This window comes from Rhodoferax sp. AJA081-3 (assembly GCF_017798165.1).
In the GTDB taxonomy this organism is placed as follows: Bacteria; Pseudomonadota; Gammaproteobacteria; order Burkholderiales; family Burkholderiaceae_C; genus Allorhodoferax.
Map to the genome: position 1 here is coordinate 3775808 of NZ_CP059068.1, position 56162 is coordinate 3831969.

A 56162-nucleotide genomic window follows, 5' to 3' on the forward strand; every position below is an offset into this window, starting at 1 on the left:
AACCGGTGGCGGTGTGAGCGGCGACGGCGGGAGGGCACAATCAGGCCCATGGAAAAGACGAGCACCACCAAAAACGACACCCCTTATGTCGACACGGTAGACACCAGTTTTCTGGAGACCCTGGTCGGCTACAACGCGCGGCGTACGGCGCTGTTTGTGATTGAACAGTTCATGCCGCGCATGGCCGCGTTCGATCTGCGCACGGTGGATTTTTCGGTACTGTCCCTGATCACGCACAACCCCGGCATCACCTCGCGCCAGTTGTGCGGCAACCTCAACATACTGGCGCCCAACCTGGTGGCCATGGTGAACGCGCTGGAAAAGAAAAAGCTGATCGTGCGCAAACCCCACCCGCTGGACGGCCGCGCCATGGGCCTGCACCTGACCGCCAAGGGTCAAAAACTGATGGTGGAGGCCGAGAAGGTTGTCAACCAACTGGAGCTGGACGCTACCGCCAAGTTGAGCGCCGCCGAGCGCAAGACGCTGCTGGCGCTGCTGAAAAAAGTCTACAAGTAGCTGAAGTCTTCGGTATCCACTTCGCTATTGCCCTGGGCGTTGTAACGCGAGCCCACCACGGTCTTGTGGTTGATCAGTGCATCCAATCTGGCCATGGCCGTCGCGTCCAGGTTCACACGGGCAGCCTCCAGGTCTTCTGCCAGGTGCGACACGCTGGTGGTGCCCGGTATGGGAATGATGTGATCGCCCCGTTGCAGCAGCCAGGCAATAGACAGCTGCGCCAGCGTGCAATCCACGTCCTTGGCGACCTGCTTGACGCCGCTGAGCAGCCGAACATTGGCGGCATAGTTGTCGGGCGCAAAACGCGGCATGCTGCGGCGGATGTCACCGGCGTGCAGCGCGGACACATCCAGCGGCTTGTCACACAACAGCCCACGGCCCACCGGGCTGAAGGCCACAAAGCTGACTCCCAGTTCCTTGCAGGTATCCAGCACGGCGATTTCGGGGTTGCGCGTGGCCAGCGAATATTCGGTTTGCACCGCCGCAATCGGGTGTTCTGCGTGCGCGCGGCGCAGTGTGGTGGCGGACACCTCGGACAGGCCGATGCTGCGTATCAGCCCCTTCTGCACCAGTTCACCCAAGGCACCGACGCTGTCTTCAATAGGCACCCGTTTGTCCCAGCGGTGCAGGTAATAGAGGTCGATCACATCGGTCTGCAAGCGGCGCAGGCTGTCTTCACAGGTCTTGCGCAGCGTCTTCGGGTGGCCGTCGATCACGCGCACCAGCTTGCCGTAGCCTTTCACATCCACACCCTGCATGCCACATTTGCTGGCCAGCGTGATCTTTTGCCGGTGCGGCTTCATCACCTGGCCCACCAGCGTCTCGTTGGCGCCAAAACCATACAAGGCTGCCGTGTCAAACAGCGTGACACCCGCATCCAGCGCGGACAGCAGCACACGCTCACCCTGCTCGGCAGACACCGGTGCGTCATAACCGTGGCTGAGGTTCATGCAGCCGAAGCCTATGGAAGAGACTTGGAAGGGGCCTAGGGTGCGGGTCTGCATGGTGGAGCATCTTGGAGTGGGTAGGGGCTCATAGTTTAGGGGTGGGTGGCCTGGGGCGGGGGCGTGGGGGTTTAATGGTGATGGGCGTGAAAATGCGCTGAAAATAGCGCCTTAGATTACGAGGCCTCTGTGAACCCATCTGTTAATGACCATGCAGCGCTGATCGCCGCGTATAAAAGGGCGGAGGCAGACGCGGCGTACAAGTTTGGCTTGATCCACACCGTCGCAAAAAAGGGCCCCAAGGCCATTCAGGCCGCCGTCGAAACGGCCGCGAAGGCAGCAAAACGCAGAGATGCGTTTGCCAAAAAGCTGAGTGTCCTGGGCGTGTCCCTGCAGGCCTTACCGTAAGGCCCGATCTTTAAGTTTCTTCACACGGTGCGGTTAACATAGAAAGCGTGCATACCCCCCACTCGACCCTCCTGAAGTTTCTTGTCCCCTGTGTGCTGCTGCTCGGTGCGGGCTTGCTCACCGCCTGCAAAGACAAGCCCGCAACCGCCCCGTCCGCGCGTGGCGCCCCTGCTGAAGTAGGCGTGGTCACCGTGAGCGCCCAGGACGCGCCCTTGCAGCTGGAGCTGCCCGGCCGTTTAAGCGCCAGTCAAGTGGCCGAGATCCGTCCGCAGGTCGGGGGCTTGGTGCTCAAGCGCCTGTTCACTGAGGGCAGCTTGGTGACCGCCGGGCAACCCCTGTACGAGCTGGACGCCGCCAGTCTAGAGGCCGAGCGTGCACGCACCGCGGCAGCGCTGCAGAAAGCCGAAGCCCAGGTCGCCATGGCGCGGGCCAAGGTCGCGCGGGATGCCGAATTGTTGCGCGCCAACTTCATCAGCCGGTCGGCTGCAGACGACAACGCAGCCCTGTTGCGCCAGAGCGAAGCCGAAGTGGCTGTGGCACGGGCGGCGCTGGATGCCGCGCAGGTGCAATTGCGGCGCGCACGCATCGTGGCGCCCATAGCGGGGCGTATTGAAGCCTCGGCGGTGAGTGCCGGCGCACTGGTCACCGCCAACCAGACGCAAGTGCTGACCACGATCCAGCAACTGGACCCGATGCATGTAGACATCGTTCAAAGCAGCGCCGAACTGTTGGCGCTGCGCAGCCAGTTGCAAGGCCAGACCGGTAGCCGCCAGGTACAACTGGTGCTGGAGGACGGTTCCGTGCACCCGCAGCCGGCAACCCTGCAGTTCAGCGGCGTTACCGTCGACCGCGGCACCGGTACCGTGACACTGCGTGCTGTCGTTCCCAACCCACAAGGCAGCCTGCTGCCGGGCATGGTGGTGCAGGCTAGGCTGCTGGCCGGCACCGACCGCGGTGTCTTGCTGGTGCCACAGCAGGGCGTGACCCGCTCGCCCACGGGTGACGCCACGGCACTGGTCGTTGGTGAGGGCAACAAGGTTGAACGCCGCCGCCTGCAACTGGCACGCGCGGTCGGCAACCAGTGGCTGGTGTCCAGTGGACTCAAGGTGGGTGATCGCCTCATTGTCGAAGGGTTGCAGCGCGCACGCGCCGGTCAGGCGGTGACACCCGTGCCTGCGGGGTCCGCCGCTTCGGCGCCGGCGGCGCGAAAAGCGGCGTCTGGCGCTTCGGCTGCGCGCTGAGCAGCTACGGGAAGCCCCACACCATGGCCTCTTTTTTTATCGACCGCCCCATCTTTGCCTGGGTGCTGGCCATCGTCATCATGCTGGCCGGTGCGGCTGCCACACTGACCTTGCCGCTGGAGCGCTACCCCGACATCGCGCCAACACGTATTTCCATCAACACCAGTTACCCCGGCGCGTCAGCGCGCACCATTGAAGACTCGGTGACGCAGATCATCGAGCAAAACCTCAAGGGCATTGACGGGCTGTTGTCCATCGAGTCATCGAGCAACGCCTCGGGCGGTGCCAGCAGCCAGCTGAGTTTTGTGGCCGGCACCAACCCCGACACGGCGCAGCTGCAGGTGCAGAACAAGGTGCAGCAAGCGGTGTCGCGGCTGCCGCAGGCCGTGCAGGCGCAGGGTGTGCGGGTGACCAAGGCCGGCACCGACCTGTTGATGGTCGTGACGCTGAACAGCGATGACCCGGCCGTCACCTCGGCCGACATGGGTGACTACCTGCAGAGCACACTGGTCGACATCATCAGCCGTATCGAGGGTGTGGGCGATGTCAACGTTTTCGGGTCGGGCTACGCGATGCGGATCTGGCTCGACCCCCAGAAGCTGCAGCGTTATGCACTGGTGCCGGGCGACATCCGTGCCGCGTTGCTGGCGCAGAACACCGAGGTCTCGGCGGGCCAGATCGGCGCCTTGCCGTCGCCCGAGGGCCAGCGGCTCACAGCCATCGTCACCGCGCGGGCCAAGCTGCAGACGGCCGAGGAGTTCCGCAAGGTGGTGCTGCGTGTCCAGCCAGACGGATCCGCGTTGCGCCTGGCCGATGTTGCGCGGGTAGAGCTGGGCCGCGACAGCTACACCACCAATATCCGCAGCAGCGGCCGCACGGCTGCCGGCATGGCCCTGTTTCCGGCCAGCGGCGCCAATGCCCTGGTCACCGCCAATGCCGTGAAGGCCAAGCTCGAAGAGCTGGCGCCTTTCCTGCCGCCGGGCATGAAGACCACGGTCACCTTTGACACCACGCCGTTCATCAGCGTATCCATCAAGGGGGTTGTGGTGACGCTGGTCGAGGCCATGGTGCTGGTGGTCGCCATCATGTATCTCTTCATGCAAAACCTGCGCGCCACACTGGTGCCGGCGATTGCCGTACCGGTCGTGCTGTTGGGCACCATGGGTGTGCTGGCAGTGGCCGGTTTCTCGATCAACACGCTGACCATGTTCGGGCTGGTGCTTGCCATCGGCCTGCTGGTGGACGACGCCATCGTTGTGGTCGAAAACGTCGAACGCCTGATGAGAGAAGAAGGCCTGTCACCGCGCGAGGCCACCCGGCGCAGCATGGCCGAGATCAGTGGTGCGTTGGTGGGAATTGCTGTTGTGCTGTCGGCGGTGTTCATCCCGATGGCTTTTTTTGGCGGCTCCACGGGTGTCATCTACCGCCAGTTCAGCATCACCGTCGTCAGCGCCATGGTGCTGTCGGTGCTGGTGGCCATGAGCCTGTCGCCAGCGCTGTGTGCCACCCTGCTCAAGCCGGTGCACAAGGGTGAACATGCGGCGCACGGCGGTCCATTGGGCCCCATCCTGGACCGCTTCTTTGGGGGCTTCAACCGCGGCTTCGACCGTTTTACCGGGCGTTATGTGGTCCAGGTGGGCTGGCTGTCGGCGCGCAGCTGGCGCAGTTTTGCGGTGTTTGTGCTGTTTATTGCAGGCACTGCAGTGCTGTACAAGACCCTACCCACCAGCTTCTTGCCCGACGAAGACCAGGGCGGTCTGCAGATCCAGGTGCGCATGGCGCCCGGCGCCACCGCCGAACGGCTGGAAACCGTGATGCAAAGTGTGGAGGCCTACCTGAACGAGCAACCGGAGGTGATGTTTTACAACCTTGTGCGTGGTGCCGGTGGTGACCAGGGTTCGGGGCAGGGGTTCATACGGCTGAAGGACTGGTCTGAGCGCAAGGCGGCCAACCAGGGTGCTGCGGCATTGTCCGAGCGTTTCAGCCGCGAGCTCGGCCGCCGGGTGCGCGACGCCAGTGTCTTTGTGGTGCAGCCACCCACCGTGCGCGGCCTGGGCGGCAGCTCCGGCGTGCAGTTGTTCCTGCAGGACCTGGGCGGCCTGGGTACCGAGGCGCTGGCCGCCGCGCGCGACCAGCTTATCGACGCCGCTGCGGCCCGGCCGGAGTTCAACCGGCCCCGCACGAACAGCCTTACCGAAACGCCACAACTCGCCATCCACATCGACGACCACAAGGCTGGCACGCTGGGCGTGGCCACGGCCACGATCAACGACACCCTGTCCATTGCCATGGGCGGCAGTTATATCAACGACTTCATCGACCGCGGACGTGTCAAACGTGTGCTGGTACAGGGTGAAGCCGCCTACCGCGCCGAGCCCGACAGCCTGCGCCACTGGTATGTGCGCAACAGCAGCGGGCAAATGGTCTCGTTCAGCGCCTTCGCCAGCAGCAGTTGGGTCAACGGCCCGCGCCAGTTGGTGCGCTACAACGGCAGCCCGGCCTACGAGATCCAGGCCGACATCGCTCCGGGCGTCAGCTCGGGTGCCGCCATGGTGGCGATGGAAGGCTTGCTGCGCACCATGCCGCCTGGCATCGGTTACGAGTGGTCGGGTCGCAGCTACCAGGAGCGGTTGTCGGGCGACCAGGCGCCACTGTTGTATGCCGTCTCGGTGCTCTTCATTTTCTTGTGCCTGGCCGCACTGTACGAAAGCTGGTCGGTGCCCTTCAGTGTGATGCTGGTGGTGCCGCTGGGCATCTTCGGGGCACTGGCGGGTAGCCACCTGGGAGGGCAGAGTAACGATGTTTTCTTCCAGGTTGGCCTGCTCACCACGGTGGGGCTGAGCGCCAAAAACGCGATCCTGATCGTGGAGTTCGCCGAGACCTTGCGCAACCAGGGCATGGGGGTGTTGGATGCAACACTCAAAGCCTGCCAGCAACGTGTGCGACCCATACTGATGACTTCGCTGGCGTTTGGTATGGGGGTGCTGCCATTGGCCCTGGCCAGCGGTGCGGGTTCGGGCTCGCAGCGGGCCATCGGTTTTGGCGTGTTGGGTGGCATGATCAGCGCAACCGTACTGGGCATATTTTTCGTGCCACTGTTCTACCTCTGGGTGAAGGCCTTGTTTTCGACCCGTACACCGCACTGAATCGATCCAACCATGAAAAACCAAGCTTTCATTCGTCGGACAGTGTGTATGGCGCTTGGGTTCGGTGTGGTCTCCGCGGTATGTGCACAAAAGCCGCCACCCTTGCGTTATGGCGTGTTCGAGTCCATGGGATACCCTTTTTATGTGGTCGGCTCGGGCAGCACAGCGCACAGTGGATTGCTGATCGAACTGGGGGATGCCATCGCGCGGCAGCTGAACATGGGCATGGTCGCGGTGCCCTTGCCCCGGCGCCGGGTGGAGCCCGCGCTGGTGCAGGGCCAGATCGAGATGCTGTGTTACTTCAGCCCCAGTTGGGCAGAGCAGCCAGACAAGCTGGCGTGGTCCATGGCCATGCTGCCGCAAATTGAACGTGTTGTAGCGCCCAAAGGCGGTCGCACGGGCAATGCCCCCCACTGGGAATTTGACGGCAAACGTGTGGCATTACAACTGGGCTACCACTACCCGGTCCTGCAACCCTTGGTGGACGCCGGCAAGGCGGTGCGGGTGGACCAGAGCAAGGTGGCCCTGCAGTTCCGATCCTTGGAGATCAAGATGGCAGACCTGCTGATCACGTCCGAGGGTGAAATAGAAGGCTACTTCCATGAGAATCCGACGGCGCGCAGCGAGTTTGAGGTGTCGCGTACGGCTTTCTCCGTCACACCGACCCACTGTGCCATCGGGCGGTCTTCTCGCCTGTCGGTGGCCGAGCTCGACAAGGCGATAACCCGGTTGCAGAGCAGTGGCGACCTGGAACGCCTGGCCAAGCGTTATGGCATGTCGGCGCGCTGAGCCGGCAGCGCAGTCAGATCTTGCGCAACCTCCACCCAGACACATTCCCCATTCTTGCGTTTGATATGCAGCACGGCATGGCGCGGCAAACCATGGATGTGGCGCGTCACCACATCCATGACCCAACCGTGGGTCACCACCAGGATCCGGCCACCCCGGTGGCGCGCCCCGATGTCGGTGAACGCCTCCATGACACGGTCCGCAAACTCGTCCAGAGTCTCTCCCCCGGCAAATTCTGCGGCCGGGTTGCGGCGCAGAATTTGCTCCAGTAAGGCGGGGTTGAGTTCGGCCAGTTCGTTCTTGGGAATGCCCTGCACGGCCCCAAAGTGTTTTTCTTTCAATCCTTCATGGCAAGCAGGCTCCGGTAAGCCCAGTGCCGCTGCGACGATCTCAGCGGTCTCGCGCGAACGCGCCAGCGGGCTGGACCACACCGCATCGAAGCCCGCACCTACCAGGCTGGCCGCCAGTGTCTGTGCCTGCGCGCGGCCCAGTGTGTTGATCGGCACATCCAGCCAGCCCTGCAAGACGCCGCGTTTGTTCCAGTCGGTTTCGCCGTGGCGGGCAATGCAGATGTGTGTGGACTTCACAAGCAATGCCTGTCAGCAGCATCAATAGAAGCCGACTCGGCGCCGGTAGCGTTCCGCGCGTTCCGTGTCGTACGCTTCAGCATCAAACTGTTCGCCCTGGATGGCGCGGTGGATTTCGCCACCCGTAGGCATGGTGGACGGGGCGATATGCAGGTTCGGGTCCCAAAAGCGTGAGCGCAGAAATGCTTTCGAGCACTGCGTATAAGCCTCGTCGATATCGACCAGGATGCCCAGCAACGGGGGCTTGCCCTCCACGGTGCTGGGGGCCAGCAGCTCTGCGTCTGCCGTTAGGGTGGCCCGGCCATTCACGCGAAAGGTGTCGGTGATCCCGGGTACAAAAAAAAGCACACCGATGTGTGGGTTGGCAAGCATATTGCGCAGCGAGTCTGCAATGCGGTTGCCTGGCCGCTCAGGGATGAGCAGGGTGCGGTCGTCCAGCATGCGCACAAAGCCAGCAGGATCTCCGCGGGGGCTGAGATCGCAGTTCCCGCTTGTGTCGCTGGTGGCAATACAAATGAACGGCGAACGCTCAATGAACAGACGTGTCTTGCTGTTCAGGCGGTTGGTGATTTTGGCGCACGTTAACTCGGCTGGCTCACCGATCAGCGCTCGGAGTTCTGATTCGGTGCGAATGACCTGGGATGTTCGGGGGTGTGTTGAAACTGGGTTCATCGATTTCCTTTCGACGTGGTATCTTGCCGCAACCTTGTAGCCTTGAGGATAGCAGCATGGTCACGAGGTTGACGATAACCACCACAGGAGACAAGCCCATGTTTCGCAGTCACACAATGGCATCAACTCTTGCCATGTTGTTCGGTTTAGGCGGTACTTTTGCCACGTTGCCGGCGGCAGCCCAGGCCACGCCTCAGCTGACTCTCACCCGCATCGACTGCGGCACTCCGGTGCTCAACGACGTAGGTGCTCGTTTTTCGGACACCTACGCCTACAACGACCTGAAGGTGCTGTTCACCTACAGTTGTTACCTCATCAAACACGGCAGCGACTACATGTTGTGGGAGGCCGGGCACTCCATGAGTGCGGGCGCACCTGCGCCCAAGGTCAGCATCGTGGACCAGCTGGCGCAACTCAACCTCAAACCCGAGCAGATCAAGTATGTGGGTATCAGCCACTACCATGGCGACCACACCGGGCAGTTGCCTTCGTTCACCGGCTCCACGGTGCTGATTGGCAAGGGTGATTGGGACGGCATTACCGCTGCCAAGCCCCATGCCGGGGCCAATGTGGCGGCCTTCACACATTGGATCAGCGGTGGTGGCAAGCTGGAAGCGCTGGTGGGTGACAAGGATGTGTTTGGTGACGGCAGGGTGGTTGTCATGAACACGCCAGGGCACACACCCGGTCACCGCAGTCTGTTGGTCAGGCTGCAGGAGAAAGGCAATGTGCTGCTGACGGGTGATCTGGCTCACTTCCACGAGAATTACGAAAGTAATGGTGTGCCTGGGTTCAACTACCACCGGGCAGAAACGCTGGCGTCGCTGGACCGGTTCAAGAAGGCGGCGGCCAACCTGAAGGCCACGGTGATCATCCAGCACGATGCGCGGGATATCAACAAATTGCCTGCGTTCCCGGCTTCGGCGAAGTAGAGCAGGCCTAACTAACGCTCTTGCAAGCGTGCTCAACGACCCCACCTGTACCCCATGAAATTCCATCGCCTCCTTGTGGTCGCCCTTTCCATACCTTTTGCGTCTGCCGCCTTGGCCGACAAGATTGGCGAGGTGGACACGGCATTCAAACTGATAGGCCCGGACCACAAGATTGTGGTGGAGGCCTTTGATGACCCCAAGGTTGCGGGTGTCACCTGTTATGTATCCCGCTCCAAGGCGGGCGGTATCAGCGGTGCGATTGGCCTGGCAACGGAAAAATCGGAGTCGTCCATTGCTTGCAGGCAGGTAGGCCCCATTTCCTCTGCCGTGCCCATACCCAAGAGTGAAGAGGTCTTCAGCGAAAGCCGCTCCATCCTGTTCAAGAAGATGCGCATTGTGCGCATGGTGGACCCGGCGCGCCAGGTGCTGCTGTACCTCACCTATACCGACAAACTGATCGACGGCTCGCCCAAAAACAGCCTGACCGCCGTGCCCTTGAACGGCGCCAAGCTGCAGTTCAAATAGGCAAGGCCCTTTAAGGGTCTCAGGCGCCGACGCGGGCGGCGTTCTTGGGCACGATGGTCTTGCCAACCGGTGCCAGAGCAATCAAAGCCAGCTTGATGTGCTGCACGCCAAACGGGATGCCGATGATGGTCACAAAGCAGCACAGGGCGGATGCCAGGTGGCCCAGAGCCAGCCACACGCCGGCAAAGATGAACCACAACACATTGCCAATGGTGCCCAGTACGCCGGTGCCAATGTCTTCCACGCCGCTGACCACGGCACGGCTCACCGCCTCCTTGCCGAATGGCAAAAACGCAAACTGGCCAATCACAAAACACGCCTTGGCCCAGGGCAGGCCGACAATGGTGATGGCACACAGCAGGCCCGCAAGCCACCAGCCCAGGCCCATGAAAAAGCCGCCCAATACAAACCAGAGTATGTTGCCGATGGTGCTCATGTGTTGAATCCCTGCTGAATGATGCGGGCCAATATACCGCAATGCTGCGCCAGCGCGGGGCGTGTTATTGCAGACGTTGCAACAGGTCCAGTGTGGGATAACCGTCCGCCGGCAGGCCCAGGCTGCGCTGGTAGCGGCGGATGCCGCGTTGTGTGGCCGGGCCCATCATGCCGTCGGGTGTGCCACTGTCAAAACCATTCGTATTTAACGCCGTCTGCAGGGCCAGCAACTGGGCACGGGTCAGCGCCGGTACGTCGCGCGGCCAGGCGGTCTGCACCGTTGGGCCGTTGGCAAATCGCTGCGCCAGCAAGTGGACGGCGAGCGCATAACTGGGTGCGTTGTTGTAACGCAGGATGGTGCGGAAGTTGGGTCCCACCAGAAAAGCCGGTCCACGCGCGCCGGCTGGCAGCAGGATAGAGCCATCTGCAAAGACGGGCAACGCCGTGCCATCCAGGGTTTGCACACCAGCGGCTGCCCAAGCCGCGGTCGGCTGGCGCAGTTCGGTATCGGCGCGGGCGTAGTCAAAATCCGACGGCAGGCGCACCTCGGTTCCCCAGGCTTGGCCGGGCTGCCACCCGGACTGGACCAGGAAGTTGGCGGTCGATGCCATTACATCGGGCAGGCTACCCCATATGTCGCGCCGGCCATCGCCATCGGCATCCACCGCATGGGCCAAGTAGCTGGTGGGCAAAAACTGGGTCTGGCCCATAGCACCGGCCCATGAGCCGACCATGTGTGCGCGAGTGATGTCCCCATTTTGCAGAATGCGCAGGGCGGCGAGCAACTGGCTGCGGGCCCAGGCTTCGCGCCGCCCCTCGAAGCCCAGCGTGGTCAGCGCATCGACCGTGGGTATGTCGCCCATAAAACTGCCGTAGCTGCTCTCCATGCCCCAGATCGCAACCAGCACTTCGGGCGGCACGCCGTACTGTGTGGCGATAGGCTCGATCTGGGCCCGCAGTTGCTGCAGCTTGTCGCGTCCCCGGTTGATACGCTGCGCAGACACCGCGCTGTCCAGGTAGTCCCACACGGTGCGGGTGAATTCGGGCTGGGCCTTGTCCGCTTCGATGGCGCGAGGGATAAAACGCACGGCGTCAAACGCATGCTGGAGTGTTGCGTCCGTGATACCTGCAGCACGTGCCGTGGCGCTGAAGGCTGCCACCCAGTCGGCAAACCGCTGGTCGTGTTCGACCGCGCTGGATACGGCGGGCGGCGCTGGGGCCTTGTTGTCAACCAAGGGGGCCGATGCACAACTTGCCAGCACCAACGCCAGCAGCAGGGCCGGTGCAGTCTTGGTGGAGGGCTTGTTGGCGGGGTCGTGGTGCATGGGCGGCTGGCAGGGTTGGGTGGGTGCGGGTAGTATAGATTTCATGCGTTTCTTGACACCCGTGCCATCGACCACTGTCCCCATTGCTGGCGTGCCGCGCAGGGCACTCCTTGCGGGTCTCCTGGCGGGGGTGTGGCTGGCGGGTTGCCGCAAGGCAGTCAAGCTGTCTGCCATTCCAGCGGGGCAAACGGTTCTGGCGTTTGGCGACAGTGTGACCTATGGCACAGGTGCCGCACGGGGTGAGGATTGGCCCAGTCTGTTGGCGCAAAAAACCGGCTGGAAAATTGTCAATGCCGGCATCCCCGGCGACACGGCGGCCAACGGCAAGGGACGCATCCAGGCTTTGCTGGATGAACACCGTCCGGCGCTGGTGATACTGGAGATCGGCGGCAATGACTTCTTGCGTCGGGTAGCCGCCACAGCGGTCAAGGAAGACATTCGCCAGCTGATCAAAACCAGCCTGCAAGCCGGTGCGCAGGTGGTGTTGGTTGCGGTGCCCGAGCTGTCGTTGATGGGCCTGGTTGCCGGCAAGCCCAGCGATTCGCCTATTTACGCGGAGCTGGCAGATGAGGAGAAAGTGCCCCTGGTGCCCGATGTGTTCTCCGAAACGCTGTCGCGCCCCGATCTGTGTGCCGACCGTATCCACCCCAATGCGCGGGGCTACCAATACATGGCGACCGGCATACATGCCCGCCTGCAGGCGCTGGGCTGGGTCCCGTGATGCACACGGGTAGGAAGGGATTCAATAAACTGTGGAATTGGTCATAATAAAACAAAGAAATATTGCATCGCGTTGGTGGTGACGGCTGAAAAGTCGCGGAGGCACCCCGTATGTGGCAGTTCAACAGGCGGTTATTTCAGCGCCCGGTCTTTACCGAACGGCACCGATCCATAGGGCTGACGGTCCTCATACTCCTGTGTATTTGGGGGTCTGTGGGCGCCTGGTCGTGGTGGGCACGTGACAGTGCCCTGACCTCAAACCGCCTGATATTGGAGCAGCTCGCTGCCGCCGTGCAATCCCAAACCAAGGGGCTCTTCAAACAGGCGGAGCTGTCGCTCACCGTGGCCGGTCGGTGGATAGAAGACAACCCCCACAGCGATCCTGCACGATCGCCGGAGTTCCTTGCGCTGTGCGACGCTCTGCGCCGCGAGTCCGATGGCCTGCTGGATTTGCGTGTGGTGACACGCAGCGGCCTGGCCCGTTCCATCACCGGTATGCCAAAAATCGACACGGTCGATGTCAGTGACCGTGATTACTTTCAGGTGCAACTGGATGCGCAAACGCGTGGCCTGTTTATTGGCAAACCCATGGTGGGCCGGATGACCAACAAAAACCTCATTCCGATTTCGCTGCCCCTGACCACTGCGGCAGGCGAGGTCGCCGTGCTGCTGGTCGCCATGGACCTGGACCGCATGGCGGGGCCGTTTGAGGTTGAACGTATCAAACCCGCGGGTACCATCGGTATTGTGCGCAACGATGGCATGGTGCTGATGCGCAGCCCGATGACGGGCAACGTGGTCGGCCGGTCCATTGCGTCCGGCCAGGCCTGGAAGCAATACATCAGTACCTTGCCTAAGGGCAGTTACGAATCGGACGTCAGCCTTTTTGACCAGCAGCCCCGCCTGGTGTCCTTCGCCAAGGTGGAGGGTTTGCCGCTGGTGGTGTATGTGAGCGCCAGCAAGATCGATGCCTTGGCGCCTTGGCGTGTGAACACCGGCATTTTGGCGGGAGTGGCCACGCTGTTGTCCATCGTGGCGGTGGTCGTCAGCGGTGCGCTGACGCGGGCGTTTGCCGCCGCCAGGATTTCCGACGCCATTGTGCAATCGACAGATGAGGCCATCGTGGGCAAATCGCTCGATGGCATTGTCAACAGCTGGAACCCGGGGGCTGAGCAAATGTTTGGCTACTCAGCGGCCGAGATGCTGGGCCAGCCCGTACGCAAGTTGTTGCCGCCCGACCGCCAGAGTGAAGAGGCGGTCATTCTGGACAGCATACGCAGTGGCCGCAATGTGGAGCACTTCGAAACCAAACGAGTGCGCAAGGACGGCACCGTCATTGATGTATCGGTCACCATTTCGCCCATTCGCGACAGTCTGGGTGCGGTCATTGGGGCGTCGAAGATTGCCCGTGACATCAGTGCTCAGATCGCAGCGTTACGGCGCCTGCGGCTCACGTCCAGTGTCTTCACCAACGCCAGCGAAGGTATCCTGATCACCGACCGGGAAGGCCGCATGGTCGAGGTGAATGATGCCTTTACACGCATCACCGGATACGACCGGGAGGAGGTGATTGGAAACACCCCGCAGATGTTCCGCTCCAGCCGCCAGGGCCCGCAGGTTTTCAAGGCCATGCACGTGGCCCTGATACGCCACGGCGAGTGGAAAGGCGAGATGTGGAGCCGCAACAAGAATGGCGAGGCCTATTCGGTGTGGCTCACGGTCAGCCAGGTCAAGGGGCGCCGCGGCAAGGTCAGAAACTATGTGGCGCTGTTCTCGGATGTCACGGTGCTGAAACTGCAGCAGGAGAAACTGGAGCACAGTGCGCAGTTTGACCCGCTCACCGATCTGCCCAACCGCAGCCTGCTGTCGGACCGGCTCAACCAGGCCATGACGGTTTGCCTGCGGCACAACCGCAGCCTGGCCGTGTTGTACATGGATCTGGATGGTTTCAAGGCCATCAACGACCGGTTTGGCCACAAGGCGGGAGACGAACTCTTGATAGCTGTGTCCAGCCAGGTCAAGGCGGTCTTGCGTGATGTGGATACCCTGGCGCGCCTGGGGGGCGACGAGTTTGTCGCCGTGCTGACCGATGTCGACAATGTGCAGGACTGCATCCACATGGCCAACCGGATTCTAGATGCGTTTGCCAAACCCGTGTTGATCGAAGACACACTCATGCACGTCACCGTCAGCATTGGTGTCACTCTGTACCCGCAAGACAACGCCGATGCCGACCACCTGATGCGGCATGCCGACCAGGCCATGTACGAAGCCAAACAAAGTGGCAAAAACCGTTTCCACCTGTTTGACTCCGCACAGGATGCCGAGGTCAAGAGCCGCAGCGTGCAGCAGGACATGATTGCCCTGGCCCTGGAAAGGGGTGAGTTTGTGCTGCACTACCAGCCCAAGGTCGACATGCACACCGGTGTTGTTTTCGGGGCTGAAGCCTTGATACGCTGGCAGCACCCGGAGCGGGGCTTGTTGTTGCCCGGTGTGTTCCTGCCCGCCATTGAACGCCATCCGCTGAATGAGGCGGTTGGAGCCTGGGTTCTGGACCAGGCCCTCAGGCAAATGAGCGAGTGGAATGCACAAGGCTTGGTGCTGCCTGTCAGTGTGAATGTTCCGGCGCGGCAGTTGCAGCATCCAAAATTCGTGAAGCAGCTATCCGAGATGTTGGCAGCCTATCCAGAGGTATCTCCACATGCTCTGGAGCTGGAAGTGCTGGAGACCAGTGCGCTGGACGATATTGTCTCTACCGCCACCATCATGGAAGACTGCCATCGGCTGGGCGTACGGTTTGCCATTGATGACTTTGGCACGGGGTATTCGTCGCTGACCTATCTGCGCCACCTGCCGGTAGAAACGCTGAAGATCGACCAGAGTTTCGTGCGGGACATGCTGGAGGACCGTGACGACCTGGCCATCGTGAAAGGTGTCATTGGCTTGGCTGCAGCGTTCCAGCGGGACTGTATCGCCGAGGGGGTGGAGACCGTGGCGCACGGTACGCGCCTGATTTCCCTGGGCTGTACGGCCGCACAGGGTTTTGGTATTGCACGCCCCATGCCTGCTGCGCAGGTGGTGCAATGGTGTGCCTCCTGGACGCCGCCCGCGGAGTGGCGTGCCCAGGGGCAACAACCGCGGGTGTGAGCACCACGTTACGATGGGTGTTTTGACACCCAGACGCCCATGCCCCGCATCCAGCTCCAACCCGAACCCCACTACACGTTTTCCACTGAGATCCAGATCTACATCAGCCATGTGAACCAGGGCGGGCATCTGGACAACGCCCAGTTGCTGACCCTGGTTTCAGAAGCGCGGGTGCGGTTCTTCAAATCTCTGGGTCACCCCGAGTCCAACGTGGCCGGTGCACCGATTGTGGTGGGCGACTTGGTGGCGCAGTACAAATCCGAGGGGTTTCACGGCGAGACCATGGTGGTGCAGATGACACCCACCGCGTTCAACAAATACGGCTTTGACCTGCAGTACCGCATGAGCGACAAGGACAGCCAGCGCGAAGTGGCGCTCGGCAAGATCGGTATTGTTTTCATCCACCGCGAAGACCGCAAGGTCACGCCGATTCCCACCGCGTTTCTGGCCCAGGTACAGCGGCTGTCATAAGCCGCTGAATACATCCATGGCCTGCCAGGGCAAGGGCATGCGAATCTCCACCTGTTCTGCCGCGCCACGCGCCATCAGGAACTGCATGCTCACATCGAACCTGTCGATCGGCAATGGCAGGGTTTGCATGGGCTGGTCGGCAGGCAACCAGATATCGTCCCAGTGGATGGGGATCACGCGTTTGGCGCCTGTGGTTTGCACCACCTCGCGCCAATAGTCTTGGCGGTGCGCATCGCTGCGCTGTCCCATGGTGCCTATGCCCAACAACACGACATCGGCCTTGACACCCTGAAGCGCACGGGGCACAAAACCGGCACTCCCGGTAATCAATAACGCGCGGTCTCCGTGTTGCACCAGCATGGCATAACTCTGGCCCTCCTTGTATTCGGAAGCGCGTACCGGGGGCTTCAATGGTTGTGTGATTTCACCGCCGGTAAAACCCGTGGGTGCGTGCAGTCCCGGGTAGAGCGTGACGGTGAAGCGGCCGTATTCCATGGGCTGGCCCAAGCGGGCCACCTGTATCTGCGCCTCGGGCATGCCCCAGCCGCGGCCCACGTTGGCCGTGGATTTCGAGCCCAGCAACACGGCGCCGGTGCGCAGCGCCACCTCGGGTGCATCCATGGCGTGGTCGTAGTGCGAATGCAGGGGGATCACCGCCGCAACTTTGCCGCTGCGCCCCGGTGCCGGTGGCTGGTCCTTGAGCCGTATGCCGGCGCGCGCCAGCCCGCGGGTGATGTTCTGCAGATCAGGTTCTACCTTGCCCAGAAAACTCTGCAGGCGGTCTGGGCGCGAGAAGAAACCATCGGTCAGGATGGCGGTCTCGCCATCGTCCAGCAACAGGGTTGCCACGCCCAGAAAACTGACCCGAAGCGGCGCAGCGGTGGAGGGCTTGCCACCTTTCCACCCCAGGGCGGCGTAGGGCACCAGGGACGGGTTTTGCTGCAGCATCCAGGCCAGCAGGGCGATGGACAGGGCCACCACCAATAGGACTGTTATCGCGGCCCACTTGATGTATCGCCTCATTGGCCTCTAGCCCCCGTGAAATATAGTTCTATTGCTATCATTTTTATACTATTCTGAAGTGCATTACCCCATCTCCGCTGCAGTGGCCGAGAAGGACAAGGTGTACAGACCGCTGCATACGTCCGGCAGCGCGCCTTGCTGGCGCAAGGCTTCAGGCCCCAACGGTGCGGCCGCAAGCCCCTGCAATACGCCCAGGTCATAACCCACCACCACCAGCACCCAGTCGGCAAACCGGTCGCCACCCCGGATTTTCTGTTCTGTGGTTGGGGCGATGGCTGGCGCTTCGTGGCGCAGCAGGTGGGCGCCCACACAACCGGGCTGGTTGACCAGTGGGGCCAGCACGGTTTTCAGCGCCGCCAGCAAGGCGGCGTCCGCGCCGGGCGCTGGCGACATGCGCAGGACCAGTGCATAGCGCGCCACGTTGCCGCCAAAGGAAGCCAGTACATGGCACTGGCTGCGCACCATGTTGCGGTGGTGGGGCATCATCCGCGTGGACCAGGGGGAGGGCGCGTTCAGGTGCGCCAGGTAGCGGGGTGATGACAGCGTGGCGTGGGTATCCAGCTCGTACATCTGGAACACCCCCTCGCCACCGTCGACACTGCTCCAGCGTGTGGCGCGGGTGAAGCCGGGTAGGGCCAGCCGCTCGCGGAAGTGTTCGTGGGAATGCCAGTCCTGGAATTCGGCGTTCACATCCGGGGCCATGTCCCACCACATGGCGAGTGCCGCTTGTCCTAGTAGTGCCACGGGATTCCTTTCATTGCGGATGCTGACGCTGCGCTCCAGTATGCATACTTTGTACGACAGGCCCGTATCAGGTGTGGCCCATGGCCTCCCGACGCCGCAGCATGGGTGCGGCAAGGGCCAGCGCAAGACCAATCAGCGCTGCGGCAACCGCAAATGTGACCCGCATGCCGGTGGCCACAGCTTCAGGGTGCGCCGTGGTGATGTTGTTCGCGGTCGAGGCCCACGCAAACACCGCACCCATGGCCGATGCACCGGTGATCAACCCCAGGTTGCGTGACAGGTTCAGCATGCCGGAGACCACACCCCGTTGGTCTGCCGCGATACCGTCCAGGGTGGCGGTGTTGTTGGCCGTCTGGAACAGGGCATAGCCGATGGTGAGCACCACGATGGGGGCTGCGTAGCCCGGTATGCCCAGCGCCAGCGGTGCCGTGCTGAGAACCAGGGCACCAACTGCCATGGCGACAAGCCCGCCAACGGCCACGCGGGGTGCGCCAAACCGGTCCACCAGGCGGCCAGCGGGCACACCGGTCAGCGCTGCCGCAAAAGGGCCTATCGATAAAACCAGGCCCACTACGGCCGCATTCAGCCCCAGAGCGCGGGATAGGTAAAACGGCCCGACCACCAGCGAGGCCATCACCACGGTCGACACCAGCATGCCCATGGCCAGACTCGCGCGGAGGTGCGGATCGTGAAACATGGCCAGGCGGACCAAGGGGGAGGCCACGGTCGACTCGACCCGTACGAACAGACCCACACCCATGGCGGCAGCCAGCAACAAGACCATATTGAGTGGCGCAAAACCGCTCGGCCCATTCACGGGGCGAAGGGTCATGGCCAATGCGTAGGCGGCGAGTGTCAGGGCCAGCAGCAGCGTGCCCACCGGGTCCAGACCTGCTGTGCCGGTGGTGGCCCGTGTGCGATCGGCGGGCAGGTAGCGGTGGGCCAGTACAAAGGCCAACAGACCCAGCGGCACATGGACGGCGAAGAGCGCCTGCCAACCAAAGGCAGCTACCAAGCCACCGCCCAAGGAGGGCCCCAACGCGGTGCCCACGGCGGACATGGTGCTCAGCAAACCCATGGCGCTGCCGGTTTTCTCCTGGGCCACCGTCTCCCCCACAAAAGCCAGGGTTAGGGCCATCATGGCGGCGGCGCCCAGGCCCTGCATTGCCCGTGCCGCTACCAGCAGCCACAGCGTGGGCGCGATGCTGCACAACAGGGATGCCGCCGTGAAACCGGCAATCCCGGCCAGCAGCAGCCGACGGCGGCCCACCAAGTCACCCAGGCGGCCAACACTGACGATCAGCGTGGTAATGGCCAGCAGATAGGCCAGCACAACCCATTGCACCTGTTCAAAAGGCGCGTGGAAGGCCTGCGCCAACGTTGGCAGGCCCACATTGGCAATGCTGGTGCCCAGTGAGGACAGCAGCATGGACAGGGACAGACTGGCGAGCGCCGCATAGGGCCTTGTGGTGTGTGTAGAGGTCATGCCAGGAGCGTAGGTCTTGGCCACACAAAGCGGAAGGCGCAGCAGTTGCACTATATTCGTGCATATAACGCCATGTCACTACCCGACCTCAACCTGTTGATCACCCTGGATGTGCTGTTGCAAGAGGGCAGCGTGGCCGGTGCCGCCCGGCGGCTGCGGCTCAGCCCATCGGCCATGAGCCGCGCACTGGCCCGCCTGCGGGAGACCACAGGTGACCCGTTGCTGGTGCGTGCAGGCCGTGGCCTGGTGCCCACGCCCCGGGCCATGGTGCTGCGTGAGCAGGTCGGCCAACTGGTCCACGACGCCACCACTGCACTGCGCCCGGCCGAGACCATTCAGTTGCAGCATCTGGAGCGCAGCTTCACGCTGCGGGCCCGCGAAGGGTTTGTGGAGAACTTTGGCGCCGACCTGATCACACGGGTAGCCCGCGAGGCCCCCGGGGTGCGCCTGTGTTTTGTGCCCAAACTGGACAAGGACAGCGGGCCGCTGCGCGACGGTACGGTCGACCTGGAAACCGGCGTGGTGGGTGAATCAGAGGGCCCGGAGGTGCGCACACAGGCCCTGTTCCGGGACCGTTTTGTGGCGGTGGTGCGCAAGGGCCACGCGCTGGCCCAGGGTGAGGTGACGCCCGCGCGGTACGCGGCGGGGCAACACATTGGTGTGGCGCGGCATGGCCAGCACACGGACCACGACAAAGGCCAGATCGACGAAGCCTTGCAAGCGGTGGGGCTGGCGCGCGCCATCACCACCACCGTGGGTGGTTTTGCAAGTGCGCTGGCCCTGGCCAAGGCCTCTGACCTGATCGCCACCGTGCCCGAGCGGCACACCGGCAATTTGCGCGCTGGCATGCACAGCTTTGCCTTGCCGATGGCGGTGCCTGCATTCACCGTTTCGCTGCTGTGGCACCCCCGTATGCAGGCCGACCCGGCGCACCGCTGGCTGCGCGCCTGTGTGCGGGAAGTCTGTGGGGATGGATTAGCAAGCTAAAATCGCCGCCCCATCATCCGATGGCGATGCGTTGACCTGGACACCCCTATCGATATGACGCGAGCCCTGACGCGTACACATTTCCATAGCTCCCAACTCATCCGTACCCTTGCCGACCTGGCCGTTTTGGAGACGACTGGTCCAGCAGCTGCCTTTGGTGAAAAACTGGGGCTGTGGATTGACTTTGCGGACGCTATCACCCTGACGGGTGTGCTCAACACCAACACCCTGGACGCTCCATCTGCTGTACAGGCCTTGGTGGGTCCGTCCGTGGCTGACGAGTTTGCCAAGGCACGGGCCGCTCTTGCGGGGGCCATCACCAAAAGCAGCGCACCCAACACGGGCCGTACACGCGCCGAACTGAGTTTGCCCACACTGGATGATTCGCTGGAAGACCCCAAGGTCTACACCCCCCTGCGCCGCTACCACCAGGCCCACCAGCGCGACATGGAAATGAGCGTGCGCAGTCTGCGAGCCAAGGTGCGTGAGGGTGTTGCCGCTGCAGCACCCCAGTTGCGGCAACTGGTGGCGCTGGACGCGGCGTATGAGGGCATTCTGGTAGAGCGGGAAGCCCGGTTGCTGGCAACCCTGCCGTCGCTGATGGAGAAGCGTTTTAACCAACAGCGCAAAGCCTATCTGCAAACGCAGCCCGAAGGCGACAAGCCCGCGCTGTGGATGCAGCCCGGCGCTTGGCTGGCGCGCTTCTGTACCGAATTACAAACCGTGCTGCTGGCCGAACTGGACCTGCGCCTGCAACCCGCCGTGGGCCTGCTCGAAGCACTGCACAACCAAACAACACCAGAACACGTATGAACAAACAACTTTTTGCCGGCGCCTTTGCGCTCGGTGCCATGGCCGCTGTGTGGGTCGCGGCTGGATTCTTCGCATCCGCCAACATGCTGGCCCTGCTGATGACGGTGGTCATTGCCGCGGTGTATGCCTTTGGCGCGCTGGAGCTGCAGCGCTTTCGCCAGGCCACCGCAGGCTTGGCATCCGCGCTGGCGGCCATCCCCGCAGATCTGCAGCACCTGGGCGACTGGCTTACCCGCGTGCCTGCACCACTGCAAAACACCGTGCGTTTGCGTGTGGAAGGTGAACGGGTCGGCCTGCCCGGCCCCGCGCTGACGCCCTACCTGGTGGGCCTGCTGGTGATGCTGGGCATGTTGGGCACCTTCCTGGGCATGGTGGTCACACTCAACGGCGCCGTGTTTGCACTGGAAAGCACGACCGATCTGCAAGCCATACGCTCCGCCTTTGCCGCGCCCATCAAAGGCCTGGGCCTGTCGTTTGGCACATCGGTGGCGGGTGTTGCCACCTCGGCCATGCTGGGCCTGATGTCGGCCATTTGCCGGCGCGAGCGCCTGGTGGCGGCGCAAACGCTGGACACTGCCATTGCGACCACCTTGCGCGGCTTTTCATTGACGCACCAGCGCCAGGAAACCTACAAGGCGTTGCAGCAGCAGTCGCTGGCGCTGCCGGCCGTGGTCAACCAGATGCAGACCATGATGGCGCAGATGGAGACCATGAGCCGCCAATTGAATGAGCGGCTGCTGAGCAACCAGCAGGCCTTTCATAGCGATGTCAAAGGCGTTTACACCGAGCTGGCCAGCTCCGTGGGCCAGTCGCTGCGCGACAGCCTGAGCGAGAGTGCCCATGCCGTGGGCGCCAGCATCAAACCCGTGTTCGAGGCGACGATGGCTGGCATAGCGCAAGAGGCCCATGCCATGCACACGCGCCTGGTGGACACCACGCAGACCCAGCTGGATGGCGTGTCCGCACGCTTCACCACCGCCGCTGCCACGGTGACCGACGGCTGGTCGGTTGCGCTGGCCAAGCAGGAGCACACCCATGCAGCCCTGGTGGCAGGCCTGGGCCAATCGTTGGATGCATTTGGCCAGAGCTTTGCGCAACGCTCCGCGTCCCATCTGGATGCGATGCAGACGGCCTACGCCGCGCTGCAGGTGGACCATGCATCTGGTGACCGCAAGCGTCTGGAGGCATGGATGGCATCACTGGAGGCCACGTCTTCTGCGCTCAAGCAGGAGTGGCAACAAGCCGGGGCCCACACGCTGGAGCAGCAACAGGCCATTTGCAACACCCTGAGCCGCACCGCGCAGGACATGGCCGCGCAAGCACAGACCAGCGCCAGCCAGTCGCTGGACGGTATCGCCAGCCTGTTGGCCCAATCCGAAGAACTGGTGCGCACACGCATCGACAGCGAAGCCACCTGGACCCAGCAACACAACGAACGCATGGACCAGGCCGTCAACACGCTGCGTGCCGAACTGGTGGCCCTGCGCGACGCCGAGGCCTTGCGCGGCCAGGCCGCGGTCGAACGCCTGGGCGAATTGCAAACGGCGCTCACCGGCCACCTGAGCACCCTGGGAACCGCGCTGGAAGAGCCCATTACCCGCCTGATCGAAACCGCGTCCGAGGCACCCCGTGCCGCGGCCGAGGTGATTGGCAAGCTGCGCCAGGAGGTGTCCAGCAGCGCCGCGCGCGACAACGAGTTGCTGGAAGAACGCGGCCGCATCATGGCCACGCTGGGCTCGCTGCTGGAGGCCATTAACCATGCATCGGTGGAACAACGTGCGGTGATCGATTCGCTGGTGGCATCTTCGGCGGTTGCGCTCACCCAGGCTGGCAGCCAGTTCGCCGAGAAGGTGGACGCCGAGGCCGTCAAACTCGCCGACATTGCTGCCCACGTGACGGGCAGCGCGGTGGAGGTGTCGGCACTGGGCGAGTCCTTTGGTTTTGCCGTCAAATCGTTCAACGAGGCCAACGAAAAGCTGATCGCCAACCTGCAGCGCATCGAAAGCGCCATGGACAAATCCATGGCCCGCAGCGACGAGCAACTGGCCTACTACGTGGGCCAGGCGCGTGAAATCATTGACCTGAGCATCCTGTCGCAGAAAGAAGTGTTTGAAGGGCTGCGCCAGCTGCCCGCCAAACAGGCGCCGGTTGCAGAAGAGGTCGCATAGCCATGGAAGACACTGTTGACGCAGGCATGGAGCAGACGGCGCCGGTCTGGGCCGTTTTTGGCGACCTGATGTCCGGCCTGCTGGGTGCTTTTGTGCTGCTGCTGGTGGGGGTGCTGATCGTCCACTTGCAGTTGGTGACGCACCTGGAAGACGAAGTGAAGAAACGCCAGGTGGAAGAGCAGCGCCGCATGACGCTGGAGAAAGCTTTGGCAGTGCCCTTGTCCAGTGGCCGCATCACACTGACCAATGGGCGCATTGGCATCAGCGGCCGTGTGTTGTTTGCGATGAACTCCGACCAGCTGCAACCCGAAGGCCGGGAGCTGCTCAGCAGCCTTGTGGGGCCACTGAAGTCTTACCTGGCCGCCCGCGACGAGCTGCTGATGGTCAGTGGCTTTACCGACAACAAATCCATACGCGGTGGTGGCAAGAGCCAGTTCGAGGACAACTGGGAGCTGTCGGCCCAGCGGGCACTCACCGTCACCCGCGCGCTGATCGAGGACGGCATGCCCTCCAGCATGGTGTTTGCGGCGGCCTTTGGTTCGGAGCAGCCCATAACTCCCAACGTGGATGACAAATCGCGCGCGCAGAACCGGCGGGTCGAAATGGCGCCCGTGCCCAAGGCCATCAACAACAAGGTGGCCAGCCCGTGACGGAGTCGGCGCAGTCCGCGGCACCCGAGGCGCCAGGCGCGCTGGTGCAGGCATTGCGCCTGGAGGGCGCGCACCAGTTTGACCCGGTGCGCTTCCATTACATCGAGGTGCTGGCGGCGCGCGCAGACGCCTACGAAGGGCCAGTGCGGCGTGTGCTGGACGCCAAGTTGCAGACGGCGGTTGCAGCATTGCGCGTGTCCTGCGCGCAGGCGCAAAACAGCACCGCAGAACCAGCGCCCGCCACGCCCCGCGCAAGCCTGGGCGACCTGGTGCGCCATATGGCCGCACACGCCCTGGACAAGCCGGATGCCCGCGCCGTGGCACACACCACACCCCGCACCGAACTCAAGTCCGTCCAGTACTTTCGCAACACCTGGTCCAAACTCAGTGTCGAGAAGCAGGTCACGCAGGCCCTGGAACAGGCACCCAAGAATGCAGGCCCCATCAATTCCCACGTGGTGGCCCTGCGTTCGCTGGCGCTGATGCGTGACACCGCGCCGGACTACCTGAACCGGTTCACGTCTTACCTCGACACCCTACTCAGCCTGGAGCAGGGTGAGAAAGCGCCACCGCCCGCCGTCAAACCACTGCGCGCGGCCAAACCCAAGCCCAAGGCTACAGCCAAAGCCAAAGGCTAGAGCCTGGAAGTGCCGAGTTGGCATTAGCGGCTGCCAGCTGCCGGATCGTCGCCGGTGTATTCAAATTGCACCAGGCTATCGTCAGGCCAGCTGCGGTCACCCAGCGGCAGTATGAAGGTGCGGTCCAGCAGCATTTCACAATCACACGTGGTCAGGTTGTCAGGCTGGGCCACTTCACTTTGCGCCTGCGCGTACAGCGCGTCGAAGGCCCACAACTGCCTGCGCGCACCATCCACCAGAGCCACACTGCGCAACGGTTTGTCCGCAAAAAACAGGTAGTGGGGTTCCGGCTTGTCGCAGTAGGCCGGTGTGTCAAACACCGCGCTGGTCAGCCTGCCCAGCAATGTGGTGCTGCTGGAGATCAATCCCGCTTCCATGCCCACCTTGCACTCCAGTCGCAAGTCCCCCAGGCGCCGGGTGTTGGGTGGCAACCCGGGCGTGTGTATGTCGGTGCGCCAGGTCATGGTCAGTTTTCTGCGGTTGGGCACGACCTGTGCGTCTTCGTCAAAGGCCAGACCATCGCGCGGTAGCGCAAATGTGTGGTCGTTAGTGGCGATGGGTACTGTGTAGTCCACCGAGTCGCCCACCACGGCCAGTGTGACTGTGTCCATGTTGGTTCCCGGCTTGCGCGGCAGGAGTTTGAAGCGCAGCGTGGCCAAGGGTGCCATGCCGTGCTCCCGCTCAAAGAGGTCCATCCCTTTGAGCATTTTGCGGTAGGACTTTTCGACCGGATTGGTATTGGCCTTGGCGGCAACCGTGACCGACGGCATTTCTGTTGCGCGGGGCGCCGTTTGTGCGGTCGCGTTGGCGCAGACGGCGGCCAGTATCCACAACGCCACGCTGCGTGTGCGGTACAGGTGCCGTGGCCGGCGAGTGGGATGTGTGGATGTGCGCAACATGGTGTGAGCCCTGACCATGCGCTCTTTGCGCAAGCCTGCCTGTGCGTTATCACACCGAACCTTGTGTTCCAGGCTTGTACGGCTTTACGAGTTTGCATTTGTGCATGCAGATTCGGCATTGCCAAAGTCTGTTTATCCGCCAGCGCCGTAATACCATTGCCGCCGGGTGAAAGAAGGCGACCCGGTTGTGTTGGACAGCCTGGTAGCCGTTGTACGCGACTTCAACAACTACACAGAGACTGACTGACATGAGCATGAGACATCTACTTGCGGTTGCAGCCGTTGCGACTGCGGCCCTTTGGACCCCCTTGGCGGCCAACGCCCAAACAGCAGATACCCTGGCAAGACTCAAGGCAACCGGTGTTGTGACCATGGGTGTGCGTGAGTCGTCGGGCGTGTTGTCCTACGGCCTGGGCGCGGGCCAGTACGGTGGTTACCACGTTGATATTTGCCGGCACATCATTGCCAATGCCGAAAAGGCCATCGGCCGCGCGCTGGAGCTGCGTTACCTGCCCGTCAGCTCACAGAACCGCGTGGACATGGTCAAGAACGGCACGGTGGATCTGGAGTGCGGCTCCACCACCAACACCCTGGCCCGCCAGAAGGACGTAGCGTTTGCACCCACCACCTATGTGGAAGAGGTGCGCCTTGCCGTGCGCGCCAACGCCGGTATTGCGTCCATCAAGAACCTGGGTGGCAAAGTGGTTGCCACCACCCGTGGCTCCACGTCGGTGCAGACCTTGCGCCGCCAGGCCAGGGCCCATGGTGTGGAATTTACGGAGGTGTTTGGCAATGACCATGCCGACAGTTTTTTGCTGCTGGAGTCGGGCCGGGCCGATGCCTTTTTGATGGATGGCCAGATTCTGGCAACCCATATTGCCAACGCCAAGTCACCGGCCGATTTCAAGGTGGTCGGCGAAGCGCTGAATGTGGAGCCCATCGCCATCATGTTCCAGAAAGACGATGCAGCGTTCAAGAAGCTGGCCGACGACACCATCCGTGGTTTGCAAACATCCGGTGAGCTGGAGAAAATCTACGACAAGTGGTTTGTGCAGGCCATACCCCCCAAGAACATTCGGCTGGGGCTGCAAGCCAGTGACTCCACCAAGGCGGCCTGGACCGGCCTGAACGACAAGCCGATGGAAGACTACGCCAAGAAGTAATGCTGCCGGGTCCGGGCGACACGCCCCGGCCCGCCGCCGTATGAAAACGATCACCCTGTTGTTGGCTGGTCTGCTGTCCAGCGGGATGCTGGCCGCCCAAAGCCTGAATATCTACTACGAAGACAACCGGCCCCTGCAGTTTGTGGGTGCCGACGGCAAGCCGGCCGGGTTTGCTGCCGAGGTGGTGCGCGAGATCCAGCGGCGCATCCACAACCGCGATGCGGTGCAACTGGTGCCCTGGGCCCGGGGCCTCAACCGCCTGGGTTCCACGCCCAACACACTGTTGTTCTCCATGGCGCGCACCGCGGAGCGCGACGGCCAGTACCAGTGGATTGGCCCCATTTTTGACAACAGCTATGCGTTCTACGCGAAGGCGGATTCGACGCTGGTGATTTCTGACCTGGAGTAGGCCAGGAAGGTGGCATCCATCGGTGTCTACCGCGGTGATGTGCGCGACCAGGTGCTGACCACACTGGGTTTCACCAACCTCGACCGGGCCAACAGCAACCTGTCCAGTGTCAGAAAGCTGATGGCGGGGCGTATCGCCCTGTTTGCCGGCTCGCCGACCAATATGCAGGCCCTGGCCGAGCAGGCCGGTTACAAGATGAGCGATTTCAAGCTGGTCTATGTGTTCATGCACAAACAGCTCTACATCGCTGCATCACAGGCCCTGGACCCCGCCGTGGTGGCCCAGTGGAATGAGGCCTTGGCACAGATGAAGCGTGACAAGACGTTTGAGAAAACTTTCAAGCAGCATTTCCCCACCCTGGAGTTGCCGGGGCCTGCCGTAAGCCCGCTGTGAGGTCGGGGTGCGGTGCGGGCTTTGGCTGCACGCCTGCAACGGAATGGGATAGCGGGTACCATGGCCCGCCGCGATTTGAGCGCAACCACTTTGAGGACTTTCTCCCATGACTATTTCCATGTACCAGGCCAGCGTGCCCCGTTTCGTCAACATCCTGGGCAACCTGTCCAACATCCTGGACAAGACCCAGGCCCACATCGACGCCAAAAAGCTGAGCGATGCCAGCCTGACGGCCTTCCGCCTGTTCCCCGACATGTTGCCCATGACCACCCAGGTGCAGATCGCCTGCGACACGGCCAAGGGTGTGGTGGCCCGTCTGGTCGGTGTGGATATTCCGGTGTTTGAAGACAACGAGAAGACAATTGCAGACCTGAAGGCGCGTGTGGCCAAGACCATTGCCTTTATCCAGACGATCACACCCGAGCAGATCGACGGCACCGAAGACAAGGCCATCGTCACCAAGCGTGGCGAGAAGGAAACCCATTACAAGGGCATGCAGTTTTTGCTGGGCCACGCGGTGCCCAACTTCTACTTCCACATCACCACGGCCTATGCAATCTTGCGCCACAACGGGGTGGAGATTGGCAAGCGGGATTTCCTCGGCAATCCCTGAAACCCTGAGTAAGGGGCCCACCGAGCGCACGGCTTAGATCAATGCCTTGATCCGTTCGTGCCCGGCGCGGCTGATGGGCACCTGCTGGCCGCCGTTCAGCACGGCGATAAAACTGTCCTTGGCCAGGCGCTCGATGTTTTTCAGGTGTGCCAGGTTGATGATCCACGAGCGGTGCACCCGCACAAACAGCGCGGGGTCAAGCCGGGTCTCCAGGTCGCTCAGGCTTTGTGTCTTCAGGTGGGTTTTACCGGAGGTGTGGATGCGGATGTAGTCGTCTTGCGCCTCGACACAACGCACCGTGTCCAGCGTTAGCACATGCACCTGGCTGCGGTCGCGCACCAGCAGCCGTTCCAGTTTGCCAGCGGGTGGTGTCGCCAGGGCCTGCAGTCCAGCGGATGCCTGCCCCAGCAGCGCGCGCGCCCGTGCCAGCGCCTCGTCAAAACGGGTTTGCGCAAATGGCTTGAGCAGATAGTCGACGGCGCGAAGGTCGAAGGCCTTGAGCGCGTATTGGTCATAGGCTGTCGTGAAAATGACCCCGTGGTCGCGCTGGGTCAGTTCCAGCACCTCCAGGCCGGAGAGGCGCGGCATTTGAATGTCCAGGAACACCAGGTCGGGGCGCAGGTCGGTGATGGCCTTGACGGCGTCAAAACCGTTGTCACACTCGGCAACCACCGTGATGTCCTCGTGCGGCTGCAGGTACTCACGCACCAGGCCGCGGGCCAGCGCTTCGTCGTCAACAATCAGGGTCTTGATCATGGCCAGGGTCTCATGCATTTGCGCCGTGCGCAGGGGGCGTCAACGGCAGGGTCAGTTCCACCACAAAGTGATCCGCCGTGGCCTGCTGCGTGATGCGGGCCTGCTCGCCGTACAGGCTGCGCAGGCGCTGGCCGATGTTGCGCAGGCCCAGGCCTATGCCTTCCACCGCGCCCGGTGCAGACGCTCCCGCAGCGCCGGGCTCCAGCGGATTTTCGACCCTCAGTCGCAGCCATGGTCCCTGTACCGACGCATGGATTTTCACCGTGCCGGGCTCCGTGCGTGGTGCGATGCCGTGTTTGACCGCGTTTTCCACCAGGGGCTGCAGCAGCATGGGCGGCACCAGCGCAGCGCGTGCGCCATCCGGCAGCGTGGTGTCCACCAACAGCTTGGCCCCAAAACGCAGCCGTTCGATGTCCAGAAAAGACTGGCAATGGGCGATTTCCTGTTCCAGCGGGATGTGTGCCTGTTCGGATAAAGACAAGGTTTGCCGAAAGTACTGCGCCAGTGCAATGGTCATGGCGCGTGCGCCGACCGCGTCGGAACTGGTCAATGCGCTGATGGAGTTGAGGCAGTTGAAGAGAAAGTGCGGGTTGATTTGTGCACGCAGCATTTGCAGCTCGGCCTGCTGGGCCAGCGCCTGGGACTGGGCATCGCGCTGTTGCGCTGCGTGCATCTGGTCCATCGCAATCAACACGTCGTGCAGCAGCAGGGACAGCAGGTAGACACCGGCCGCACCCGCGAACAGTGCCCAGCCCAGGGTGGGCGCCATCACAATGCCGGCCCAGCTTTGCTCCAGGGCCAGGCTGAGCCGGTTCCAGGCCACACACACCATCCAGCCCATACCGCCCGCCACCGTGCACGCGCCGGCAAACAGTACAACACCCACATGCAAGGCCCTGCGGGCAAACGGCATCGCGCGGCAGACGTAATAGGCCGACGGGCACACGAAGGCATAGACCATGCAAACCGGCACTGCAAACCACAAGGCGTTGGGCCACGGCGCCTGCCCTGTCAGCGCCAGCCCGCAGGCCAAGACCGCGCCAAGCGCCAGCCAGGCCAACAGGTACCACGACAGGGCCCGTACACTGGACAACACCGGATGCATGGTGGTCTACCCGCGCGTCTAGTTCTTGATCTCGATGCCGCCCATGACCACGTAGCCAGTGATGGTCAGGCGTTTGACCGGGTTGGCCGGGGGAACACTCTTGTCTTCAAAACCGGACATCAAGGGGATGCCTTTGACGATGACGGTCCAGTCGGGCGGGATCTTGATGTCAAAACCACCCATGACGACAAACACGTCAAGGGATGCTTCGCCACCGCTCATGGAGGCGTTGCGCAAATCGAGTTCTACGCCGCCCATGACGGCGATGACGTCTCCGCCGCGAAAGTCTTGTGCGTCCACCCGGAGCTGGGTTTCACCCATGACCACCGTGAGATCTACCTGGGATTCGACCGATGTCTGCGCCGGGTTGCTACCGTGGCCACGCAACTGGCCTTTGAAAACCACGGCGACTCCCAATGCGATCAGGAGCACCGGCCACCAGTCGCGCCAGCGCACTTCGATGATGCCCATGCGCCCCAAGGTCAGCAGCACACCTGCAGCCAGCACGCTGCCACCGATTGCATAGGCCACCGGGTGGCGGGCCTGGGCCAACTTCATGCCACCGATCACGAGGAGGGCGATGGGCCAGAAGGTCAGCACGGCGCGTGCGTCGAACACATGGAAGTTGTCCAGCAAAAACAGGATGCCGAGAAACGCCAGTACAAAGCCGAATACGACGCGTTGCCGAGGAGCATGATGGTTCATGCTGCGCTGCTGCCCGTCGTCTTGTGTTCCGTTGCCCATGGTGTGTGCCTTTGTTTCTATCAAGGGGTGGGGCACCAGATGGCGCCATGGGTGTAACGATACCCAGGGCTTGGCAGTTTGTCGCCCGATTTTCGGCGAATGGCGGTTGGCGGTCGGTGGTTGACGCCGACCACCTCGAATTCAGGCGCTTAGCTGTTGTTCTAGCGCATGCAGCACCTGGTAACAGGCCAGTACCTGGGCCACGCTGCTGTTGGGCTCGCGGCCTTCGCGGATGGCGGCGAAGAATTCACGGTCCTGCAGCTCAATGCCGTTCATTGACACTGCGACCTGGCTCACGTCTATCTTCTCTTCCTTGCCGTTGAACAAATCATCGTACCGCGCGATGTAGGTTGCGCTGTTGCCGATATAACGGAAGAAGGTTCCCAGCGGGCCGTCGTTGTTGAAGCTCAAGGAAAGCGTGCAGATGGCGCCGTTCGCGGCCTTCAACTGGATGCCCATGTCCATCGCAATGCCTAATGTTGGGTGGATTGGCCCTTGGATGGCGTTGGCCTTCACGATGGGGCTGCCGCACTGGTAGGCGAACAGGTCCACCGTATGCGCAGCGTGGTGCCACAACAAATGGTCGGTCCAGCTGCGCGGTTGGCCCAGCGCGTTCATGTTGCTGCGGCGGAAGAAGTAGGTCTGCACATCCATCTGCTGGATGTTGAATTCTCCCGCTTTGATTTTGTTGTGCACATATTGGTGGCTGGGGTTGAAACGGCGTGTGTGGCCACACATGGCCACCAGGCCGCTGGTCTTGGCCAGGGCCACCACTGCCTCTGCATCCTGGAGCGCATCTGCCAGTGGAATCTCCACCTGCACATGTTTGCCCGCCTGCAGGCAGGCCATGGTTTGCGCGGCGTGCATTTGCGTGGGGGTGCACAGGATGACGGCGTCTACTTCCTTGAGCGCCAAGCTGTCGGCCAGGTCGGTGGTGACGTGGGGGATGCCGTATTTGGCTGCCACCTCCCGGGTCTTGTCCAGCTCGCGGCTGACCAGGGAGACGACCTCGACGCCGGCTATGTTTTTGATGCCGTCCAGGTGTTTGATGCCGAAGGCGCCAGCGCCGGCCAGTGCGACTTTGATAGTTTTCATTGCAGTTTCCTAATCAGTTAAGGACAGAGCTAAAGGTCTGTCCCGCAAAGGTATTGGTTTTCCAAAATCAGATGGCCCACCGCGGTGTTGCTGGCAGGTACATGGTAAAAACGGTGCCTAGCCCTCGTGGATGCTGATGGGTCTGCTACATCATTCATAGCGCCTCGGGCGATCAGCCACATCACCAGTTCAATGCCTTCGCTGCCCGCCTCGCGCACATAGTCGATGTGCGGGATGGCGGCGGCGGCGGCGGGGTCGTGGATGAGCTTGTCCAGGAAGGCGTTGTCAAACTCTCTGTTGATCAGTCCGGCGCGCGGGCCCTGCAACTGGTGGCTCATGCCGCCAGTGCCCCAGATCTGCACCTTGAGGTCTTCGTCATAACTCTCCACGGCCTTGCGGATGGCCTTGCCGAGGTTGAAACAACGCTGGCCGCTGGGCACCGGGTACTGCACCACGTTCACTGCAAACGGGATGACCGGGCAGGGCCACACATCGGGTTGCCCACACATCAGGGAGAGTGGCACGGTCAGGCCGTGGTCCACATCCATCTTGTTGACGATGGTTAAATCAAAGTCCTGCTGGATGACGGACTGCGCGATATGGGCGGCCAGTTCGGGGTGGCCCTGCACCACCGGCACCGGGCGCGGTCCCCAGCCTTCGTCGGCGGGCTGGTAGCTGGCCGCCGTGCCGATGGCAAAGGTCGGAATCATGTCCAGGCTGAAGGCCGTGGCGTGGTCGTTGTAGACCAGAAAGATCACGTCGGGTGTGTTGTCCTTCATCCATTGTTTGGAGAATTCGTAACCCTGGAAGACGGGTTGCCAATAGGGCTCCTGGGTCTTGCCCAGGTCCAGCGCCGCGCCAATGGCGGGCACGTGGGAGGTGTAGACGGATGCGGTGATGTGTGCCATGTTCTATGAGCCCTTCTTTTTGTTGTTGTTGTTACCGGCGCTGCCCTGGGGCTGGCGGTGGGCTTGCGCATCACCGTCTTCACCGATGACGCGGTTGCCCTCCACCGAGCGGCCACCGCCCACCATCATGGCGCGGTACTCGTCTTCGGTCATGCCCGTCATGCTGCCCGCCATCTGCTGGAAACTCTTGCCATCGGTGGCGCCAATCTTGGCTAAAAAATAGATGTTGCCACCCGCCGCAATACAGCGGTTCAGGTCACGCGCCAGCACCGCCTGCTTTTGCTCTTCGCTCATCGCCCACTCGTCCAAATAGGCGCGTTCGTCGGACTTGAATCGCTCGCGGTTGCTGGCCTGCATCAGCGACATGCAGAACTGGTTCAGGTGGTAACCGCGGCGGCTTTGTTCGGCATCGAAGATGGTGGTGCCGGGTACATCGAGATAGGGTTTATCGAGTGACATAAATTTCCACAATCAGTTGGGGACAGAGCAAAATTGCTGCGCAATTCTTGGTCTGTCCCGCAAGGTCGTTAGTTCCAATAAAGGCGGTTCGGGTTATCCACCAGCAGCTTGCGCTGCAACTCGGCCGTGGTGGCAATTTGTGGAATGAAATCCACCAGCAGCCCATCATCGGGCATATGGTCCTTTAAATTGGGATGCGGCCAATCGGTACCCCACAACACGCGGTCCGGAAACGTCTCGACCAGGTATTTGGCAAACGGCACCACATCGGCATACGCGTGTTGCTCACCGTGCAGCGCCGGTGGCCCGCTGATACTCAGTCGCTCGGGGCAACTCACCTTGCTCCAGATATTGCCGTGCTCGCGCATCATCTTCACAAACAGCGCGAACTCGGGGCCGTCCACCGCCTTGCTGACATCCGGGCGCCCCATGTGGTCCACTACCACGGTAGTCGGCAGCGCGGTGAAGAAGTCATACAACTCCGGCAAGTCCCGCGCCTCAAAGTACACCACCACATGCCAGCCCAGCGGCGCAATGCGGTTGGCAATCTCCAGCAGCACCTCCCGCGGCGTGAAGTCGGCCAGACGTTTCACAAAATTGAAACGCGTGCCGCGCACCCCAGCGGCATGCATGTCCTGCAACTCGGTATCACTCACATCACGCTTCACGGTGGCGACACCGCGTGCGCGGTTGTTGGATGCCCGCAGCGCATCCACCAGCGCGCGGTTGTCCGACCCATGGCAGGTGGCCTGCACGATGACGTTTTTCTCGAACCCCAGGTGGTCCCGCAGCGCAAACAGCTGGTCCTTGGACGCGTCACACGGCGTGTATTTGCGCTCCGGCGCGTAGGGGAAAGTGTCGCCGGGCCCAAACACGTGGCAGTGCGCATCCACGCTGCCGGGTGGCAACTGAAAGCGGGGCTTGCTGGGACCGTTGTACCAATCCAACCAGCCGGGGGTTTTAGTGAATTCCATTGACATTTCGAGTGAGTGCTATGAATTGAATAGCTATTGAACTAATGTATTCGGGGGCTAGAGGCCACTTTTGCCAAATACCCTAAGCCTGGGTGGCTGGGCGTTCTGCGTAGGTAAAGGAGGAGGCCGAAGGCCGGGGGACACGGAGCAGAACGCCCGGCCGCCCAGGCGCCCACACAGAGCAAAGCGCCCGCGTGCCCCGCGCAATCAATCAACATACCGCAACCCAGCCTTCTCCAACCCTTCCCGCATCTTGTAGTAATCAAGCCCCAAAACCCCAGAAGCAAAAATAGCCCGCTTGTCCCCTTCATTAGCCTCCCGCGCCTCAGCCGCATCCGCCACCTTCTGCGCCATCGCCGCAGGGACGACGACCACACCATCGATATCGGCAATCACGACGTCCCCAGGGTTGACCTGCGCCCCCGCACACACGACAGGAATGTTGACCGACCCCAGCGTCGCCTTGATCGTGCCCTTGGCATGGATAGCCTTGCTGAACACCGGGAAGTTCATCTCCGTCAGGTCTTTGACATCGCGGACCCCGCCGTCAATGACCAGACCCACAGCACCACGCGCCATAAAAGACGTGGCCAACAGGTCACCAAAAAATCCGTCCTCGTTGTCCGTCGTGCAGGCTGCCACCACCACATCGCCCGGCTGAATCTGCTCGGCGGCCACATGCAGCATCCAGTTGTCGCCGGGTTGCAGCAGCACGGTGACTGCCGTGCCGCAGAGTTTGGCTTCGGTGTAGATGGGGCGCATATAGGGCTTCATCAGGCCGACACGGCCCATGGCTTCGTGGATGGTGGCTACGCCGAAGCGGGAGAGTTTGTCGACTGCGGATTTGTCGGCGCGGGGGATGGTGCGGTGGACTATGCCTAGTTGGGTCATTCATTGCTCCTTGGGTAGACGGTTTTATTGGGGTCAGGTCTGTTTCGCTTCGCTCTCGAACCTGACCCCAAAAAAACCTTATTGGTGCTTGGCGGTGAGTAGGGCATCCAGGCGCGGAAAAACGCGGCGGGCATTGCCTTCGTAAATCTGGTGGCGGTCGGCGTCGCTCAGAATCTTGGACGCTTCGATATACCGCTTGGTGTCGTCGTAATAGTGGCCGGTCTCCGGGTCTATGCCGCGCACGGCACCAATCATCTCGCTGGCGAACAACACGTTTTTCACCGGGATCACGGTGTTCAGCAAATCAATACCCGGCTGGTGGTAGACGCAGGTGTCGAAGAAGATGTTGTTCAGCAGATGGTCCTGCAGCAGCGGTTTTTTTAGCTCTTGCGCCAGGCCACGGAAACGCCCCCAGTGGTAGGGCACGGCACCGCCACCATGGGGTATCAAAAACTTCAGCGTCGGGAACTCTTTGAACAAGTCACTCGTCAGGCACTGCATGAAGGCGGTCGTGTCGGCATTCAGGTAGTGCGCGCCGGTGGTGTGGAAACAGGCGTTGCAACTGGTCGACACGTGGATCATCGCGGGGATGTCGTACTCCACCATCTTTTCGTAGATGGGGAACCAAGCCTTGTCGCTCAAAGGGGGCGAAGTCCAATGCCCGCCGGATGGGTCGGGGTTCAAATTGATACCCACGTTGCCGTATTCCTTGACACACTTCTCCAGCTCGGGGATACAGGTCGCCGGGTCCACACCCGGGCTTTGCGGCAACATGGCCACGGGCACAAAATGGTCGGGGAAGAGTGTGCTCACGCGGTAACACAGCTCGTTGCAGATGGCGGCCCAGGTGCTGGACACATTGAAGTCACCGATGTGGTGGGCCATAAAACTGGCGCGGGGGCTGAACAGCGTCAGGTCTGAGCCGCGCTCTCGCATCAGGCGCAGCTGGTTGGTCTCTATCGATTCGCGCAGCTCGTCGTCGCTGATCTTCAGGTCAGACACTTTGGGCATGGCCGCCGGGTCTTTGATGCCGGCAATCTGCTGGTTGCGCCAGGTTTCCAGCGCCTTGGGGGCGGTGGTGTAGTGGCCGTGGCAGTCGATGATCATGTCTACTGGTTCCTTTAAACGTTCTAGGCCTCTAGCCCCCGTCAATGCTTATTCGGTTGCTATCAAATTCATACTAAACAGGCACCATGCCCTGGCGGCGCTTGGCGGCTGCCGCGTCGGCGGACGCCATATACGCCAACAGCGCACGTGCGTCCTCCACCCGCGTACATGCTGTGGTGATGGCGGCAGAAAACGTCGTGGTGATCTGTATGGCCGGTGGCAGCGGGCCAACAATGGCGATGCCTTCCACATGCAACAACTCGCTGAGCTGTTGAAAACCCAGCGCCACCGCGCCCGAGGCGACCAGGCTGCCCACCGGCACGCCAGGCGGGGCGGTGACGATGCGGTCCTTGATCTGCTCTGCAATCCCCCAGCGTTCAAACAACTCGGCCAGGGCCACGCCGCTGGGGCCGGTGGAGTAGGCCAGTGTGCTGGCCGCCAGCACGGCCTGGCGCACGGCCGCTTCGCTGGAAATGTCTGGCGGCGGCGTGCCCGCGCGCACGGCCACGGCCACCCCGGAGTGCACCAGGTCCACCTTGCTGTCCGCGCGCAGATGGCCGGTGGTGACGAGCTTGTCGATGGCGTCGGACGCCAGCACGACGACATCGAAGGCCTCACCGGCCACCACGCGGCGGGCCGCATCCACGCCACCGACCGATTCGATGTGCACGGCCTGGCCGCTGCGCGCCGTATGGGCAGCCGCCAGCTCACCCAGCAAGAGCCGTGTGGCCATGGAGGAGATGCCGTTGAGCGGTGCCGAAGACGAAGGTGCAGAAGGGTGCATAGGCGCCATTCTGTGCCCCGGCCTGGCTTTTGGTAAGCCTGGGTGGGTACTAGCAGTTATCCAAAATCGGCATAATCAAAGCCACGTTATTCACAACCAACACCATGGATCTCAAACAGCTGGAGTATTTTGTGCGGGTGGCCGAGTTGGGCAGCTTCACCCGTGCGGCCACCGCGCTGGACGTGGCGCAGCCCGCACTGAGCCGCCAGGTGCGCCTGCTGGAGGTGGAGCTGCGGCAAACCCTGCTCACCCGCAACGGCCGTGGCGCCCTGCCCACCGAGGCGGGCAAGCTGCTGCTGGCCCATGGCCGCGGCATCCTGCACCAGGTGGAGCGTGCCAGGGAGGAACTGGGCCGCGTGCGCGGTTCGCTGGCCGGGCGGGTGGCCGTTGGCATGCCGCCCAGCTTGGCACGCTTGCTGACCGTGCCCTTGACACGTGCCTTTCGCCAGCAAATGCCGGATGCCACCATCTCCATCAGCGAAGGGCTATCCGTGGCCATGCAAGAGTCGCTGGTCAATGGCCGGCTGGACATTGCCGTCTTGTACAACGCCCAGTCCAGCCCGGAGATCGAGACCAGCCCGCTGCAGGACGAAGACCTGTTCCTGGTGCAGCTGCGGCCACCGGGCCTGCACGAAGACCCGGCACCCGGGCCTGTTGCGCTGCGGGATGTTGCCCAATTGCCGCTGGTGATCCCCAGCCGGCCGAACGCGATCCGCATGCAGGTCGAGACGGAGATGGCCAACATCGGCTGCCGCCCCCTGATCGCGCTGGAGATAGACGGTGTGTCCGCCATCCTGGACCTGGTGGCCGATGGCGCGGGTAGCGCCGTGTTGTCGCGCCACGCGGTGGACAACTCGGTGCGGCCTTCGGCGTACACCCTGCGCGCCATCCATGACCCCTTGTTGCGTTCGCGTGTGAGCCTGGCCACCAGCTCCCTGCGCCCCAGCACGTTGACCCAGCAGGCCACCCTGCAACTCATACGCCAAACGGCAGAGGCTGTGTTGCGTCCGAGCAAAGCTTAGCCATTTCGTTCTGTTTGTGTTTGCCAGCGAACAGAGGCAAACCACCTGCTCTTTCTAAGATGAAACCACGGGCCGTTCCATCCGATGGCCAATGTTTATTGTCCAAACGAAAGAGCATCATGAATACCTATCAAATCCACGGCACCATCCGAACCATTGCCGGAATAGTGCAGGAGCAAGCGGGACATTGGGTGGGCAGCCGGCGCCAGGTGCTGCGCGGTTTGCAACGCCAGGTGTTGGGTGCGGCGCAGAAGCGCCAGGGTGATATTCAGTACGCCGACCGCCATGCAGGATCGGGCCAGGGCACCAACCGGGCGCTCTGACCCGGGGCATGTGGATCACAAGCCGGTGCAGGGTGCACCGGCCGGTTTCAGTTCAGCTTGAGCGCGCCTGCGCCAAAGATGCCGATCAGACCAATCATGATCAGGTAGATGGCCACGATGAAATTCAGCAGCCGGGGCATCAACAAAATCAGAATGCCGGCCAGCAGGGAAATCAAGGGTGTGAGGCTGAGGTGAAGGTTCATAGTTCTTTCCAAAAACCCTATGGTGCGCCGCACACGCGATTGCGTCTGTGGGGCGGCGAACACAGCACCGGTTAATAAAGCAGGCTGCGTGTCCTATCGAACAGAGGGAAATGCCTGTTCCACCTACTCTCAGTGGCGTGGCAATTTGTACATAACCCAAGGAGAACGATATGAGCTTAGGAACGATTCTGTTGATCGTGTTGATACTGATGTTAGTGGGGGCGCTCCCCAGCTGGGGGCATAGCAAGAGCTGGGGCTACGGACCCAGCGGTGGTCTGGGACTGATCGTCCTGATACTCGTGATCTTGCTGTTGATGGGCCGCATCTAAATCTGCAGCATAAAAAAAGGGGCAGTGCCGTTATGGCACTGCCCCTTTTCCTATGGGGTCGGACGGTTATTGCGGGTTGCCGGGGCGCACGGCCAGGTGCGCCAGAGCCACCAAAGCAGCACCGGTTGCAGCAGCTATCAGCACGGACTTGACGGGTTGCTCACGGATGTAGGCAACCGTCTTGTCAGACGCCAGATGGGCGCCGTCACGCACCTGCCGGCCAGCGGCCTGCAAGGAGTGTGATACGCCGTCCACGGCCTGGTTGGCCAGACGCTGCGTGCTGTGAACCACTGCGTCTGCAGATTGGGCCGCATGCTCCATCAAGGAGTTGGATGCATCGGGTGTTGCATTGAATGACATGGTGCTCTCCTGAACGGGGTGGGTTGCTTACTTGCCGAAACGGGTCTTGGCCTGGATCAGGCAGTTGTCCTTGGCAGCACCGGCCATGGCATCACATTTCTCTTTCTCGACCTTGTACTGGGCATCGGTCTTGTCGGCGGCGGCATCGCTGCGTGCATCACCGATCTTTTCATTGGCCTTGTTGGCGGCCTTGGTGATGGTCTTGCTGGCATCCTTGTTTGCTTCGGAAGTTTTCAGCTGTGCCTTGGCGTCGGCTTTGGCGGTTACCTGTGCAGCTTTGGCTTCCTTGATGCAAACATCCTTGGCATTGCCGGTTTGCTCCTGGCATTTCTGGTGTGCCAGGTCATAGGTGGCGTCAGCTTTGGCGTCGCTGGCCTGTTGCTGGTGTTTGGCGGTGGGTTCGTTGCTGGCTTCCAGATTGGCCAGGGCCATCTTCTTGTTGCCCTTGGCTTCTACGGTACACATCTTTTTGGGATTGCCGGCCAACGCATCGCAGGGGACCAGGGCGGCCTTGTAGTCGGCCTCGATCTTGGCTTTTGCGTCTTTGAATTCCGCTTTGGTCATGGTGTCGGCCGCAAAGGCGCTGGCGCCAAATGTCAGGCCGATGGCCAGTGCGATGCAGTTCAGTGTGTTGGATTTCATGGTATTTCCTTGGTTGCGTAAAAAAATGGGGACAGTGATTAACGTTCACCGGTGACTTCAACGTCCACGCGGCGGTCGGGTTGCAAACAGGCAATCAGGGCGGGTGTGGGTTTGTTGCCCTTGCAGTCTTCCGGTTTGGTTTCCGGATTGGTTTCACCGCGGCCGGTCGCTGTGATCTTGCGGGCGTCAATGCCGCCGTTGGTGATCAGGTAGGCCTTGACCGCATCGGCACGCTCTCGTGACAACTTCTGGTTGTAGGCGTCCGATCCCAAACGGTCGGTATTGCCTTCGACGGAAATGCTGTTGTAACGCGCGCCCTGCAGCTCACGTCCAAACGTGTCCAGTGCGGCACGGCCATCCGGGCGGATCACGGCCTTGTCAAAGCTGAACAACGAGTCAGCAGAAAACTGCACCCGGCGTGCCACGGGCATAGGCGCTGGGGGTGGTGGCGGTGGTGTCACCACCGCAATGGGAGCGGGTGGAGGAGGGGGCGCCACGTAAGGCGGTGGTGTAACGGCAGCAACCTGCTGGGGCGCCTTGCGTCCAAACGGGAACACCAGCGACATGGAGTAGTAGTTGACATCACCGTTGTTGGCAATACCGTCGCGTACCCGGAAGCGCTCTGCCTCGCCACGCAACAACACGGATGGGCTGATTTCATACTGCAAACCCAGTCCCACCTTCATGTTGTTGACACGGGAGCTGTTGTCTTGTGATGCAGACGCCGGATAACCGGGGCCACTGAATCCGGTGCGGGTGTTGGCATGTTGTACGCCAACACGTGCCAGTGCAGACCACTTGGGGCTCAGCGGCATGGTGCCGACCAAGTCCAGGTTAACGCCTTCAATTTCATAACGGCCGTTCAGCGTGCCACCGGGTGCCGATGTGGCATAGGTGAACTTGCCCAGGTTGAAGTAACCCGCTTCCAGCGCAAAGTTCTTGTGGAACTGGTATCCACCAAACACTTTGTAGGCCGTGTCCTGGCGTTCACTGGAGAACGAAGCCGGGCTGTTGGAAGACTTCAACAGGCTGTTGGTGGTCTGGCTGTCTTCAATCTGCGATTGGGACTGCCCCACACCCAAACCCAGGTAGGAGTAAGGGCTGTGTTGGGCGATTGCGGAGCTGGCCAGGACTGAACCCAGCCCAGCGATGCCCAGCAAGTAGAGCGGTTTCATTTTTTTCATGTGTGTCTTTCAAGTGAGTAAGTGAGTGAGTACCTTGCGTACACCCTGCATGTTCACGGCGCACCGTGTTTCGGTCCGTGCGCCAAAACACATTGCGCCAGGCTGTTGTGTGGTCACCACCTTGGCCACTCCAGACGGCTTACGTGCGCCAAGACACAGACGCAGAAGCCGCCCTGTTTTAAAAACCTTCTGTCACCACCGCATTCGCGATTGACAAACCTTTTAAGAAGAAAGCTGAATATGAAACTGTCGAAACCCCAATCCTGGTTGTTCATCGGTGCCTGTGTGGTCGGAGCCCTTGCCATGGGCGCATGCACCAGCAAGCTCAAGGCGCCCGCCACCGCCGATGTCGCGGTATCGCAGGCCGCAGTGGAAAACGCCAGCAGCGCCGACGGAACCGAATTCGCACCGGTCGAGATGCAGGCCGCTCGCAGCAAGCTGGCCGCCGCCAAGGCTGCCCTGGCTGCCAAGGACTACAAGGCCGCAACCGACTACGCCAACCAGGCCCAGGCCGACGCCAAGCTCGCACAGGCCAAGGCGGGTTCTGCCAAGGCCCAGGCCGTATCGGCCACGCTGCAGGAAGACATCCGTGTTCTGCGCAGTGAACTCGACCGCGCCGGCACCCAGTAATTCATTTCCAAAAAAGTAAACACCATGAAAAAAAACCACATCTCCATCCTGCTGGCTGGCACCGTATTGCTGTTGGGCGCTTGCGCCAGCGGCCCCAAAACCACCACGTTGCTGGAACAGGTTCGTATGGACCACGCGCAGGCCCAGGGCAACCCCAAGGTTGCGACCTATGCCGCACTGGAAATGCAGTCGGCCACCGAAGCCCTGGCCAAAGCCAACGCAGCGGCCAAAGAACGCGAGAGCCTGGAAACCGTGGACAAGCTGGCCTACCTGACCAAGCAAAAAATTGCCCTGGCCAATGAAGTAGCCAGCCGTAAGTCTTCAGAGGCGGAGATTGCCGGCTCTGCCGCCGTGCGCGACCAGGTGCGCCTGGACCAGCGTACACAAGAGGCCAACCAGGCCCGCATGAAAGCTGAAGAGGCTGAGCGCGCCGCGCAGGCCGCACGCGATGCCGCCGCCGCTGCCACACAACAAAAAAACCAGGCCCAGGCCAACGAATCCGAGGCACAACGTTTGGCAGCCGAAGCACTGGCGCGCAACCAGCAACTCGAAGCCCAACTTGCCGAGTTGTCGGCCAAGAAAACCGAGCGGGGTCTCATCATCACCCTGGGCGATGTGTTGTTCTCTGTGGACCAGGCACGGCTCAATGCCGACGGTGTGCGTATGGTGCAGCGTCTGGCCACGGTCTTGCAACAGAACCCCAAGCGCAGCGTACTGATTGAAGGGCATACCGACAGCACCGGCAGCACACAACACAACCAGGAACTGTCAGAGCGCCGTTCCATGGCCGTGCGCGATGCATTGTTGGAGCTGGGTGTGCCACGCGGACAGATCGCCGTGCGCGGTTATGGCGAAGCCTATCCCGTTGCGGCCAATGACACCGCCATGAACCGCCAGATGAACCGGCGCGTGGAGATTGTGTTGTCCGACGAACGCGGTGTGATCACACCCCGCTGAGGACCCGAGCCCAACCTACACCTGCGCCATGAAAGCCAATACCCACACCGCCCGCTCCTGGAGCACGGCCTCCTTTGGTGGCAAAACGGATACATCCCCCGTTGAGCTCTTGTCCCTGGGCGACCACCTGGGTGCTTGCAAGAGCCCGCATGGGAACCTGTTTGCACTGCACTGCATGGCCGAGGCAACACGCGGGTTTTTGGCGGCACGCTTCATGACGACGCTGACAGGGCTTGGGCTGCTCGTCGCGGTCGTGGCGTTGATGCTGTAGTCCATGGCGCATTCCGCCCTGGCAGGCTTGCTCCCGGGCGCAACGCCTGCACTGTGCGACATGCTGGACCCGTCCCGCGGACCGGTCCAGCCCCCCATACGGTCTGAAATATTTGGTGCGCAGCGGTTTGCACAACATGGTCAAACCCTGGGCGTCACCCACCGGGCCGAATCGGTTTCCATCTTTGCGGCCACATTTTTCCCGCGTCTCAAGAGCAACATCCAGGTACTGCGTGAGGCGCACCGCTACATTGGTGTGCAAGCCAGTACCGGCTACGACGTCAGCCCCGCAGCCGAATGGCTGCTGGACAACTTTCACACCATAGAAGCCCAGCTCAAGGAAATCCACGAGGGATTGCCGCGCAGCTACTTTCGCAGCCTGCCCGTGCTGCTGGACGAACCCCTGGCCGGTCTGCCGCGGGTGTATGGCGTGGCCTGGGCCTTTGTTGCCCACACCGATGGGGCTTTTGACGAAACCCTGTTGGCGCATTTCCTGAAGGCGTACCAGGAGGTACGCGAACTCAAGCTCAGCGAAGTCTGGGCGCTGCCAACCACCTTGCGTGTGGTGCTGATTGAAAACCTGCGCCGGCTGGCGGAGCGCGTGGCCACCAACAAGGCGGCCCGCGAGGCTGCCAACATCTGTTTTGACCGCATTGACAGTTACGACGCCGATGCGCTGGACACACTGCTGGCGCTGCTGACCGCGCGCGGTGTGGGGCGTGTATTTTTGGCGCAGATGGCCCAGCGCCTGCAAGACCGGCGCACCGCCGGGGACGACAACGGGCAGACCTTGGTGCAAAACTGGTTGCGTATAGCGCTGCCCGACCTGGGCGCCATGCAGATCCAGCAAACCGCCGACCAGGCCCAGGACAATTTGAGCGTCAGCAATGCGGTCATGTCATTGCGCGCCATTGGGGATGCGGACTGGTCGGGCATCATTGCGCGCAGCAGCGCCCTGATGCAGCTGATGCTGACCTCGCCTCTGTTTTCTGCAGAAGAAGACGCCACCCGCGACCAGACCCTGCACGCCATCGAGAAGCTGGCCCGGCGCAGTGGCCAGAGTGAAGTGGCGATAGCGCAGGCCCTGTTGCGGCTGATGCACGCCGCAGACCCGGCCGACGGGGTGTCCATGGTGGCCCACCACTGGCTGCGCGGAGCAGGCCAGTCGGCCTTGGTGCAGGCCATAGGCCTGCCCGACCGGGCCGGTTTCTTTTGGCAAAACGGTGTGCACCGCCTGGCCTTGCCCGTTTACCTGCTGGTCTTGACCGGCGTCCTGTCACTGCTGGTGTGGTGGCTGTTGCGCCATGGTGTGGGCACGGTTGGTGATGGGGGCTACACCTGGTTGACACTGGTGTGTGGGGTGGCAATGGTGTTCCCCGCATCCGAAGCCGTGGTGGCCGTGGTCAACCGGCTGATCAGCGAATCGGCCCGCCCACAGCATCTGCCCCGCCTGGCTCTGCTGGAGGGCATTCCACCCGAACACCGGGTGTTGGTGGTCATCCCCGGCATGTTGGCGTCTGCCGCCGCGACCCAGGAGCTGGTGCACCGGCTGGAACAGCACTACCTCGCCAACCCGGAACCCGAGGCGCAGTTTGCGCTGCTGACAGACTGGGCCGATGCCGATACCGCGCAGACCCCCAGCGACGGTGCTTTGCTGGCGCTGGCACAGCAGCAGATGGAAGCGCTCAATGCGCGCCACCCCCGCACACCCGGCGCCACACCCGACGCCACCCCGGGCGTACCACGTTTTGTGTTGTTGCACCGCCCGCGCAGCTTTAGCCCAAGCGAACAACGCTGGATTGGCTGGGAGCGCAAACGCGGCAAGCTGGAGCAATTGGTGGCCGCCCTGGCCAGCGGTGGCCGCAAGAGTTTTCTGGACCTGGGCGTTGCCTCACAACTGGCCAGCAACACGCCCTACGTCGTCACATTGGACAGCGACACCCTGCTGCCCCCCGGCCGATTGCGCGAACTGGTCAGTGTGGCGGCCCACCCGCACAACCAGCCCAAGCTGGACACCCGTGGGCGCAAGGTTGTCAGCGGTTACGGCATCTTGCAGCCCCGCATCGTCACACCACTGCCGGCCGCCGAACTGGCCACGCCCTTCCACTGGTTGTTTGCCGGCCAGTGTGGCATTGACCCCTATAGCGCAGCAAGCTCCGAGGTCTACCAGGACCTGTTTGGCGAAGGCACCTTCACGGGCAAAGGTTTGTTGCATGTGCAGACCCTGCACGCCGTGCTGGCGGACCGCCTGCCCGAGGGCCAGATACTGAGCCATGACCTGCTGGAGGGTGCGCTGGCCCGGTGTGCGACCGTGACCGACCTGTCCGTGGTGGAGGATGCCCCCTTCCACGCGGACGTGGCGGCTGCCCGTGTGCACCGCTGGACCCGCGGTGACTGGCAACTGCTGCCCATTCTGGCGGCGTCGGTCTTGCAACCCAGCCGGTATGGAATACGGGCCGTCAACCTCTGGAAAATGCTGGACAACCTGCGCCGCTCCTTGGTGGCGCCCTTGTCACTGGTGTTTTTGCTGGCCGCATTGGCGGGCGGTGCCGTGTCCCCCTGGATTGCACTGAGCCTGGTGTTCCTGGCGTTTTCCGCGGGGCCACTGATGGGCGCACTCGCCGCGTTTTCGCCCCGCCAGGTGGACCTGGCCAAGCTGCGATTTTTTGTGGAGGCGGTGGTAGACCTGGGGCGTGCCCTGTTTGGTGGTCTGTGGCATGTCGCGCAGCTGGTACAGCAGTCGCTGCTGGCGGTTGACGCCATCACCCGCGCTGTACACCGCACCTTCATCAGCCACCGCCAGTTGCTGCAGTGGACCACGGCCGCCGCCGCGCAGTCCGCCGCCAAGACCACACTGCCGGCCCTGGTGCGCCTGCATTGGCGTGCACCCACAGTCGCATTGGGCTTGCTTGCGGCACTGCTGGTGACCGGCACGCCCTACCCTGGGCTTGTGTCGGCGCTTTGCTTGTTATGGGCTGGCGCGCCCCTGTGGATCTGGTGGACCAGTCGCCCACTGTCACCGGTGATCGACACCGCGGTCTCTGCACCCGATGCCGTTTACCTGCACGGCGTAGCCCGTGACACCTGGCGTTTGTTCGAGCGTTGTGTGGGCCCTGAGGACCGGCACCTGCCACCCGACAACCTGCAGCTCACGCCGCACGATATGGTGGCCCACCGTACGTCGCCCACCAACATCGGCCTGTACCTGTTGAGTGTTGCCTGTGCGCGGCAGTTCGGCTGGATCGGCACGCAGGACATGCTGAGCCGTTTGCAGGCCACACTGGCCACACTGCTTGCGCTGGAGCGCCACCGCGGCCACTTCTTGAACTGGTACGACACCCAAAGCGGCGCCCCCCTGTTGCCCATGTATGTGTCCACGGTGGACAGTGGCAACCTCTCGGGTCATTTGCTGGCGCTGTCCCAGGCCTGCCTGGAGCTGGCCCACGCGCCGCTGGACCGGGCGGCCCAGCAGCGCGCCGTGGCCCAGTCGCGTGCGCGCATGGCGCCGCTGTTGGCCGTGCGATCCCAGTTGCCGCCCCCGTTGCGCGACGAACTGCGTTGGATGCTGGCGGACCACCGCAACACCCTGCAATCGGCCGCACGCGATCAGACCCTGGAGGCGGCCGATGCGGCTCATCAACTGCGCGCATTGGCACGGGCGTTTACCGCGTTGGCGTGGCAGGCCGACTTCACCTTTTTGTACCACGGCAAACGCCGGCTCTTCCACATCGGTTACCGGGTGGCCGAACATCAGCGCGACTCCGCGTTCTACGATTTGCTGGCCTCAGAGTCCCGCCTGACCAGCCTGCTGGCGATTGCCAAAGGGGATGTGCCGGTGCGCCATTGGGCCGCACTGGGGCGCCCTTTCTTTGCGGTGGGTACCAGCGTAGGCCTGCGCTCCTGGACCGGCTCCATGTTCGAGTACCTGATGCCCAGCCTGGTCATGGCCGAGCCCAAGGGCAGCGTCTTGCAGGCGGCCTGCTGTGCCGCATTGCGCGAGCAAATGGCGTTTACCCGGGCCCAAGGTCTGCCCTGGGGCGTGTCGGAGTCGGCCTATGCCGCCAGTGACCACACCCTGGCCTACCAGTACGCACCCCAGGGTGTGCCGCGCTTGGCCTTGCGCCGCACGCCGGTGGATGAGCTGGTCATTGCACCCTATGCAACGGCCCTGGTGGCCCAAATCGCACCGCGCAGCGCCACCCAGAATTTACGGATGCTGGAGGGGCTGGGCGCGCGGGGCCGTTATGGTTTTATTGACGCATTGGATTACAGCCCGGCACGCCGTGTGGACGGCAAATCGTTCACGGCCGTGGAAACCGTCATGGCCCACCACCAGGGCATGAGTATTGTTGCGTTGACCAATACCCTGCTGCACGGGCTCGCGCAGCGCTGGGGCATGGCCGATGCGTCCATGGAGTCGGTTGCCTCGCTGCTGCATGAACCGGTGCCGCGTGCGGTGTCACTCTTGTATGCACCACCCCCCGCGTCGCGGCCCATGGCGCAGCAGCGTCGGCGGGTACCCAGCCTGCTGCGTGCCGTACAGCCGGGTGCGGCGGCAGTGGAGCCCACCCATTTGTTATCCAATGGCCGCTACAGCGTGTCGCTGCGCGCCAATGGTGCAGGCTGGAGCCGCTGGGGGCAGACCGGCATCACCCGCCAGCGTGACGACGCCTTGCGTGATGACCGCGGCAGCTTTTTCTACCTGCGCTGGGACCAACAGCGTTTGCCGGTGTCGTTGACACAACACCCCGCGCCAGACCCCAACGCCAGTTACCACAGCGTCTTCCATGCAGACCGTGTGTGTTTTGAGACCACGTGGCCCGACATCCACGCACAGACCACGGTCTGGGTCAGCCCCGAGGATGACATCGAATTCCGCAGGGTCGAGTTGCGCAATGACAGCGACAGGACGCTGGACATCGAGCTGATCTCCGCGTTCGAACCCACGCTGGCCGATCGCCTGGCCGACGAAGCACACCCGGCCTTCACCAGTCTGTTTGTGCGGGCCGAATGGCTGGTTACACACCAGGCTTTGTTGTTCGAGCGCAAACCGCGCCTGCCCACCGAACAAGGCCTGCAGGCCGCACACTTTCTGACCACGTCTGATTCCCGCATACTGGCCACGTCCCTGCAGACGGACCGGCAGCGCTGGTTGGGACGCAACCATTGCTCGGCGAACCCCTTGGCGTCGCTCGACCCCTTACCCTCAACCACCAACGAGACCAGCAAGGTCTTGGCAACCGGGCTGGACCCCATGTGTGCCCTGGCGGTCCAGGTCCGTCTTGCACCCCATGCGCGCATCCAGCTGACCTTTGCCACCGCGGTATCGGACAACGGCGCCACCTTGCGCGCGGTCATCGACAAGTACCGCCAGACCAACAATGTCAAACGTGCCTCCTTGATGTCGGCCACCCTGATGGGCATTCGCCTGCGGAGCCTGCGCATCAGTGCAGACAATTTTGCGGCCATGCAGACCCTGACCACGGCCATGGTGTTGACGCTGACACGGCCCTCCTCACGCCCGCCAACAGTGGGCAGCGTAATGCCGGGGGTGTGTGACCGCCGCCTGCTGTGGCGTTTTGGTGTCTCGGGGGACCGGCCCATCATTCTGGTGTCGGCCGGTGTGTTGCAGGGCTTGGGGCTGTTGCGGGTGATGGCGCAGGCGCTGAACTTCTGGGCCTGGGGTGGCATCGCGTGTGACGTGGTGGTGGTGAACTCCGAGCCCGCTTCTTACGACATGCCGCTGCAGCGCGAAATCGCCGCCCTGCGAGACCGCCATCTCTTTGATACCGGTGCCCCCCTGCGCCCTGCAGTGACAAGTTTTGTGCTGCTGCGGGCGGAGGAATTGACGGCAGATGAACTCAGCACCCTCAAGGCCCATGCGCGAGTGCGTTTGCATGCCGATGGCCGCCCCCTGGCACACCATGTGCAGGATTGGATGCACCTGCATGGGCAAGCCAGGGAAGAGCGGCAGGCGCGCCCTGGCCTGCGATTGCTGGCCAGTGCCCGCATAGGCCTGAGCGCCACCGCACCCAAAGGTGAGTTTCTGCAGGCATCGGGTGAGTTTGCCTTTGCGGTCAGTGCCGGTATTCGTCCCCTGCGGCCCTGGATCAATGTGTTGTCCAACCCGCGGTTTGGCGCACAGGTGTCTGAGGCCGGTAGTGGTTACACCTGGGCGGTCAATAGCCGCATGAACCAGCTGACAGCCTGGTCCAATGACCCGGTGTCAGACCCCCCCGCTGAGTGGTTTTTGCTGCAAGACCTCAAGACCCAGCAGGTCTGGAGCGCCACACCCAACGCCTGGGGTGCGGATGGCAGCCAGTACCAGATACGCCATGGCCAGGGCTACACCGTGATCAGCCACCACCGCGCGGGCCTGGAAATCAGTACACGCTGGTGTGTGGACCCCGAATCATCGGTCAAACAGGTCTCGCTGGTCGTTGTCAACCGCAGCGCCAAGGCCGTGCAACTGCGTGTGCTGGGCCTGTTGGAATGGATGATGGGCGCCAACCGCGCAGACCGCGCAACCGTGCAGACCGAACACTGCCGCCAGCCCCAGCCCCATGGCAGTCTCTCGGTACTGTTGTGTACGCAGCGCGAACGCGGCGCAGGTTTTGGCGACGGCACCGCCTTCCTGAGCCTGGCCCGGGACGACGATGACACGGATGACTGGACCTGTGACCGGCGGGAATGTTTTGATGAACACGGGCACCTCACATGGCCCACGCAGTTGGGGCGCCGCGCCGGGCTGGGGTTGGACCCCTGCGCCGCGCTTGCCACACGCATGGATGTGGGTGTGGGCGCCTCTGCAGAGTGTGTCTTTCTGGTCGGTTATGCAGAAAGTGCCGACGCGGCCCTGGTGCTGGCCACCGCGGCGGCGGCCGTGGCCACCGAGCAGCGCATGCAGTCCGTACACGACACCTGGAACCAGTTGTTGGGTGCAACGGTGGTGCAAACACCCGACCCCTTGTTTGATGCCATGGTCAACCGCTGGCTGCTGTACCAGACAGTCACCTGCCGCCTGTGGGCCAAAGCCGGTTTCTACCAGGCCGGTGGCGCAACCGGTTTTCGGGACCAGTTACAAGACGCCATGGCGCTGGCCTGGGCCGCACCGCAGATGCTGCGGGACCAGATTGTGCTGTGCGCCTCGCGCCAGTTTGAACAGGGTGATGTGCAGCATTGGTGGCACGCACCCGCGGGCGCCGGTGTACGCACCCATTTTTCGGACGACCTGCTCTGGCTGCCCTATGCCTGCACACGTTATCTGCAGGTGACGGGTGACCATGCGCTGTTGGAACAGCAGGTGCCGTTTCTGGAAGGTGCGGCGATTCCCGATGGGGCAGAAGATGCCTACTACACACCGGCTGTCAGCGCACACACCGCGTCGGTTTATGAACATGCTGCACGCGCCATCGACCGCAGCCTGCGGGTGGGCGCGCATGGTCTGCCGTTGATGGGTAGTGGGGACTGGAACGACGGCATGAACCGTGTGGGTATCGAAGGCCGTGGTGAGTCGGTCTGGTTGGCGTGGTTTCTGTGCCGCCTGGTCACTGACTTTGTGCCGCTGGCCGCCGCGCGCGGCGAGACAGCTCGTGTGCAGGCCTGGGAGGACGCCCTGCGGGGGTGGAAAGCCGCACTACAAGGACCTGCCTGGGATGGCCGCTGGTTCAAGCGGGCCTTTTTTGACAACGGTGAACCCCTGGGGTCCAGCGCCAATGCCGAGGCCCGCATAGACCTGATTGCGCAGTCGTGGGCGGTGTTGTCCGGCGCTGCACCACACGACATGCAAAGCATGGCCCTCTCGGCCATGGACACCGAACTGGTGGATGGGGAGCAGGGCTTGATCAAGTTGCTGGACCCGCCGTTCAGCCAGTCGCAACCCAGCCCGGGTTACATACAGGCCTATCCGCCCGGTGTGCGCGAAAACGGGGGGCAGTACTCCCATGCGGGGGTCTGGGCCCTGATGGCACAGGCGGCGCGACCCAAAGACGCGCAGCATCCCAAGGGCGGTGGCGACGACCCGTACCGGTACTTCACCTATTTAAGCCCGGCACACCGTGCCAGCCACCTGACACGCGGCCTGGCCTACGCCGTCGAACCCTATGCCATGGCAGGGGATGTGTACACACAGCCCCCCTATGTCGGGCGTGGTGGCTGGAGCTGGTACACGGGTGCCGCCGCCTGGTTGCACCGCGCAGCGGTCGAGTCCATTTTTGGCCTGCAACTGGGTGTACAGGAACTGGTGTTCCAGCCCTGTTTGCCCGCGCACTGGGACCGTGCCGAGATGCGCCTGGTCCGTGGCGGGCGCAGCATGCGGTTTGTGTTCCTGCGGGCGAATCTGGGTGATGCGCTGGCGGCCACCACTGCCCTGGACGCCCATGCCCTGCGGCCCGGCCAGGCCCTGTTCTGGACCGATCTGGAGGGTGACAGCTGTTATGTCATTCCCCTGCTGGCGGATTAAAACTGTGGACCTAAAACACATGGGTACGCGGTTGGTGCGCCAGCACACCGACGGAAAGCGGCCAGATTTTTATAGTTGACCCGTTCACTTGTCATTTTCTAATTTACTGGAGATTCATTATGCAAATTCGCCAAACCCTCGCCATCGCCATTTCTGCCATCGTTCTGCTCACCGCCACCGGTTGTGCCGTCCAGCGTGGCCAGGAAACAGTGGGCTCTTACATCGACGACGCCGGTATCACCACCCTGATCAAGACCCGCTTTGTGGAAAACAAACAGGTTGATGCGGCATCCATCAAGGTTGAAACTTTGAATGGCACCGTCATGTTGTCCGGCTTCGCCAAGAATGGCGCCGAGCGCACTTCTGCAGAAGCCATCGCACGCGGTGTCAAGGGTGTTGTTGCTGTCAAGAACGAGATCGCTGTCCGCCCTTAATCGGCACGCACACGCACCCAAAGCCCCAGGCTCCGTAAAGGAGCGCTGGGGCTTTTTTTCGTTGGTTGATTACTGTGGTTTTTGCAACAGAAACTGCGACAACTCTTCCAGCACGGTTTGCACCGCGCGGTTGGCAGCCACCACACCCGCACGGGGTCCGTCACTGCTGGCCGGTACCTGGGCGTCGAAGGCGCGCCACGCGACAACCTTGCGTGTCTTCTCCTCCACCAGGTAGACGCGCAGCGTGAAATGCACGCTGCTAGGTTGGGTCTGAAAATTCTGTTGCAGCCGAACGATCTCCGTATCCAGCCGCAGGTCCCCACCGGCAGAGCCCGGTGTCATCACCACCGCGCGGAATGCCCCCGTCTGTTCGATGGACGCCACCATCAACGGGCCCAGCATGCGTGCGGGGGTATCGATCCACTCGCTGTGGGCAAAATATTCCAGCTTGTGGGGCTCGCGCAGGTAGATGATGCGCTGGCTGTCAAAGCCCGAGGCGGCACGCACCGGGCTGATGATCAGGGTGGGGGCGCTGGCCAGCGGGGCACGCGCCGTCTGGGCGCTTGCAGCCGGGCCGCTGTACTCCAACGCATAAAAGCTCGGTGGTGTGCTGGCTTTGGGCTGCAACACGCTGCAGGCGCTTAATGCCAGTGTGGCCCATACGGCCAGGCACACGCCCGCCAGGCGGGCCTTGGAAGCTGTGGTTGTTCTGTGGTGTGGTGTTGTCATGGTTTGGCTTCCTGTTCGCCGGGACCGGTGGGCGCGGGTGTGCGGCCGAACAGCAGGCCGCTGGGGTCGCGGGTGGTCTGCTCACTCAGCCGCCGTAAGGAGTTGCTCAGGCTGCCCAGTTCACCCAGCAGGCGTTCCACCTCAGGCAGTGTTTCCGTGCCCAGGCGCTGGACACCGTTGCCCAGACCATCGGCCGCCTTGGACGCGCTGGCGCCGGCCTTGGAGAGGTCGTCCCCCATCTTGCCGACAGAGTCCGCACTGCGGCCGACACGGTCGATCAAGGGGCCGAGTTTGGCGGTTGCCTGTGCCGTGTTGTTCAGGATGCTGCTGAACGATGCCTGGTTCTCCGGGCTCAAGATGGCATTGATATTGTTCGAGGTGCTGTCCAGCTTGCCCAGCACATTGGTGAGCACGTTCTCCAGCCGGGCGCTGAGCGACGGCTTGGTCTGGATGACGGGGTAGCGGTTGGGCGCGATGGTGCGCAGTGGGGGAGAGTCCCGTGTGCCACCGCTGAGCTCCACATAGGTGATGCCGGTCAGGCCCTGTGTCTTCAGCACCGCAATCGTGTCTTCCTTGATCGGTGTGCCCTCTTCAATGGCAAAACTCAGGATCACACGTTCGGGTGTGGCGCGGTCCAGGTCGATGCGCTGCACCTTGCCCACATCCACCCCGTTGTATTTGACCGGCGCATTCAGGTTGAGGCCCGCTACCGATTCATTGGCGACCGCCAGAAAGGTGGCGTAGTCTTTTTGCCAGGCACCGCCCGATGCCAGCCACAGTGCCCCGACGATGAGCACGGCGCCCAGGCCCAGCACAAAGGCACCCACAATGAAAAAGCTTACTTTGGTTTCCATACGGTCTCCTGGGGTGGTGAGGGGGGGTGGGCCTGTTGTTGCGCACTGCGTGCACGCGGGCCTTCAAAAAAGGGCTGTACCAGGGGTTTGTCGGAGCCTGCGAGTTCCTGCATGGAGCCTACGGCCTGCACCGTGCCATCACCCAGCACGGCCACGCGGTCGGCCACCTGCCACAGCAGGTCCAGGTCGTGGGTGATCATCACAACGGTCAGGCCATAGAGGTCGCGCAGCGAACGCACCAGGTCGTCCACACCCGCCGCACTGTTGGGGTCCAGGCCCGCGGTCGGCTCGTCCAGGAACAAAAGCTCGGGGTCCAACGCCAGGGCCCGCGCCAGGGAGGCGCGTTTCATCATGCCTCCACTCAGCTCGGACGGGTACTGGCCTGCCACTTCCGGCCGCAGGCCGGCCATGGACAGTTTCCAGTGCGCGATTTCGTCGATCAGGCTGTCACCCAGATCCGTGTGTTCGCGCAGCGGCAGGCCTATGTTTTCGAGCACGGTCAACGCGCCGAACAACCCCCCGTGCTGGAACATCACCCCCCAACGCTGGCGCAAAGCCAGTGCGTCGGCGGCTGTAATGTTGTGCAGCGGCATGCCCAGTACACACACGGTCCCCGCCGTGGGTTCCTGCAGCAGAATCATTTCACGCAGCAGGGTGGACTTGCCCGTGCCACTGCCCCCGATGATGGCGAATATCTCGGCGCGGCGCACCGCCAGGTCCACACCGTTGTGCACCACGTGGTCGCCAAAACGGGTCACCACCTGCTGCATCTCAATCACGGTCTCACCGGTGTTGTGGGTGCCGTCCATGTCACAAGTCCAGAATGCTGAAGGCGATGGAGAACAACGCGTCTGCCACGATCACCAGAAAGATGGACTGCACCACACTGCGGGTGGTTTGCAAGCCCACGCTGTCGGCACCCCCGCGGGTGCGAAAACCCTGGAAACACCCCACCAGGCTGATGATGATGGCAAACACCGGCGCTTTGGCGATGCCCACCATGTAAGACGTGACACTCACCGCCTTGGCCATGCGGTCCAGAAATTCGGTGTAACTCACCGCCAGTTGGGTCTGCGCCATCAGCATGCCGCCGGCCACACCCAGCACATCGGCAAACACCGTGAGCAAGGGCATGGCAATCACCAGGGCAATCACCTTGGGGATCACCAGCAGCTCCAGCGGCGCGATGCCAAGTGTGCGCATGGCGTCTATCTCTTCGGTCACCGCCATGGTGCCGATCTGCGCCGCAAAGGCCGAGCCCGAGCGCCCGGCAATGGTGATGGCGGTGATCAGCGGCGCAAACTCGCGCAGCATGGACAAACCCACCAGGTCCGCCACAAAGATGTTGGCGCCGTACTGCCGCAACTGGTCGGCCCCCTGGTAGGCCACCACTATGCCCAATAGCAGCGACAACAAACCTACGATGGGTAACGCATCAAAACCCGCCCTGCGGATGTTGAACAAAATGGGGCGCCAGCGCATGCGTGACGGGTGGATGACGCAGTTGGCAAACGCCAGCGCACACTCGCCTACAAAACCCAGCATGGCAAAAAACTGCTCCCAGGCCGCACCGGCTTGGCGGCCCACACGTTCCAACAGTTGGGGCGGGGTGCGCGCGGGCACAGCTGGAACCAGCGCCTGGGCCTGCACGTGTGTTGTCACGGCCTGCAACAGGCGTTCAAAGTCGGGGTGTAAGCCTTGTAGCGGAGCCTCCGCACCCGGGCCACCCAAACGGGTGCGCAACTTGTGCAGCACCCAGGCACCGGCGGTGTCCAGTTGCGCTATGCCCGATGCATCGACCTGCACGGGCGCGCTGCGGTCCGCTTGCAGGGCGTCCAGCTGGTCAGCGCACCCGCCCAGGCCCCGTGCAGTCCATGCCCCACCCAAGGTCAGGGTGTGGGGGCTGGTCTGGGTGGCGCAGGCACGCGGCTCGCTGCAGTGTTTCATACGTGGCTCGAAGCTTAGGTGGCGGCCTCTTTCCTGTTTGTTCGCGAGCGCACAGAACGCAGAGCGGAATCAGCGCACCCTTTGGGCACACAGTCACACCAGGGTGATTGGCTTTTTTGGAGTAACCCGTATGAACCGTATGAAAACCCGCCTCGAAGTACTTGCGTTGAACACCGTGTTGGTGGGCGTGTTGGCCGTCTCTGCCGTGGGCTGCAGCAAGCCGGTGGACAGTGTGGGCCTCCCCGCTGCCAGCACCACCGTTGGCACCGATATTGACGACAGTGTCATCACCAGCAGCGTCAAGTCGGCACTGCTGGCCGACGCCGACATCAAGAGTTTTGACTTCAAGGTAGAAACCCGCAAAGGCGAGGTCCTGCTCAGTGGCTTTGTGGACAACCAGGCCCAGCTGGACCGTGCAACCGCCGCCACACGTGCGGTGGCCGGTGTCAAGAGTATTCAGAACAATGTGGTGCTGAAGGGCGCCCCCACCACGGTGGGCAAGAAGGTGGACGCCGGCATCATCACCAGCAAAGTCAAAACCGCGCTGCTGGGCGACCCCAGTGTGAAGAGCTTCGACATCTCCGTGGTCACACGGGATGACGAAGTGCTGCTCAGCGGTTTTGTGGACAACCAGGCCCAGGTCGACCGCGCCATGGAAGTGGCCCGCGGCATCGAGGGTGTGCGTCTGGTGCGCAACGAGATGAGTATCAAGAAGTAACCCGACAGCAAGCCCCCGGCCTGGGGGCTTGTCAGGTGTTGGCGGCGTGCACGTCGCGCAGCAGGCGCTGCAGCTCCTTCTTGACCACGCCATAACACTCGCAGGCACGCGCCTCCAGCCCCTCGCGCTCCAGCACCGCAATGTGGCCGCGCCGGTAGCGTATATATCCGGCCGTTTGCAAATTGCCAGCCGCCTCGGTCACGCTTTCGCGGCGCACACCCAGCATGCTGGCCACCAGCTCCTGTGTCATCACCAGCTCGCGTGCGGGCACACGGTCCATGGTCAACAACAGCCAGCGGCACAGTTGCTGTTCGACCGAGTGGTGGCGGTTGCACACGGCGGATTGCGCCATCTGGGTCATCAGCGCCTGGGTGTAGCGCAACAGCAGGCGTTGCAGTGCACCGGCACGGTTGAACTCCGCCTGCAGCACGT

General features: G+C 62.5%; 57 protein-coding genes (2 of these 57 running past the window's edge). 29 read left to right on the forward strand and 28 right to left on the reverse strand.

Features of this window, described 5'->3' with window-relative positions; translation table 11 throughout:
• Nucleotides 1–17 carry the 3' end of an ABC transporter ATP-binding protein gene (locus HZ993_RS17755; protein ID WP_209394059.1) on the forward strand. Its footprint begins 733 nt before the window's first position, so only the last 17 of its 750 coding nucleotides appear in the window; the start codon falls outside the window, past its left edge; it ends in the stop codon at nt 15–17.
• Nucleotides 18–48: 31 nt separating this feature from the next.
• Nucleotides 49–516 (forward strand): MarR family winged helix-turn-helix transcriptional regulator, encoded by a 468-nt coding sequence (locus HZ993_RS17760; RefSeq protein ID WP_209394060.1) that lies wholly within the window; start codon nt 49–51, stop codon nt 514–516.
• Here HZ993_RS17760 and HZ993_RS17765 read toward each other — a convergent pair.
• Nucleotides 507–1520 carry an aldo/keto reductase gene (locus HZ993_RS17765; RefSeq protein WP_209394061.1) on the reverse strand — a complete coding sequence of 338 codons (1014 nt, stop codon included), beginning with the start codon at nt 1518–1520 and terminating at the stop codon, nt 507–509. The genes HZ993_RS17760 and HZ993_RS17765 overlap by 10 nt on opposite strands.
• A gap of 129 nt (nt 1521–1649) precedes the next feature.
• On the opposite strand from HZ993_RS17765, the gene HZ993_RS17770 reads away from it, so the two are divergent.
• Genes HZ993_RS17770 through HZ993_RS17785 form a run of 4 tightly spaced genes read left to right on the forward strand, consistent with a single transcriptional unit; the run spans nt 1650 to nt 7044 of the window.
• Nucleotides 1650–1868: a hypothetical protein gene (locus tag HZ993_RS17770; protein ID WP_209394062.1), complete on the forward strand. Its 219-nt coding sequence runs from the start codon at nt 1650–1652 to the stop codon at nt 1866–1868.
• 47 nt (nt 1869–1915) lie between these two features.
• On the forward strand, nt 1916–3109 hold the full coding sequence (locus tag HZ993_RS17775; RefSeq protein ID WP_245213674.1) for an efflux RND transporter periplasmic adaptor subunit: 1194 nt from the start codon (nt 1916–1918) through the stop codon (nt 3107–3109).
• A gap of 23 nt (nt 3110–3132) precedes the next feature.
• Nucleotides 3133–6255 (forward strand): efflux RND transporter permease subunit, encoded by a 3123-nt coding sequence (locus HZ993_RS17780; protein ID WP_209394063.1) that lies wholly within the window; start codon nt 3133–3135, stop codon nt 6253–6255.
• A 12-nt stretch (nt 6256–6267) separates the two neighbouring features.
• The gene (locus HZ993_RS17785) at nt 6268–7044 is read left to right on the forward strand and encodes an ABC transporter substrate-binding protein (RefSeq protein WP_209394064.1); all 777 of its coding nucleotides are present in this window, start codon (nt 6268–6270) and stop codon (nt 7042–7044) included.
• Here HZ993_RS17785 and HZ993_RS17790 read toward each other — a convergent pair.
• The gene (locus HZ993_RS17790; protein WP_209394065.1) at nt 7023–7631 is read right to left on the reverse strand and encodes a histidine phosphatase family protein; all 609 of its coding nucleotides are present in this window, start codon (nt 7629–7631) and stop codon (nt 7023–7025) included. The two genes, HZ993_RS17785 and HZ993_RS17790, sit on opposite strands and share 22 nt — an antisense overlap.
• A gap of 21 nt (nt 7632–7652) precedes the next feature.
• Nucleotides 7653–8303 (reverse strand): pyridoxamine 5'-phosphate oxidase family protein, encoded by a 651-nt coding sequence (locus HZ993_RS17795; RefSeq protein ID WP_209394066.1) that lies wholly within the window; start codon nt 8301–8303, stop codon nt 7653–7655.
• Nucleotides 8304–8437: 134 nt separating this feature from the next.
• Here HZ993_RS17795 and HZ993_RS17800 point away from each other — a divergent pair, with 134 nt between their 5' ends.
• Nucleotides 8438–9235 (forward strand): N-acyl homoserine lactonase family protein, encoded by a 798-nt coding sequence (locus HZ993_RS17800; protein ID WP_209394067.1) that lies wholly within the window; start codon nt 8438–8440, stop codon nt 9233–9235.
• Between the two features lie 54 nt (nt 9236–9289).
• Nucleotides 9290–9760 carry a CreA family protein gene (locus HZ993_RS17805; protein ID WP_209394068.1) on the forward strand — a complete coding sequence of 157 codons (471 nt, stop codon included), beginning with the start codon at nt 9290–9292 and terminating at the stop codon, nt 9758–9760.
• Between the two features lie 19 nt (nt 9761–9779).
• Here HZ993_RS17805 and HZ993_RS17810 read toward each other — a convergent pair whose 3' ends face one another.
• Together HZ993_RS17810 and HZ993_RS17815 are read right to left on the reverse strand one after the other, a co-directional pair.
• Nucleotides 9780–10196: a YccF domain-containing protein gene (locus tag HZ993_RS17810; RefSeq protein ID WP_209394069.1), complete on the reverse strand. Its 417-nt coding sequence runs from the start codon at nt 10194–10196 to the stop codon at nt 9780–9782.
• A 64-nt stretch (nt 10197–10260) separates the two neighbouring features.
• Nucleotides 10261–11520, reverse strand: a complete 1260-nt coding sequence (locus HZ993_RS17815) for a lytic murein transglycosylase (RefSeq protein ID WP_245213995.1) — start codon at nt 11518–11520, stop codon at nt 10261–10263.
• Nucleotides 11521–11563: 43 nt separating this feature from the next.
• Here HZ993_RS17815 and HZ993_RS17820 point away from each other — a divergent pair, with 43 nt between their 5' ends.
• The 3 genes from HZ993_RS17820 (at nt 11564) to HZ993_RS17830 (ending at nt 15858) form a co-directional block, all read left to right on the forward strand.
• Nucleotides 11564–12241 (forward strand): GDSL-type esterase/lipase family protein, encoded by a 678-nt coding sequence (locus HZ993_RS17820; RefSeq protein WP_209394071.1) that lies wholly within the window; start codon nt 11564–11566, stop codon nt 12239–12241.
• Nucleotides 12242–12531: 290 nt separating this feature from the next.
• Nucleotides 12532–15387 (forward strand): EAL domain-containing protein, encoded by a 2856-nt coding sequence (locus tag HZ993_RS17825; RefSeq protein WP_209394072.1) that lies wholly within the window; start codon nt 12532–12534, stop codon nt 15385–15387.
• Nucleotides 15388–15426: 39 nt separating this feature from the next.
• Nucleotides 15427–15858, forward strand: a complete 432-nt coding sequence (locus tag HZ993_RS17830; RefSeq protein WP_209394073.1) for a thioesterase family protein — start codon at nt 15427–15429, stop codon at nt 15856–15858.
• Here the strand turns inward: HZ993_RS17830 and HZ993_RS17835 are convergent.
• The 3 genes from HZ993_RS17835 to HZ993_RS17845 all read right to left on the reverse strand — a co-directional run bounded on the left by HZ993_RS17835 (nt 15853) and on the right by HZ993_RS17845 (nt 19111).
• Nucleotides 15853–16881 carry an MBL fold metallo-hydrolase gene (locus HZ993_RS17835; RefSeq protein WP_209394074.1) on the reverse strand — a complete coding sequence of 343 codons (1029 nt, stop codon included), beginning with the start codon at nt 16879–16881 and terminating at the stop codon, nt 15853–15855. The two genes, HZ993_RS17830 and HZ993_RS17835, sit on opposite strands and share 6 nt — an antisense overlap.
• Before the next feature lie 63 nt (nt 16882–16944).
• Complete coding sequence (locus HZ993_RS17840) at nt 16945–17625, reverse strand: antibiotic biosynthesis monooxygenase (RefSeq protein ID WP_209394075.1); 681 nt, start codon at nt 17623–17625, stop codon at nt 16945–16947.
• A 67-nt stretch (nt 17626–17692) separates the two neighbouring features.
• Entirely contained in the window at nt 17693–19111 is a 1419-nt protein-coding gene (locus HZ993_RS17845; RefSeq protein WP_209394076.1) for an MFS transporter, read from the reverse strand.
• A 72-nt stretch (nt 19112–19183) separates the two neighbouring features.
• On the opposite strand from HZ993_RS17845, the gene HZ993_RS17850 reads away from it, so the two are divergent.
• From HZ993_RS17850 to HZ993_RS17870, 5 genes are read left to right on the forward strand one after another with little or no spacing between them, the layout of a single operon-like run.
• On the forward strand, nt 19184–20098 hold the full coding sequence (locus tag HZ993_RS17850) for a LysR family transcriptional regulator (protein WP_209394077.1): 915 nt from the start codon (nt 19184–19186) through the stop codon (nt 20096–20098).
• 54 nt (nt 20099–20152) lie between these two features.
• Nucleotides 20153–20911, forward strand: a complete 759-nt coding sequence (locus HZ993_RS17855; RefSeq protein ID WP_209394078.1) for a DUF3348 domain-containing protein — start codon at nt 20153–20155, stop codon at nt 20909–20911.
• Nucleotides 20908–23079 (forward strand): DUF802 domain-containing protein, encoded by a 2172-nt coding sequence (locus tag HZ993_RS17860; RefSeq protein WP_209394079.1) that lies wholly within the window; start codon nt 20908–20910, stop codon nt 23077–23079. The genes HZ993_RS17855 and HZ993_RS17860 overlap by 4 nt, the downstream gene beginning before the upstream one ends.
• Before the next feature lie 2 nt (nt 23080–23081).
• On the forward strand, nt 23082–23729 hold the full coding sequence (locus HZ993_RS17865) for an OmpA family protein (RefSeq protein WP_209394080.1): 648 nt from the start codon (nt 23082–23084) through the stop codon (nt 23727–23729).
• Nucleotides 23726–24367: a DUF2894 domain-containing protein gene (locus HZ993_RS17870; protein ID WP_209394081.1), complete on the forward strand. Its 642-nt coding sequence runs from the start codon at nt 23726–23728 to the stop codon at nt 24365–24367. The genes HZ993_RS17865 and HZ993_RS17870 overlap by 4 nt, the downstream gene beginning before the upstream one ends.
• 23 nt (nt 24368–24390) lie before the next feature.
• Here HZ993_RS17870 and HZ993_RS17875 read toward each other — a convergent pair whose 3' ends face one another.
• On the reverse strand, nt 24391–25266 hold the full coding sequence (locus HZ993_RS17875) for a hypothetical protein (RefSeq protein ID WP_245213675.1): 876 nt from the start codon (nt 25264–25266) through the stop codon (nt 24391–24393).
• A gap of 248 nt (nt 25267–25514) precedes the next feature.
• Here HZ993_RS17875 and HZ993_RS17880 point away from each other — a divergent pair, with 248 nt between their 5' ends.
• From HZ993_RS17880 to HZ993_RS17895, 4 genes are all read left to right on the forward strand, one after another.
• Nucleotides 25515–26429, forward strand: coding sequence for an amino acid ABC transporter substrate-binding protein (locus HZ993_RS17880; protein WP_209394082.1), 915 nt, complete (start codon nt 25515–25517; stop codon nt 26427–26429).
• A 40-nt stretch (nt 26430–26469) separates the two neighbouring features.
• A complete protein-coding gene (locus tag HZ993_RS17885; RefSeq protein WP_209394083.1) occupies nt 26470–26838 on the forward strand; it encodes an ABC transporter substrate-binding protein in 369 nt (122 codons plus the stop codon).
• A 9-nt stretch (nt 26839–26847) separates the two neighbouring features.
• The gene (locus HZ993_RS17890; RefSeq protein ID WP_209394084.1) at nt 26848–27231 is read left to right on the forward strand and encodes an ABC transporter substrate-binding protein; all 384 of its coding nucleotides are present in this window, start codon (nt 26848–26850) and stop codon (nt 27229–27231) included.
• Between the two features lie 106 nt (nt 27232–27337).
• A complete protein-coding gene (locus tag HZ993_RS17895) occupies nt 27338–27844 on the forward strand; it encodes a DUF1993 family protein (RefSeq protein ID WP_209394085.1) in 507 nt (168 codons plus the stop codon).
• 33 nt (nt 27845–27877) lie between these two features.
• Here HZ993_RS17895 and HZ993_RS17900 read toward each other — a convergent pair whose 3' ends face one another.
• From HZ993_RS17900 to HZ993_RS17945, 10 genes are all read right to left on the reverse strand, one after another.
• Complete coding sequence (locus HZ993_RS17900) at nt 27878–28618, reverse strand: LytTR family DNA-binding domain-containing protein (protein ID WP_245213676.1); 741 nt, start codon at nt 28616–28618, stop codon at nt 27878–27880.
• Nucleotides 28611–29705, reverse strand: coding sequence for a sensor histidine kinase (locus tag HZ993_RS17905; protein WP_209394086.1), 1095 nt, complete (start codon nt 29703–29705; stop codon nt 28611–28613). The genes HZ993_RS17900 and HZ993_RS17905 overlap by 8 nt, the downstream gene beginning before the upstream one ends.
• 18 nt (nt 29706–29723) lie before the next feature.
• Complete coding sequence (locus HZ993_RS17910; RefSeq protein ID WP_209394087.1) at nt 29724–30449, reverse strand: LiaI-LiaF-like domain-containing protein; 726 nt, start codon at nt 30447–30449, stop codon at nt 29724–29726.
• 141 nt (nt 30450–30590) lie between these two features.
• On the reverse strand, nt 30591–31544 hold the full coding sequence (locus tag HZ993_RS17915) for a Gfo/Idh/MocA family oxidoreductase (protein ID WP_209394088.1): 954 nt from the start codon (nt 31542–31544) through the stop codon (nt 30591–30593).
• Nucleotides 31545–31573: 29 nt separating this feature from the next.
• A complete protein-coding gene (locus tag HZ993_RS17920; RefSeq protein ID WP_209394089.1) occupies nt 31574–32452 on the reverse strand; it encodes a class III extradiol dioxygenase subunit beta in 879 nt (292 codons plus the stop codon).
• Between the two features lie 3 nt (nt 32453–32455).
• Entirely contained in the window at nt 32456–32911 is a 456-nt protein-coding gene (gene ligA / locus HZ993_RS17925; RefSeq protein WP_209394090.1) for a protocatechuate 4,5-dioxygenase subunit alpha, read from the reverse strand.
• 68 nt (nt 32912–32979) lie between these two features.
• Entirely contained in the window at nt 32980–33885 is a 906-nt protein-coding gene (locus tag HZ993_RS17930) for an amidohydrolase family protein (protein WP_209394091.1), read from the reverse strand.
• A gap of 207 nt (nt 33886–34092) precedes the next feature.
• Nucleotides 34093–34776: a 4-carboxy-4-hydroxy-2-oxoadipate aldolase/oxaloacetate decarboxylase gene (ligK, locus tag HZ993_RS17935; RefSeq protein WP_209394092.1), complete on the reverse strand. Its 684-nt coding sequence runs from the start codon at nt 34774–34776 to the stop codon at nt 34093–34095.
• Nucleotides 34777–34854: 78 nt separating this feature from the next.
• Nucleotides 34855–35883, reverse strand: a complete 1029-nt coding sequence (locus tag HZ993_RS17940; RefSeq protein ID WP_209394093.1) for an amidohydrolase family protein — start codon at nt 35881–35883, stop codon at nt 34855–34857.
• A 73-nt stretch (nt 35884–35956) separates the two neighbouring features.
• Complete coding sequence (locus HZ993_RS17945; RefSeq protein ID WP_245213677.1) at nt 35957–36667, reverse strand: substrate-binding domain-containing protein; 711 nt, start codon at nt 36665–36667, stop codon at nt 35957–35959.
• A gap of 104 nt (nt 36668–36771) precedes the next feature.
• Between HZ993_RS17945 and HZ993_RS17950 the strand changes: the two genes are divergently transcribed.
• Both HZ993_RS17950 and HZ993_RS17955 read left to right on the forward strand, forming a co-directional pair.
• Nucleotides 36772–37689: a LysR substrate-binding domain-containing protein gene (locus tag HZ993_RS17950; RefSeq protein WP_209394094.1), complete on the forward strand. Its 918-nt coding sequence runs from the start codon at nt 36772–36774 to the stop codon at nt 37687–37689.
• 119 nt (nt 37690–37808) lie between these two features.
• Nucleotides 37809–38012: a CsbD family protein gene (locus HZ993_RS17955; RefSeq protein ID WP_245213678.1), complete on the forward strand. Its 204-nt coding sequence runs from the start codon at nt 37809–37811 to the stop codon at nt 38010–38012.
• 47 nt (nt 38013–38059) lie between these two features.
• Here the strand turns inward: HZ993_RS17955 and HZ993_RS17960 are convergent, their stop codons facing one another.
• Entirely contained in the window at nt 38060–38215 is a 156-nt protein-coding gene (locus HZ993_RS17960; RefSeq protein ID WP_209394095.1) for a DUF3096 domain-containing protein, read from the reverse strand.
• A gap of 170 nt (nt 38216–38385) precedes the next feature.
• Between HZ993_RS17960 and HZ993_RS17965 the strand changes: the two genes are divergently transcribed.
• Entirely contained in the window at nt 38386–38544 is a 159-nt protein-coding gene (locus HZ993_RS17965) for a DUF3309 family protein (RefSeq protein ID WP_209394096.1), read from the forward strand.
• Nucleotides 38545–38610: 66 nt separating this feature from the next.
• Here HZ993_RS17965 and HZ993_RS17970 read toward each other — a convergent pair whose 3' ends face one another.
• From HZ993_RS17970 to HZ993_RS17980, 3 genes are read right to left on the reverse strand one after another with little or no spacing between them, the layout of a single operon-like run.
• Nucleotides 38611–38904 (reverse strand): hypothetical protein, encoded by a 294-nt coding sequence (locus tag HZ993_RS17970; protein ID WP_209394097.1) that lies wholly within the window; start codon nt 38902–38904, stop codon nt 38611–38613.
• A 27-nt stretch (nt 38905–38931) separates the two neighbouring features.
• Nucleotides 38932–39546, reverse strand: a complete 615-nt coding sequence (locus HZ993_RS17975; protein WP_209394098.1) for a hypothetical protein — start codon at nt 39544–39546, stop codon at nt 38932–38934.
• A gap of 38 nt (nt 39547–39584) precedes the next feature.
• Entirely contained in the window at nt 39585–40730 is a 1146-nt protein-coding gene (locus tag HZ993_RS17980; protein WP_209394099.1) for an OmpA family protein, read from the reverse strand.
• Nucleotides 40731–40970: 240 nt separating this feature from the next.
• Between HZ993_RS17980 and HZ993_RS17985 the strand changes: the two genes are divergently transcribed.
• From HZ993_RS17985 to HZ993_RS18005, 5 genes are all read left to right on the forward strand, one after another.
• Complete coding sequence (locus tag HZ993_RS17985; protein ID WP_209394100.1) at nt 40971–41360, forward strand: DUF4398 domain-containing protein; 390 nt, start codon at nt 40971–40973, stop codon at nt 41358–41360.
• Nucleotides 41361–41384: 24 nt separating this feature from the next.
• Nucleotides 41385–42317: an OmpA family protein gene (locus HZ993_RS17990; protein ID WP_209394101.1), complete on the forward strand. Its 933-nt coding sequence runs from the start codon at nt 41385–41387 to the stop codon at nt 42315–42317.
• 28 nt (nt 42318–42345) lie between these two features.
• On the forward strand, nt 42346–42588 hold the full coding sequence (locus tag HZ993_RS17995; protein WP_209394102.1) for a hypothetical protein: 243 nt from the start codon (nt 42346–42348) through the stop codon (nt 42586–42588).
• 3 nt (nt 42589–42591) lie between these two features.
• Nucleotides 42592–51048, forward strand: a complete 8457-nt coding sequence (locus HZ993_RS18000; RefSeq protein WP_245213679.1) for a GH36-type glycosyl hydrolase domain-containing protein — start codon at nt 42592–42594, stop codon at nt 51046–51048.
• A 119-nt stretch (nt 51049–51167) separates the two neighbouring features.
• Complete coding sequence (locus HZ993_RS18005) at nt 51168–51482, forward strand: BON domain-containing protein (RefSeq protein ID WP_209394103.1); 315 nt, start codon at nt 51168–51170, stop codon at nt 51480–51482.
• Between the two features lie 69 nt (nt 51483–51551).
• Here the strand turns inward: HZ993_RS18005 and HZ993_RS18010 are convergent, their stop codons facing one another.
• From HZ993_RS18010 to HZ993_RS18025, 4 genes are read right to left on the reverse strand one after another with little or no spacing between them, the layout of a single operon-like run.
• Complete coding sequence (locus HZ993_RS18010; RefSeq protein ID WP_209394104.1) at nt 51552–52211, reverse strand: ABC-type transport auxiliary lipoprotein family protein; 660 nt, start codon at nt 52209–52211, stop codon at nt 51552–51554.
• Nucleotides 52208–53065, reverse strand: coding sequence for an MlaD family protein (locus tag HZ993_RS18015; RefSeq protein ID WP_209394105.1), 858 nt, complete (start codon nt 53063–53065; stop codon nt 52208–52210). Before HZ993_RS18015 ends, HZ993_RS18010 begins: the two co-directional genes overlap by 4 nt.
• Nucleotides 53050–53874 (reverse strand): ABC transporter ATP-binding protein, encoded by an 825-nt coding sequence (locus HZ993_RS18020; protein WP_209394106.1) that lies wholly within the window; start codon nt 53872–53874, stop codon nt 53050–53052. The genes HZ993_RS18015 and HZ993_RS18020 overlap by 16 nt, the downstream gene beginning before the upstream one ends.
• Before the next feature lies 1 nt (nt 53875).
• Nucleotides 53876–55012 carry an MlaE family lipid ABC transporter permease subunit gene (locus tag HZ993_RS18025; protein ID WP_209394107.1) on the reverse strand — a complete coding sequence of 379 codons (1137 nt, stop codon included), beginning with the start codon at nt 55010–55012 and terminating at the stop codon, nt 53876–53878.
• A 130-nt stretch (nt 55013–55142) separates the two neighbouring features.
• On the opposite strand from HZ993_RS18025, the gene HZ993_RS18030 reads away from it, so the two are divergent.
• On the forward strand, nt 55143–55730 hold the full coding sequence (locus HZ993_RS18030; RefSeq protein WP_245213680.1) for a BON domain-containing protein: 588 nt from the start codon (nt 55143–55145) through the stop codon (nt 55728–55730).
• 31 nt (nt 55731–55761) lie between these two features.
• Here the strand turns inward: HZ993_RS18030 and HZ993_RS18035 are convergent, their stop codons facing one another.
• Nucleotides 55762–56162 carry the 3' portion of a Crp/Fnr family transcriptional regulator gene (locus tag HZ993_RS18035; RefSeq protein ID WP_209394108.1) on the reverse strand. It continues 349 nt past the right edge of the window, so 401 of the gene's 750 nt are visible here — the last part of the coding sequence; its start codon lies off the right edge, out of view — the gene reads right to left on this strand; its stop codon occupies nt 55762–55764.

Bases quoted from the DNA above. Each gene is read 5' to 3' on its own strand.
- HZ993_RS17905 (WP_209394086.1), bottom strand. From the start codon at position 29,705: ATGCATCCGGTGTTGTCCAGTGTACGGGCCCTGTCGTGGTACCTGTTG.
- HZ993_RS17895 (WP_209394085.1), top strand. From the start codon at position 27,338: ATGACTATTTCCATGTACCAGGCCAGCGTGCCCCGTTTCGTCAACATC.
- HZ993_RS17960 (WP_209394095.1), bottom strand. From the start codon at position 38,215: ATGAACCTTCACCTCAGCCTCACACCCTTGATTTCCCTGCTGGCCGGC.
- HZ993_RS17820 (WP_209394071.1), top strand. From the start codon at position 11,564: ATGCGTTTCTTGACACCCGTGCCATCGACCACTGTCCCCATTGCTGGC.
- HZ993_RS17830 (WP_209394073.1), top strand. From the start codon at position 15,427: ATGCCCCGCATCCAGCTCCAACCCGAACCCCACTACACGTTTTCCACT.
- HZ993_RS18030 (WP_245213680.1), top strand. From the start codon at position 55,143: ATGAACCGTATGAAAACCCGCCTCGAAGTACTTGCGTTGAACACCGTG.
- HZ993_RS17995 (WP_209394102.1), top strand. From the start codon at position 42,346: ATGAAAGCCAATACCCACACCGCCCGCTCCTGGAGCACGGCCTCCTTT.
- HZ993_RS18020 (WP_209394106.1), bottom strand. From the start codon at position 53,874: ATGGACGGCACCCACAACACCGGTGAGACCGTGATTGAGATGCAGCAG.
- HZ993_RS17980 (WP_209394099.1), bottom strand. From the start codon at position 40,730: ATGAAAAAAATGAAACCGCTCTACTTGCTGGGCATCGCTGGGCTGGGT.
- HZ993_RS17945 (WP_245213677.1), bottom strand. From the start codon at position 36,667: ATGCACCCTTCTGCACCTTCGTCTTCGGCACCGCTCAACGGCATCTCC.
- HZ993_RS17965 (WP_209394096.1), top strand. From the start codon at position 38,386: ATGAGCTTAGGAACGATTCTGTTGATCGTGTTGATACTGATGTTAGTG.
- HZ993_RS17885 (WP_209394083.1), top strand. From the start codon at position 26,470: ATGAAAACGATCACCCTGTTGTTGGCTGGTCTGCTGTCCAGCGGGATG.
- HZ993_RS17805 (WP_209394068.1), top strand. From the start codon at position 9,290: ATGAAATTCCATCGCCTCCTTGTGGTCGCCCTTTCCATACCTTTTGCG.
- HZ993_RS17910 (WP_209394087.1), bottom strand. From the start codon at position 30,449: ATGGGCAACGGAACACAAGACGACGGGCAGCAGCGCAGCATGAACCAT.
- HZ993_RS17970 (WP_209394097.1), bottom strand. From the start codon at position 38,904: ATGTCATTCAATGCAACACCCGATGCATCCAACTCCTTGATGGAGCAT.
- HZ993_RS17765 (WP_209394061.1), bottom strand. From the start codon at position 1,520: ATGCAGACCCGCACCCTAGGCCCCTTCCAAGTCTCTTCCATAGGCTTC.
- HZ993_RS17985 (WP_209394100.1), top strand. From the start codon at position 40,971: ATGAAACTGTCGAAACCCCAATCCTGGTTGTTCATCGGTGCCTGTGTG.
- HZ993_RS17780 (WP_209394063.1), top strand. From the start codon at position 3,133: ATGGCCTCTTTTTTTATCGACCGCCCCATCTTTGCCTGGGTGCTGGCC.
- HZ993_RS17850 (WP_209394077.1), top strand. From the start codon at position 19,184: ATGTCACTACCCGACCTCAACCTGTTGATCACCCTGGATGTGCTGTTG.
- HZ993_RS17915 (WP_209394088.1), bottom strand. From the start codon at position 31,544: ATGAAAACTATCAAAGTCGCACTGGCCGGCGCTGGCGCCTTCGGCATC.
- HZ993_RS17855 (WP_209394078.1), top strand. From the start codon at position 20,153: ATGACGCGAGCCCTGACGCGTACACATTTCCATAGCTCCCAACTCATC.
- HZ993_RS18005 (WP_209394103.1), top strand. From the start codon at position 51,168: ATGCAAATTCGCCAAACCCTCGCCATCGCCATTTCTGCCATCGTTCTG.
- HZ993_RS17845 (WP_209394076.1), bottom strand. From the start codon at position 19,111: ATGACCTCTACACACACCACAAGGCCCTATGCGGCGCTCGCCAGTCTG.
- HZ993_RS17940 (WP_209394093.1), bottom strand. From the start codon at position 35,883: ATGATCATCGACTGCCACGGCCACTACACCACCGCCCCCAAGGCGCTG.
- HZ993_RS17880 (WP_209394082.1), top strand. From the start codon at position 25,515: ATGAGCATGAGACATCTACTTGCGGTTGCAGCCGTTGCGACTGCGGCC.
- HZ993_RS17815 (WP_245213995.1), bottom strand. From the start codon at position 11,520: ATGCACCACGACCCCGCCAACAAGCCCTCCACCAAGACTGCACCGGCC.
- HZ993_RS18010 (WP_209394104.1), bottom strand. From the start codon at position 52,211: ATGACAACACCACACCACAGAACAACCACAGCTTCCAAGGCCCGCCTG.
- HZ993_RS17865 (WP_209394080.1), top strand. From the start codon at position 23,082: ATGGAAGACACTGTTGACGCAGGCATGGAGCAGACGGCGCCGGTCTGG.
- HZ993_RS17795 (WP_209394066.1), bottom strand. From the start codon at position 8,303: ATGAACCCAGTTTCAACACACCCCCGAACATCCCAGGTCATTCGCACC.
- ligA (WP_209394090.1), bottom strand. From the start codon at position 32,911: ATGTCACTCGATAAACCCTATCTCGATGTACCCGGCACCACCATCTTC.
- HZ993_RS17955 (WP_245213678.1), top strand. From the start codon at position 37,809: ATGAATACCTATCAAATCCACGGCACCATCCGAACCATTGCCGGAATA.
- HZ993_RS17760 (WP_209394060.1), top strand. From the start codon at position 49: ATGGAAAAGACGAGCACCACCAAAAACGACACCCCTTATGTCGACACG.
- HZ993_RS17990 (WP_209394101.1), top strand. From the start codon at position 41,385: ATGAAAAAAAACCACATCTCCATCCTGCTGGCTGGCACCGTATTGCTG.
- HZ993_RS17950 (WP_209394094.1), top strand. From the start codon at position 36,772: ATGGATCTCAAACAGCTGGAGTATTTTGTGCGGGTGGCCGAGTTGGGC.
- HZ993_RS17875 (WP_245213675.1), bottom strand. From the start codon at position 25,266: ATGTTGCGCACATCCACACATCCCACTCGCCGGCCACGGCACCTGTAC.
- HZ993_RS17860 (WP_209394079.1), top strand. From the start codon at position 20,908: ATGAACAAACAACTTTTTGCCGGCGCCTTTGCGCTCGGTGCCATGGCC.
- ligK (WP_209394092.1), bottom strand. From the start codon at position 34,776: ATGACCCAACTAGGCATAGTCCACCGCACCATCCCCCGCGCCGACAAA.
- HZ993_RS18015 (WP_209394105.1), bottom strand. From the start codon at position 53,065: ATGGAAACCAAAGTAAGCTTTTTCATTGTGGGTGCCTTTGTGCTGGGC.
- HZ993_RS17900 (WP_245213676.1), bottom strand. From the start codon at position 28,618: ATGCATGAGACCCTGGCCATGATCAAGACCCTGATTGTTGACGACGAA.
- HZ993_RS17930 (WP_209394091.1), bottom strand. From the start codon at position 33,885: ATGGAATTCACTAAAACCCCCGGCTGGTTGGATTGGTACAACGGTCCC.
- HZ993_RS17975 (WP_209394098.1), bottom strand. From the start codon at position 39,546: ATGAAATCCAACACACTGAACTGCATCGCACTGGCCATCGGCCTGACA.
- HZ993_RS17835 (WP_209394074.1), bottom strand. From the start codon at position 16,881: ATGAGGCGATACATCAAGTGGGCCGCGATAACAGTCCTATTGGTGGTG.
- HZ993_RS17800 (WP_209394067.1), top strand. From the start codon at position 8,438: ATGTTGTTCGGTTTAGGCGGTACTTTTGCCACGTTGCCGGCGGCAGCC.
- HZ993_RS17810 (WP_209394069.1), bottom strand. From the start codon at position 10,196: ATGAGCACCATCGGCAACATACTCTGGTTTGTATTGGGCGGCTTTTTC.
- HZ993_RS18025 (WP_209394107.1), bottom strand. From the start codon at position 55,012: ATGAAACACTGCAGCGAGCCGCGTGCCTGCGCCACCCAGACCAGCCCC.
- HZ993_RS17785 (WP_209394064.1), top strand. From the start codon at position 6,268: ATGAAAAACCAAGCTTTCATTCGTCGGACAGTGTGTATGGCGCTTGGG.
- HZ993_RS18000 (WP_245213679.1), top strand. From the start codon at position 42,592: ATGGCGCATTCCGCCCTGGCAGGCTTGCTCCCGGGCGCAACGCCTGCA.
- HZ993_RS17920 (WP_209394089.1), bottom strand. From the start codon at position 32,452: ATGGCACACATCACCGCATCCGTCTACACCTCCCACGTGCCCGCCATT.